This window comes from Micromonospora sp. CNZ297, assembly GCF_007827625.1.
This window is the reverse complement of the sequence record NZ_VISU01000003.1, coordinates 115,344-173,014: the sequence shown is the minus strand read 5'-3', so window position 1 is coordinate 173,014 and position 57,671 is coordinate 115,344. Positions and strand designations below refer to the sequence as shown.

Annotated in this window: 52 protein-coding genes (1 of these 52 only partly in view); 33 read left to right on the top strand and 19 right to left on the bottom strand. The window is 73.5% G+C overall.

The annotated features are described in order from the left end of the window. Positions 1–495, bottom strand: the 5' portion of a protein-coding gene (locus FB454_RS07060) for a HAMP domain-containing sensor histidine kinase (protein ID WP_176739827.1). 897 nt of this gene lie to the left of the window's left edge; the window shows 495 of its 1,392 coding nt (coding positions 1–495); its start codon is at positions 493–495; its stop codon lies beyond the left edge, outside the window. A gap of 29 nt (positions 496–524) precedes the next feature. Then, positions 525–1,214 carry a response regulator transcription factor gene (locus FB454_RS07055; protein WP_013285422.1) on the bottom strand — a complete coding sequence of 230 codons (690 nt, stop codon included), beginning with the start codon at positions 1,212–1,214 and terminating at the stop codon, positions 525–527. A gap of 73 nt (positions 1,215–1,287) precedes the next feature. Here FB454_RS07055 and FB454_RS07050 point away from each other — a divergent pair, with 73 nt between their 5' ends. Then, a complete protein-coding gene (locus tag FB454_RS07050; RefSeq protein WP_013474848.1) occupies positions 1,288–2,217 on the top strand; it encodes an ADP-ribosylglycohydrolase family protein in 930 nt (309 codons plus the stop codon). Between the two features lie 110 nt (positions 2,218–2,327). Here FB454_RS07050 and FB454_RS07045 read toward each other — a convergent pair whose 3' ends face one another. Next, entirely contained in the window at positions 2,328–3,275 is a 948-nt protein-coding gene (locus FB454_RS07045; RefSeq protein WP_145822677.1) for a DUF1775 domain-containing protein, read from the bottom strand. Between the two features lie 203 nt (positions 3,276–3,478). Here FB454_RS07045 and thrS point away from each other — a divergent pair, with 203 nt between their 5' ends. From thrS to FB454_RS07025, 4 genes are all read left to right on the top strand, one after another. Further along, positions 3,479–5,497 (top strand): threonine--tRNA ligase, encoded by a 2,019-nt coding sequence (gene thrS, locus FB454_RS07040; protein WP_030270305.1) that lies wholly within the window; start codon positions 3,479–3,481, stop codon positions 5,495–5,497. Between the two features lie 120 nt (positions 5,498–5,617). Next, positions 5,618–6,178, top strand: a complete 561-nt coding sequence (locus tag FB454_RS07035) for an HIT family protein (RefSeq protein WP_013285426.1) — start codon at positions 5,618–5,620, stop codon at positions 6,176–6,178. Between the two features lie 32 nt (positions 6,179–6,210). After that, complete coding sequence (locus FB454_RS07030; RefSeq protein ID WP_030270303.1) at positions 6,211–6,834, top strand: CG0192-related protein; 624 nt, start codon at positions 6,211–6,213, stop codon at positions 6,832–6,834. Between the two features lie 263 nt (positions 6,835–7,097). Continuing rightward, positions 7,098–8,099 (top strand): aldo/keto reductase, encoded by a 1,002-nt coding sequence (locus FB454_RS07025; RefSeq protein WP_052166144.1) that lies wholly within the window; start codon positions 7,098–7,100, stop codon positions 8,097–8,099. Positions 8,100–8,263: 164 nt separating this feature from the next. Here FB454_RS07025 and FB454_RS07020 read toward each other — a convergent pair whose 3' ends face one another. Beyond that, positions 8,264–10,420 carry an elongation factor G-like protein EF-G2 gene (locus FB454_RS07020; RefSeq protein ID WP_013285429.1) on the bottom strand — a complete coding sequence of 719 codons (2,157 nt, stop codon included), beginning with the start codon at positions 10,418–10,420 and terminating at the stop codon, positions 8,264–8,266. Between the two features lie 252 nt (positions 10,421–10,672). Here FB454_RS07020 and pgsA point away from each other — a divergent pair, with 252 nt between their 5' ends. The 7 genes from pgsA (at position 10,673) to FB454_RS06985 (ending at position 16,676) form a co-directional block, all read left to right on the top strand. Continuing rightward, on the top strand, positions 10,673–11,293 hold the full coding sequence (gene pgsA, locus FB454_RS07015) for a phosphatidylinositol phosphate synthase (RefSeq protein WP_013285430.1): 621 nt from the start codon (positions 10,673–10,675) through the stop codon (positions 11,291–11,293). After that, positions 11,290–12,222, top strand: a complete 933-nt coding sequence (locus tag FB454_RS07010) for a phosphatidylinositol mannoside acyltransferase (protein ID WP_145822676.1) — start codon at positions 11,290–11,292, stop codon at positions 12,220–12,222. Before pgsA ends, FB454_RS07010 begins: the two co-directional genes overlap by 4 nt. Positions 12,223–12,231: 9 nt before the next feature. Continuing rightward, on the top strand, positions 12,232–13,392 hold the full coding sequence (locus FB454_RS07005; protein ID WP_013285432.1) for a glycosyltransferase family 4 protein: 1,161 nt from the start codon (positions 12,232–12,234) through the stop codon (positions 13,390–13,392). An 83-nt stretch (positions 13,393–13,475) separates the two neighbouring features. Then, on the top strand, positions 13,476–13,979 hold the full coding sequence (locus FB454_RS07000) for a hypothetical protein (protein ID WP_013285433.1): 504 nt from the start codon (positions 13,476–13,478) through the stop codon (positions 13,977–13,979). A 126-nt stretch (positions 13,980–14,105) separates the two neighbouring features. After that, entirely contained in the window at positions 14,106–15,017 is a 912-nt protein-coding gene (gene pdxS / locus FB454_RS06995) for a pyridoxal 5'-phosphate synthase lyase subunit PdxS (protein ID WP_013285434.1), read from the top strand. Positions 15,018–15,090: 73 nt separating this feature from the next. Next, on the top strand, positions 15,091–15,696 hold the full coding sequence (pdxT, locus tag FB454_RS06990) for a pyridoxal 5'-phosphate synthase glutaminase subunit PdxT (RefSeq protein ID WP_013285435.1): 606 nt from the start codon (positions 15,091–15,093) through the stop codon (positions 15,694–15,696). Between the two features lie 230 nt (positions 15,697–15,926). Further along, a complete protein-coding gene (locus FB454_RS06985; RefSeq protein WP_013285436.1) occupies positions 15,927–16,676 on the top strand; it encodes a YebC/PmpR family DNA-binding transcriptional regulator in 750 nt (249 codons plus the stop codon). Positions 16,677–16,743: 67 nt separating this feature from the next. On the opposite strand, the gene FB454_RS06980 is transcribed toward FB454_RS06985, so the two are convergent. From FB454_RS06980 to FB454_RS06965, 4 genes are all read right to left on the bottom strand, one after another. Next, positions 16,744–17,805 carry an ABC transporter permease gene (locus FB454_RS06980; protein ID WP_145822675.1) on the bottom strand — a complete coding sequence of 354 codons (1,062 nt, stop codon included), beginning with the start codon at positions 17,803–17,805 and terminating at the stop codon, positions 16,744–16,746. Continuing rightward, positions 17,802–18,695 carry an ATP-binding cassette domain-containing protein gene (locus FB454_RS06975; protein ID WP_145822674.1) on the bottom strand — a complete coding sequence of 298 codons (894 nt, stop codon included), beginning with the start codon at positions 18,693–18,695 and terminating at the stop codon, positions 17,802–17,804. Before FB454_RS06975 ends, FB454_RS06980 begins: the two co-directional genes overlap by 4 nt. 81 nt (positions 18,696–18,776) lie before the next feature. Then, the gene (locus FB454_RS06970) at positions 18,777–19,454 is read right to left on the bottom strand and encodes a response regulator (RefSeq protein ID WP_145822673.1); all 678 of its coding nucleotides are present in this window, start codon (positions 19,452–19,454) and stop codon (positions 18,777–18,779) included. After that, positions 19,451–20,737 (bottom strand): sensor histidine kinase, encoded by a 1,287-nt coding sequence (locus FB454_RS06965; protein ID WP_123109637.1) that lies wholly within the window; start codon positions 20,735–20,737, stop codon positions 19,451–19,453. The genes FB454_RS06970 and FB454_RS06965 overlap by 4 nt, the downstream gene beginning before the upstream one ends. 87 nt (positions 20,738–20,824) lie before the next feature. On the opposite strand from FB454_RS06965, the gene FB454_RS06960 reads away from it, so the two are divergent. Beyond that, positions 20,825–21,385: a GNAT family N-acetyltransferase gene (locus FB454_RS06960; RefSeq protein ID WP_013474856.1), complete on the top strand. Its 561-nt coding sequence runs from the start codon at positions 20,825–20,827 to the stop codon at positions 21,383–21,385. Here the strand turns inward: FB454_RS06960 and FB454_RS35305 are convergent. The 4 genes from FB454_RS35305 to FB454_RS06940 all read right to left on the bottom strand — a co-directional run bounded on the left by FB454_RS35305 (position 21,382) and on the right by FB454_RS06940 (position 24,033). Then, positions 21,382–21,690, bottom strand: coding sequence for a hypothetical protein (locus tag FB454_RS35305; protein WP_486485398.1), 309 nt, complete (start codon positions 21,688–21,690; stop codon positions 21,382–21,384). The two genes, FB454_RS06960 and FB454_RS35305, sit on opposite strands and share 4 nt — an antisense overlap. A 330-nt stretch (positions 21,691–22,020) precedes the next feature. Beyond that, a complete protein-coding gene (locus tag FB454_RS06950; protein ID WP_047893756.1) occupies positions 22,021–22,560 on the bottom strand; it encodes an RNA polymerase sigma factor in 540 nt (179 codons plus the stop codon). A 190-nt stretch (positions 22,561–22,750) separates the two neighbouring features. After that, positions 22,751–23,695 (bottom strand): permease prefix domain 1-containing protein, encoded by a 945-nt coding sequence (locus FB454_RS06945; protein WP_047893757.1) that lies wholly within the window; start codon positions 23,693–23,695, stop codon positions 22,751–22,753. Continuing rightward, on the bottom strand, positions 23,692–24,033 hold the full coding sequence (locus tag FB454_RS06940; protein ID WP_013285447.1) for a PadR family transcriptional regulator: 342 nt from the start codon (positions 24,031–24,033) through the stop codon (positions 23,692–23,694). The genes FB454_RS06945 and FB454_RS06940 overlap by 4 nt, the downstream gene beginning before the upstream one ends. A 184-nt stretch (positions 24,034–24,217) precedes the next feature. On the opposite strand from FB454_RS06940, the gene dnaE reads away from it, so the two are divergent. Further along, positions 24,218–27,751 (top strand): DNA polymerase III subunit alpha, encoded by a 3,534-nt coding sequence (gene dnaE, locus FB454_RS06935; RefSeq protein WP_013285448.1) that lies wholly within the window; start codon positions 24,218–24,220, stop codon positions 27,749–27,751. A gap of 30 nt (positions 27,752–27,781) precedes the next feature. Here dnaE and FB454_RS35300 read toward each other — a convergent pair whose 3' ends face one another. Next, a complete protein-coding gene (locus FB454_RS35300; protein ID WP_369830078.1) occupies positions 27,782–28,723 on the bottom strand; it encodes a golvesin C-terminal-like domain-containing protein in 942 nt (313 codons plus the stop codon). A 913-nt stretch (positions 28,724–29,636) separates the two neighbouring features. Here FB454_RS35300 and FB454_RS06925 point away from each other — a divergent pair. After that, positions 29,637–30,521 carry a hypothetical protein gene (locus FB454_RS06925; protein ID WP_145822671.1) on the top strand — a complete coding sequence of 295 codons (885 nt, stop codon included), beginning with the start codon at positions 29,637–29,639 and terminating at the stop codon, positions 30,519–30,521. Positions 30,522–30,859: 338 nt separating this feature from the next. After that, positions 30,860–31,897, top strand: a complete 1,038-nt coding sequence (locus FB454_RS06920; RefSeq protein ID WP_041784502.1) for an aminotransferase class V-fold PLP-dependent enzyme — start codon at positions 30,860–30,862, stop codon at positions 31,895–31,897. Between the two features lie 4 nt (positions 31,898–31,901). Here FB454_RS06920 and FB454_RS06915 read toward each other — a convergent pair whose 3' ends face one another. After that, entirely contained in the window at positions 31,902–33,074 is a 1,173-nt protein-coding gene (locus tag FB454_RS06915; protein ID WP_013474865.1) for an acyl-CoA dehydrogenase family protein, read from the bottom strand. Positions 33,075–33,161: 87 nt separating this feature from the next. On the opposite strand from FB454_RS06915, the gene FB454_RS06910 reads away from it, so the two are divergent. From FB454_RS06910 to FB454_RS06895, 4 genes are all read left to right on the top strand, one after another. Continuing rightward, positions 33,162–33,815 (top strand): TetR/AcrR family transcriptional regulator, encoded by a 654-nt coding sequence (locus tag FB454_RS06910; RefSeq protein ID WP_013285453.1) that lies wholly within the window; start codon positions 33,162–33,164, stop codon positions 33,813–33,815. Between the two features lie 45 nt (positions 33,816–33,860). Next, a complete protein-coding gene (locus FB454_RS06905; RefSeq protein ID WP_013474866.1) occupies positions 33,861–35,303 on the top strand; it encodes an aldehyde dehydrogenase family protein in 1,443 nt (480 codons plus the stop codon). After that, positions 35,300–36,376, top strand: coding sequence for an alcohol dehydrogenase catalytic domain-containing protein (locus FB454_RS06900; RefSeq protein ID WP_486485397.1), 1,077 nt, complete (start codon positions 35,300–35,302; stop codon positions 36,374–36,376). The genes FB454_RS06905 and FB454_RS06900 overlap by 4 nt, the downstream gene beginning before the upstream one ends. Positions 36,377–36,466: 90 nt before the next feature. Continuing rightward, the gene (locus tag FB454_RS06895) at positions 36,467–37,108 is read left to right on the top strand and encodes a transcriptional regulator (RefSeq protein ID WP_232236670.1); all 642 of its coding nucleotides are present in this window, start codon (positions 36,467–36,469) and stop codon (positions 37,106–37,108) included. Between the two features lie 58 nt (positions 37,109–37,166). On the opposite strand, the gene FB454_RS06890 is transcribed toward FB454_RS06895, so the two are convergent. Beyond that, on the bottom strand, positions 37,167–37,724 hold the full coding sequence (locus FB454_RS06890; RefSeq protein WP_145822670.1) for a TetR/AcrR family transcriptional regulator: 558 nt from the start codon (positions 37,722–37,724) through the stop codon (positions 37,167–37,169). Between the two features lie 54 nt (positions 37,725–37,778). On the opposite strand from FB454_RS06890, the gene FB454_RS06885 reads away from it, so the two are divergent. The 3 genes from FB454_RS06885 (at position 37,779) to FB454_RS06875 (ending at position 41,145) form a co-directional block, all read left to right on the top strand. Continuing rightward, on the top strand, positions 37,779–38,840 hold the full coding sequence (locus tag FB454_RS06885) for an FAD-dependent monooxygenase (protein WP_145822669.1): 1,062 nt from the start codon (positions 37,779–37,781) through the stop codon (positions 38,838–38,840). Positions 38,841–38,959: 119 nt separating this feature from the next. Then, complete coding sequence (locus FB454_RS06880; protein WP_013474869.1) at positions 38,960–40,525, top strand: MFS transporter; 1,566 nt, start codon at positions 38,960–38,962, stop codon at positions 40,523–40,525. Positions 40,526–40,536: 11 nt separating this feature from the next. Beyond that, on the top strand, positions 40,537–41,145 hold the full coding sequence (locus FB454_RS06875) for a TetR/AcrR family transcriptional regulator (protein ID WP_013474870.1): 609 nt from the start codon (positions 40,537–40,539) through the stop codon (positions 41,143–41,145). Between the two features lie 37 nt (positions 41,146–41,182). Here the strand turns inward: FB454_RS06875 and FB454_RS06870 are convergent, their stop codons facing one another. Then, positions 41,183–43,102 carry a helix-turn-helix domain-containing protein gene (locus FB454_RS06870; protein WP_013285461.1) on the bottom strand — a complete coding sequence of 640 codons (1,920 nt, stop codon included), beginning with the start codon at positions 43,100–43,102 and terminating at the stop codon, positions 41,183–41,185. Between the two features lie 14 nt (positions 43,103–43,116). Beyond that, positions 43,117–43,899: a 3-hydroxybutyrate dehydrogenase gene (locus tag FB454_RS06865; RefSeq protein ID WP_013285462.1), complete on the bottom strand. Its 783-nt coding sequence runs from the start codon at positions 43,897–43,899 to the stop codon at positions 43,117–43,119. Between the two features lie 184 nt (positions 43,900–44,083). Here FB454_RS06865 and ruvC point away from each other — a divergent pair, with 184 nt between their 5' ends. The 8 genes from ruvC (at position 44,084) to FB454_RS06825 (ending at position 53,439) form a co-directional block, all read left to right on the top strand. Next, a complete protein-coding gene (ruvC, locus tag FB454_RS06860; RefSeq protein WP_047892837.1) occupies positions 44,084–44,611 on the top strand; it encodes a crossover junction endodeoxyribonuclease RuvC in 528 nt (175 codons plus the stop codon). Then, entirely contained in the window at positions 44,608–45,210 is a 603-nt protein-coding gene (ruvA, locus tag FB454_RS06855) for a Holliday junction branch migration protein RuvA (RefSeq protein ID WP_120570540.1), read from the top strand. The genes ruvC and ruvA overlap by 4 nt, the downstream gene beginning before the upstream one ends. Then, positions 45,207–46,271, top strand: a complete 1,065-nt coding sequence (gene ruvB, locus FB454_RS06850; protein ID WP_013285465.1) for a Holliday junction branch migration DNA helicase RuvB — start codon at positions 45,207–45,209, stop codon at positions 46,269–46,271. The genes ruvA and ruvB overlap by 4 nt, the downstream gene beginning before the upstream one ends. A 140-nt stretch (positions 46,272–46,411) precedes the next feature. Then, complete coding sequence (gene yajC / locus FB454_RS06845; RefSeq protein WP_036345294.1) at positions 46,412–46,756, top strand: preprotein translocase subunit YajC; 345 nt, start codon at positions 46,412–46,414, stop codon at positions 46,754–46,756. Positions 46,757–46,980: 224 nt separating this feature from the next. Beyond that, entirely contained in the window at positions 46,981–48,888 is a 1,908-nt protein-coding gene (gene secD / locus FB454_RS06840; RefSeq protein ID WP_176739688.1) for a protein translocase subunit SecD, read from the top strand. 1 nt (position 48,889) lies between these two features. After that, on the top strand, positions 48,890–50,077 hold the full coding sequence (gene secF, locus FB454_RS06835) for a protein translocase subunit SecF (protein ID WP_013285468.1): 1,188 nt from the start codon (positions 48,890–48,892) through the stop codon (positions 50,075–50,077). Between the two features lie 97 nt (positions 50,078–50,174). Beyond that, entirely contained in the window at positions 50,175–50,741 is a 567-nt protein-coding gene (locus tag FB454_RS06830; protein WP_030271021.1) for an adenine phosphoribosyltransferase, read from the top strand. A 226-nt stretch (positions 50,742–50,967) separates the two neighbouring features. After that, a complete protein-coding gene (locus FB454_RS06825; RefSeq protein ID WP_013285470.1) occupies positions 50,968–53,439 on the top strand; it encodes a RelA/SpoT family protein in 2,472 nt (823 codons plus the stop codon). A 71-nt stretch (positions 53,440–53,510) separates the two neighbouring features. Here FB454_RS06825 and FB454_RS06820 read toward each other — a convergent pair whose 3' ends face one another. Continuing rightward, on the bottom strand, positions 53,511–54,353 hold the full coding sequence (locus FB454_RS06820) for a peptidylprolyl isomerase (protein WP_013474875.1): 843 nt from the start codon (positions 54,351–54,353) through the stop codon (positions 53,511–53,513). A 94-nt stretch (positions 54,354–54,447) separates the two neighbouring features. Next, positions 54,448–55,317, bottom strand: coding sequence for a peptidylprolyl isomerase (locus FB454_RS06815; RefSeq protein WP_013474876.1), 870 nt, complete (start codon positions 55,315–55,317; stop codon positions 54,448–54,450). Positions 55,318–55,553: 236 nt separating this feature from the next. Here FB454_RS06815 and FB454_RS06810 point away from each other — a divergent pair, with 236 nt between their 5' ends. Further along, positions 55,554–56,273, top strand: coding sequence for an MBL fold metallo-hydrolase (locus FB454_RS06810; protein WP_030271023.1), 720 nt, complete (start codon positions 55,554–55,556; stop codon positions 56,271–56,273). A 54-nt stretch (positions 56,274–56,327) separates the two neighbouring features. Next, positions 56,328–57,668 carry a histidine--tRNA ligase gene (hisS, locus tag FB454_RS06805; protein WP_013285474.1) on the top strand — a complete coding sequence of 447 codons (1,341 nt, stop codon included), beginning with the start codon at positions 56,328–56,330 and terminating at the stop codon, positions 57,666–57,668. The last annotated feature ends 3 nt before the right edge of the window (positions 57,669–57,671 follow it).

The window sequence follows — 57,671 nt, the reverse complement described above, 5'->3', positions numbered from 1 at the left end:
GTCGCCGGTGGCGTCCACGGCCCGGGCCGCCACCCGGTCGACCACGGCGACCGCCGCGCCGACCAGCGCCAGGCCGATCGCGAGCAGCAGCAGCCACCGCCCGCCGCCGCCGGAGTCGAGCACCTCGTCGGGGACGAAGACCTCCACCACGGCGACCCGGTCACCCAGCACCACCGGGTCCAGCCGCAGCACCCCGCCGTCCACCTCGGTCACCACCGACCGCCGCTGCGCGGCGGCGTCGGCGAGCACCTGCGGGTTCGCGCGGCCGGCCGACTCGTCAGCGCCGATGCCGTGCACGACCGGCCGCATGGCCGGATCGTCGCCGGCCGCGGCGGCCACCGCCCGTTCGATCGTCGCGGTGTCCGTGCTGACCGCCAGCGCGCCGGTCACCAGCGCGGCCCGGCGGGCGGCGTCGGCCAGCTCCGCCTCGCGGGTGCGGTCGGCGAGGGTGAACCCGAGCGGGACGAGGAAGGCGAGCGCGATCAGGCCGCACAGCCCCGCGGTGAGCCCGGCGAGGCTGAACCTCAGTCCGGCGCCACCAGCCGGAAGCCGACCCCCCGCACGGTGCGCAGGTAGCGCGGCTTCGCCGCGGACTCGCCCATTTTGCGGCGGAGCCAGTACAGGTGAACGTCGATGGTCTGGTCCTCGCCGACCGATGGCTGCCGCCATACCTCCTCCAAGAGTTCCCGCCGGGACACTACCCGGCCGGGACGCGCGGCGAGATACGCCAGCAGGTCGAATTCCTTGCGGGTCAGGGCCAGCGCCTCCCCGTCCAGCACCGCGCTGCGCTCGCCCACGTCCACCCGCAGGCCGCCGACCGTGTGCACGGCCGGCGCGACGGTACGGCTGGCCCGGCCGGCCCGCCGCAGCACAGTGGTGATCCGGGCGTCCAGGTGCGCCCCGGTGAACGGCTTGACCATGTAGTCGTCCGCCCCGGCGCGCAGCAGCCGTACCACCGACTGCTCGTCGTCGCGGGCGGTGGCGATGATGATCGGCACATCGGTGATGCCGCGCAGCATGCGCAGCGCGTCCGAGCCGTCCAGGTCGGGCAGGCCGAGGTCGAGCACCACCAGGTCCGGCGTCTCCGCGGCGACCCGGCGCAGTGCGTCCAGCGCGGTGCCGACGGCGTGCACCGCGTGCCCCCGGTCGGTCAGCGACCGCAGCATGGCGCCGCGCACGACGTGGTCGTCTTCGACCAGCAGGACGGTTGCCACGTCAGCACCGTACTCGGCGTGGCAAGCCGGTCGCGTTGCGGCGGTCCGGCCAACCGGGCAAGCTGGGACGGCGATGACGTTCACGCTCTTCCCCGACACCCGCCTCACGCTCGCCCGCGACGCGCTGGCCGGCCTGTCGGTGGGCGACGCCCTCGGCTCCCAGTTCTTCGTTCCCGGCCGGCACCCGGACGACCTCGCCGCCGGGCGGCTGCCCGCGCCGCCGTGGGAGTGGACCGACGACACCGAGATGGCGTGCTCGGTGGTGGCCGAGCTGGCCGCCGACGGCCGCATCGACCGGGACCGGCTGGCGCTGGCGTTCGCGCAGCGCTGCGAGCCGTACCGGGGGTACGGGCCGGGCGCGGTGACGGTGCTGCGGCTGATCCGCACCGGCACGCCCTGGCCGGTGGCCGCCGCGTCCGCGTTCGACGGGCAGGGCTCCTGCGGCAACGGCGCCGCCATGCGTGTCGCGCCGCTCGGCGCCTGGCACGCCGATTCCACCCGCCGCGCCGCCGAGCAGGCCCGCGCCTCCGCCGAGGTGACACACGCCCACCCGGAGGGCGTCGCCGGTGCGGTGGCGGTCGCGGTCGCCGCCTCGCTCGCCGCCCGCGCCCGCCTCGACGGCGGCCGCCCCGACCCGGCCCGGCTGCTCACCGCCGTCGCCGGGGCGCTCGACCCGGCCGGTGAGGTGCACCGGGGCGTACGCCGGGCCGCCGCGCTGCTCGGTCACTCCGCCGCCGAGGCGGCCGACGCGCTCGGCAACGGCTCCCGGGTCACCGCGCAGGACACCGTGCCGTTCACGCTCTGGGTCGCCGCCACGCTGCTGCACGACTACCCCGCCGCGATCCGCGCCTGCGTCGAGGCGGGCGGCGACGTGGACACCACAGCCGCGATCGTGGGCGGGATCGTTGCCGCGTACACCGGGGTGGGCGCGCCGGGCGGCGTGCCGGAGGGCTGGCTGACCGCCCGCGAGCCGCTCCCCACCTGGCTCCCCACTCCCGCCTGACCGCCCGCCCTCCCTCGCCGGCCGTGGTGGTCGTGGGTGCGCGCGCCGGTTCGGGGAAGTGGCGGGGTCGACGGCGGAGGGATGCAGCCACCTCGGCGAGGTGGAGTCGATCATGCGTTCCGGCGCGCACCACCAGCGGGGACGGGCTCGACGGTCGCGGGGACGTCGGCGGCGGGGGCGGGGGCCGGCTCGGGGGAGCCGGAGCGGGGGTCCGTGTCCGGGCGTCCGGTGGCGGCGGGCTCGTCGGGGGAAGGGCTGTCGTCGGGCGGGAGGGTCATGGTGTCGCGCCGGCGGCGGCTGAGCAGCCAGCCGATCGCCGCGCCACCGGCCAGCCCGGCGAGCAGGCCGCCGCCGAGCAGCAGGTCCGCGCTCGGCCCGTCGTCCGCCGCACCGGCCGCCGGTGCCGTGCCGCCCGGTGCGCCGCCCTGCGCCCCACCGGCATCGCCGGGGGCACCCGCGGCGCCGTGACCGCCGTGCGCGCCGCCGTTCGTACCGGCGCCGCCGTCGTGCGTCACGGTGCCCGGCAGCGGCGGCAGCAGGTCGAGCGTCGGCGCGGGGTGCGCGCCACCCGCCGGGTCCGCCCATCGGACCACAGTGCCGTCGTCGTACGTCTGCGTCACGGTGAACGTGAGCCGGTCGGTGGCGGGCATCGGTCCCATGCCCAGCGGCAGCCGGGCCGCCCCGGTGCCGGTGCCGGGCATCCGCAGCCAGCTCACCGAGTGGGTCACCTGGTTCAGTTCGGCCGCGTGCATGCCGGGGACCGGCTGGTCGAGCGTGCGGGTCGTGATGGTCGGCGCCCAGTCCGGCACCGACAGCGGGTACACCTCGCCGATCGGGGCGTCCGCGGGCATGGTCAGCTCGATCCGGGTGGTCCGGGTGCCGGGCTTGTCCGCCGGGACCAGCACCGACAGTTCGATCGCTTCGCCCTGGCGTACCTGGGCGGGCGAGGTCGTGACGGTCACCCCGGCCGCGTTCGCCGCGCCCGGCCAGCCCACCGTCCCGGCGAGTACGGCCGCCAGCAGCGCAGCCGCCCACCGGCCCTGACGGATCATCCTCATGGTCGTCCCCATCCTTCTCGGCTGGGGTCGGCACCGGCTCCGGCCCCACCTGGTAGTTCGGGCGGCGGGGCGAAAAGGTTCAACACGGCACGGAACTCGCCGAGGACGGGCACCGGCGTCGGCGGCGGTCCGGGTCCGGGCGACCGATAGCATCGCAGGGGCCGGTCACCGGCCCACCAGTACCGTCGACGACAGGAGTCACCGTGTCCGCACCCCGTACCCCCGTCGTGGCCGACCCCGTCGTCGTCGCCGCCGGGACCACGGCGGCCGACGCGGTGGCCGCGGCCGGCCTGCCGATGAGCGGGCCGAAGGCGATCGTGGTGGTCCGCGATCCGCAGGGCCAGCTGCGTGACCTGGACTGGCGCCCGGCCGAGGACGTCGCGGTCGAGCCGGTCACGCTGGACAGCCCGGACGGGCTGAACGTGCTGCGCCACTCCACCGCCCACGTGCTGGCCCAGGCCGTGCAGGACGTCTTCCCGGACGCGAAGCTCGGCATCGGCCCGCCGATCGAGAACGGCTTCTACTACGACTTCGGCGTCGACAAGCCGTTCCAGCCGGACGACCTGACCAAGCTCGAGAAGCGCATGCAGGAGATCGTCAAGTCCGGCCAGCGGTTCCGCCGCCGCCGGTTCGCCGACCTGGACGAGGCGCGGTCCGAGCTGGCCGCCGAGCCGTACAAGCTGGAGCTGATCGAGGTCAAGGGGGAGGGGCTGGACTCCTCCGAGGTGATGGAGGTGGGTGGCGGCGAGCTGACCATCTACGACAACCTCGCCGCGAACGAGGACAAGGTCTGCTGGTCGGACCTGTGCCGGGGCCCGCACCTGCCGAACACCCGGCTGATCGGCGCGTTCAAGCTGATGCGCTCGGCCGCCGCGTACTGGCGCGGGTCGGAGAAGAACCCGCAGCTCCAGCGCGTGTACGGCACCGCGTGGCCGACCCGGGACGAGCTCAAGGCGTACCTGAAGCTTCTGGAGGAGGCCGCCCGCCGCGACCACCGCAAGCTCGGCGCGGACCTCGACCTGTTCAGCTTCCCCGACGAGATCGGGTCCGGCCTGCCGGTCTTCCACCCCAAGGGCGGCGTGCTCAAGCGGGTGATGGAGGACTACGTCCGGGCGCGGCACGTCGAGGAGGGCTTCGACTACGTCGGCACGCCGCACATCTCCAAGGAAGGTCTCTTCCACACCTCGGGACACCTGCCCTACTACAAGGACACGATGTTCCCGCCCATGGAGATGGAGGGCAGCGACTACTACCTCAAGGCCATGAACTGCCCGATGCACAACCTGATCTACCGGTCGCGCGGGCGGTCCTACCGGCAGCTGCCGATCCGCCTGTTCGAGTTCGGGACGGTCTACCGGTACGAGAAGTCGGGCGTGATCCACGGCCTGACCCGGGTACGCGGCTTCACCCAGGACGACTCACACTCCTACTGCACCCGCGAGCAGGCGCCGTCCGAGATCAAGCACCTGCTCGGCTTCGTGCTCAGCCTGCTGCGCGACTTCGGCATCGACGACTTCTACCTGGAGCTGTCGACCCGCGACGAGTCGAAGCCGGACAAGTTCGTCGGCTCCGACGAGGACTGGGCGACCGCGACCGCCGTACTGGAGCAGTGCGCGCTGGAGACCGGCCTGGAACTGGTGCCGGACCCGGGCGGCGCGGCGTTCTACGGCCCGAAGATCTCCGTGCAGGCCAAGGACGCGATCGGCCGGACCTGGCAGATGTCGACCATCCAGTACGACTTCAACCAGCCCAAGGGCTTCGGGCTGGAATACCAGGCCGCCGACGGCACCCGGCAGCAGCCGGTGATGATCCACTGCGCCAAGTTCGGGTCGATCGAGCGGTTCATCGGCGTGCTCACCGAGCACTACGCGGGCGCGTTCCCGGCCTGGCTGGCGCCGGTGCAGGTGGTCGGCATCCCGATCCGCGACGAGCACGGCGACTACCTGGTCGACTTCGCCGCGACGCTGCGCCGGCACGGCATCCGGGCCGAGGTCGACCTGGGCGACGACCGGATGCAGAAGAAGATCCGCAACGCGCAGCAGCAGAAGATCCCGTTCATGGTGATCGCCGGTGACGACGACGTGGCCGCCGGCACCGTCTCGTTCCGCTACCGGGACGGCTCGCAGCGCAACGGCGTGCCGGTCGACGAGGCGGTGGCGCACGTCCGCGAGGTGGTGGAGTCGCGCACCAACGCCGGCCCCACCGCCACCGCCGCCGAGTAGACGCTCCGCCGACCGCGCCGACCGCGCCGACCGCGCCGACCGCGCCGACCGCGCCGACCGCGCCGCCCGGGCGGCGGCGCGGTTCGGCGGCGGCCCGGCCCGGATCGTAGGATCGCCTGTGTGACAGGGGCGGAGCGGCACACCGGGTACGGCGGCGACGACGGTCTGGCGGACGGGCTGGACCGGCTCTGGACGCCGCACCGGATGACCTACATCTCCGGCGAGGACCGTCCCGAGGGCGGCTACGAGAAGCCGGCCGGCTGCCCGTTCTGCCTCGCGCCCGGCCTGCCGGCCGAGGAGAGCCTGGTGGTCGCCCGCGGCGAGCACGTCTTCGCTGTGCTCAACCTCTACCCGTACAACCCGGGGCACCTGCTGGTCTGCCCCTACCGGCACGTGGCCGACTACACCGAGCTGGACGAGCCGGAGACGGTCGAGCTGGCCGCGTTCACCAAGGCCGCCATGCGGGTGGTCCGGCACGTCTCCAGCGCGCACGGCTTCAACCTTGGCATGAACCAGGGTGGCGTGGCGGGCGCGGGCATCGCCGCGCACCTGCACCAGCACGTGGTGCCGCGCTGGGGCGGCGACGCCAACTTCATGCCGGTGATCGGCCGGACGAAGGTGCTGCCGCAACTGCTCGCCGACACCCGGGAGCTGCTCGCCAAGGCGTGGGCGGCGGCCTGACGGGGGCCCGCCCCGACAGTACGATCTCGCGCATGGCTCTCCTGCACCGCGCGGAACTGCGCCCCTCGAAACTGGAGCTGCTCGCCGGCTGGCTGCCCGGCCGGCAGTGGTTCGCCGGCGAGGCCGGCGCGCCGGTCACCCGCGTCGCGGCGTACCGGTTCGACGACCCGGCCGGCGAGGTCGGCATCGAGACGCTGCTCGTGCGCGCCGGTGACGGCCCGGTGCTCCAGGTGCCGCTGACCTACCGGGGCGCGCCGCTGGCCGGGGCGGACGAGCACCTGGTGGGCGTCATCGAGCACTCGGTCCTCGGCCGCCGCTGGGCGTACGACGCCTGCGGCGACCCGGTGTACGCGCCGCTGCTGGCCGCCGCCGTGCTCGCCGACGCCGGTCAGGCCGAGGAGTACTTCGAGGTCGACGGGAAGCGCGAGGTGCGCCCGGTGAGCATGACGCTGACCGGCAGCCGTACCGCCCGTCCGGTGCCGACGGGTCCGGTTTCGGCAGGTCCGGGTGACGGCGGCGTGACGGTGGTCCGGGTGGGGGACGTCGAGCTGGCGGTGGTCCGGCGGCCCGTACCGGCCGACGTGCCGGAGGCGGGCGGCCTCGCCGGCGCCTGGCCGGGTCAGGACGAGCCGGTGCTGCTGGCGTACGCGCGCTGACGGCTCGCCGGGCGGCGGCGTTCCTCATCGGAGCCGGATCGAAGGGACGACAGCGGACCGATATGCCTCAGAGGCATATTCATGACTCTGAGGCATATCGCGTTCACCACGACCGTGCACCGCCGGGCGTCACGCGGCGTGACCGCGACCTTGCTCAGGGGTCAGGAATCGGCCCGTGTACGCCGGGAAGGTGACAGGATGCGGCGGTGGCAGTCGACACGCGACAGTTGGGGCGCAGCGGCATCGAGGTGAGCGCCCTCGGCATGGGGTGCTGGGCGATCGGCGGCCCGTGGGCCGAGGGTGCCCGGCCGCTGGGCTGGGGCCGGGTCGACGACGACGAGTCGGTACGCGCCGTCCGCCGCGCGCTCGACCTCGGCGTCACCCTGTTCGACACCGCCGACACGTACGGCGCCGGGCACGGCGAGCGGGTGCTCGGCCGGGCGCTCGCCGGCCGGCGTGACGAGGCGGTGATCGCCACGAAGTTCGGTTACACGTTCGACGAGCGGACCCGGCAGGCCACCGGCGAGAACGCCTCGCCGCACTACCTGCGCCGGGCGGTCACCGGCTCGCTGCGCCGGCTGGGCACCGACCGCATCGACCTCTACCAACTGCACCTGGGCGACCTGCCGCTGCCCCGGGCCGAGGCGCTCATCGGCACGCTCGACGACCTGGTCGACGCCGGCCTGATCCGGGCGTACGGGTGGAGCACCGACCGGGCCGACCGGGCCGCCGCCTTCGCGCAGGTCGCCCGCGGCGCCGCCGCCGTGCAGCACGCGCTGTCGGTGCTCCGGGACGCCCCGGCCATGCTCGACGCCTGCGACAAGCACGACCTCGCCGGCCTCGCCCGGGGGCCGCTCGGGATGGGTCTGCTCACCGGCAAGTACACGCCGGAGTCCACGCTGCCCCGCGACGACGTACGCGGACTCGGGCCGACCTGGCTGGAGTGGTTCCGCAGCGGCCGGCCCGCCCCGGAGTGGCTGCGCCGGGTCGCCGCCGTGCGCGACGCGCTGACCGCCGACGGACGCACCCTGGCCCAGGGGGCGATCGGGTGGATCTGGGCGCGCAGCGACCGGGCCGTGCCGATCCCCGGTGCCCGTACCGTCGCGCAGGTCGAGGAGAACGCGGCCGCGCTGGCCCGGGGCCCGCTCGCCCCGGACCAGTTCGCCGAGGTGGAGCGGCAACTGGCGGCGGTACGCTCGGCCGCGCTCCGGGACGCCGATCGCCCCCACTGGCCGATGCCCCCGGTCCCCGCCGTCCGCCCCTGACCGAGCCTCCCGCGCCACCCGCTCCGCCACCCCGCCCTCGTCGGCGGCGATCTTGCAGTTGTGGCCCGCATGTTGTCGGGAATGCCCCCTTTGCGGGGGCCGCAAGTGCAAGATCGCGGGGGAGGGCGAGGGAGGGCGGGCGCGGGTGGGGGAGGGCGGCGGGGTCAGCGAGTGGTGGACTCCTTGCGGGCCTGGTCGGCGAGGTGGGCGGGCATGGGGTCGTGGCGGGCGAACTCGCGGCGGAACGTGCCGGTGCCGGCCGTCATCGAGCGCAGCTCGACCGCGTACCGCAGCAGTTCGGTCGCGGGCACCTCGGCGCGGACGAGCGTGCGGCCCTCGGCATCCGGGTCCGGCTCGGTGCCGAGCACCCGGCCACGCCGCCCGGACAGGTCGCCCATCACCGCGCCGACCGACGAGTCGGGCACCCGTACGGTGATCTCGTCGACCGGCTCCAGCAGCGCCGGCTGGCCCTTCTCGGCGGCGTCGCGCAGCGCCAGCGCGCCCGCGGTCTGGAACGCCGCGTCGGAGGAGTCGACGCTGTGCGCCTTGCCATCGACGAGCGTCACCCGCAGGTCCACCACCGGGCAGCCGGCGATCAGGCCGCGTTCCATCTGCGCCCGTACCCCCTTCTCCACCGAGGGGATGTAGTTGTGCGGGACCGCGCCGCCGACCACCCGGTCGACGAACTCGAAGCCTGAGCCCCGGGGCAGCGGCTCCACCTCGATGTCGCAGACCGCGTACTGGCCGTGGCCGCCGGACTGCTTGACGTGCCGGCCGTGCCCGCGCGCGGCGGCGGTGAACGTCTCGCGCAGCGGCACCCGGACCGGTTCGGTGTCCAGCTCGACGCCGCCGCCGCGCAGCCGGTCGAGCACCACGTCGGCGTGCGCCTCGCCCATGCACCAGAGCACAAGCTGGTGGGTCTCCGGGTTGCGTTCGAGCCGCAGCGTCGGGTCGCCGGCGACCAGCCGGGACAGGTTGCGGGCCAGCGCGTCCTCGTCGGCCCGGCTGCGCGCCACGATCGCCACCGGCAGCAGCGGCTCCGGCATCTCCCAGGGCGCGATCAGCAGCGGGTCGTCCTTGGCCGAGATGGTGTCGCCGGTCTCCGCGCTGCCCGACTTGGTGATCGCGCACAGATCACCGGCGACGCAGGCGGGCACCTCGCGCAGCGTCGCCCCCAGCGGGCTGTAGACGTGGCCGACCCGCTCGTCGGCGTCGTGGTCCGGGTGGCCGCGCTCGGCCATGCCGTGGCCCGACACGTGGATCACCTGGTCGGGGCGGAGCGTGCCGGAGAAGACGCGCACCAGCGAGACCCGCCCGACGTGCCGGTCGACAGTCGTCTTGACCACCTCGGCGACGAGCGGGCCGTCCGGGTCGCAGGTCAGCGGCGGGCGGGGCGAGCCGTCCACACCGGTGACGGCGGGCAGGTCGTGCTCCAGCGGCGACGGGAACGCCGCGACCAGGCCGTCGAGCAGCGCGTCCAGGCCGACGCCGGTCTCCGCGCACACCGGCACCACCGGGTAGAAGTGGCCGCGGGCGACAGCCGTCTCCAGGTCGGTGATCAGCACCTCGGGGTCGATCTCCTCACCGCCGAGGTAGCGGTCCATCAGGGTCTCGTCCTCGCTCTCCGCGATGATCCCCTCGATCAGCTCGTCGCGGGACTCCTGGATGGCCGGCAGGTGCTGCGGGTCCGGCTCGCGTACCGCCGCGGGCAGCCCGCCGGAGTAGTCGAACACCCGGCGGGTGATCAGCCCCATCAGCCCGGCCACCGACTCGCCGTCGTCGCCGAGCATGGGCAGGTAGAGCGGGAGCACGTTGTCGCCGAAGACCCGCTGGCACAGCGCCACGGCCTCGTCGAAGTCGGCGCGCGGGTGGTCCAGCCGGGAGACGGCCACCGCCCGGGGCATGTCGACGGCGGCGCACTCCTCCCAGAGGGCGGCGGTGGCGGCGTCCATGCCGTCGACGGCGGAGACCACGAACAGGGCCGCGTCGGCGGCGCGCAGCCCGGCGCGCAGCTCGCCGACGAAGTCGCCGTATCCCGGGGTGTCCAGCAGGTTGACCTTGACGTCGCGGTGCACCAGCGGGGCGCACGCCAGGCTCACCGAACGCTGCTGGCGTACGGCGGCGGGGTCGTGGTCGCAGACGGTGGTGCCCTCGGTGACGGCGCCGGCCCGGCCGATCGTGCCACTGGCGGCCAGCAGCGCCTCGACGAGCGTCGTCTTGCCGGCACCGGAGTGCCCGACGAGCACCACGTTGCGAACCCTGCCGGGCTCGGTCACCACCGGCGCGCCGCCGGTGACACCCTTCTCGTTCTTCTGCGCCATCGCGGCGCACCTCCCTCAACCGGTGGTGGTGGCGACCGCCGCGGGCGACGGGGGAGCGGACCCGGGACGGGCGCCGCGGCGATATCTTCCGGTGATCTCCTGCTGGACGGGAACGCGGACCGGTGATCCGGTGAACTGGCTCACCTCCTGGCTCGATCTCACACCCGCAGGGGTGCCCGCACAAGGGCCGCCGGGCGGGTCGTACGCCCGGCTGTGTCCCTGGCGGTTGCGGGCCGTTATCGTGGGACCGCCATGGCGAAGATCTTCCAAGTGACGGCCCGCGCGGGCATGACCCGCGTCGTGGAGCCGGTCGCCCGCGCGCTGCTGCGTGCGGGCGTGTCCCCCAATGCGGTCACCGTGACCGGCACCGTCGGCGTGCTCGTGGGCGCGCTCGGCTTCGGCGCGCGCGGCCATCTGGTCGCCGGCGCGCTGATCGTCACGGTCTTCGCCCTCACCGATCTGCTCGACGGCACGATGGCGCGGATGAGCGGCGGGTCCACCCGGTTCGGGGCGTTCCTCGACTCGAGCATGGACCGGGTCGCCGACAGCGCGGTGTTCGGCGCGGTCGCGTACTGGCTGGCCACCGAGCACGACTACTCGGGCGTGGCGGCGGCGCTGATCTGCCTGGCCGCGGGCGGTCTGGTCTCCTACGTCAAGGCCCGCGCCGAGGGCCTCGGGATGACCTGCAACGTGGGCATCGCCGAGCGCACCGAGCGGCTGCTCATCGTCGGCGTCGGCGGCCTGCTCACCGGCGTCGGGGTCCGTCCGGCGCTGGAGATCGCGCTCTGGCTGCTCGCCGCCGTCTCGATCTTCACGGTGGGCCAGCGGATGGCCCACGTGTACCGCCAGGCCCAGCGGGTCGGCGCCGAGTGAACCTCACCGAGGCGGGCTTCGTCGCGGGCTGGCGCCTGGTCCGGGCGCTGCCCCGGCCCGTCGCGGCGGCGGCCTTCCGGATGGGCGCCGACCGCGCCCACCGCAAGGACGGCGGGGGTACGCGTCGACTGCGCGCCAGCCTGCGCCGGGTGGTCGGACCGGAGATGCCCGACGCGGAGCTGGACGTGCTGGTGCGTGCCGGGCTGCGCTCGTACGCCCGGTACTGGATGGAGGCGTTCCGGCTGCCCGGCCTGAGCCGCGCCGAGATCCTCGCCGGGTTCCGCCTCGACGGGCAGGAGCTGCTCGCCGCCGACGTGGCGGCCGGGCGCGGTGCCGTGGTGGCGCTGCCGCACGCCGGGAACTGGGACGCGGCGGGTGCCTGGGTGGCTGCCACCGGCTGGCCGATGACCACGGTGGCCGAGCGGCTTCCGGACGGCGTCTACGAGCGATTCGTCGGGTTCCGGGAAGGGCTGGGAATGGAGATCCTGCCCAACCACGGCGGCCCGCGTCCCGCGTTCGACGTGCTGGTGGACCGCCTGCGCGCCGGCTACGTGGTGCCCCTGCTCGCCGACCGGGACCTGTCCGCCCGGGGCGTGGAGGTCGACTTCTTCGGCGGCCGGACCCGGATGCCGGCCGGGCCGGCGCTGCTGGCCATCCGCACCGGCGCCCCGCTCTACGTGGCCTCGATGTGGTACGAACCGGACGCGGCGTGCGCCTCGATCGAGGGCCCGCTGCCGCTGCCGGACCCGGACAGCGCGCCGCTCGACGAGCGGGTCCGCACGGTGACGCAGCGGATTGCCGACGGTCTGGCGGCGGGCATCGCCCGGCATCCGCAAGACTGGCACATGTTGCAGCGGATGTGGCTGGACCAGGGCCGGGACGGTACGCCCACGTCGGCGCAGCCACCGGCCACCACCGGGACGGTCTAGGGGGGCGCAGTGCGTATCGGCATCGTGTGCCCGTACTCGTTCGACGTGCCGGGCGGCGTGCAGAACCACGTCATGGACCTGGCCGAGGCGCTGCTCGGGCTCGGTCACGAGGTGAGCGTCCTGGCACCCGCCGACGAGGATTCGGCGCTGCCGCCGTACGTGGTGTCGGCCGGCCGGGCGGTGCCGCTGCCGTACAACGGGTCGGTGGCCCGGATCGCGTTCGGCCCGGTCTCCACCGCCCGGGTGCGCCGCTGGATCACCCGTGGCGAGTTCGACGTGCTGCACGTGCACGAGCCGCTCACGCCGAGCCTGTCGATGCTGGCGGTGCTCTGCGCCCGCGGCCCGGTGGTGGCCACCTTCCACACCGCGATGACCCGCTCCCGGGTGATGTCGGCCGCGCAGGGCGTGCTCCAGATCGTGCTGGAGCGGATCACCGCCCGGATCGCGGTCAGTGCGCTGGCCCGCAAGGTACAGGTCGAGCACATGGACGGCGGCGCGGTGGAGATCCCCAACGGGGTGGCGGTGGCGAAGTTCGCCGGGGTGCCGCCACTGCCGGGCTGGCCGGGGGAGTGCGCCCCGGGCACCGGCGGCACGCTGGGGTTCCTGGGCCGCTTCACCGAGCCGCGCAAGGGCTTCCCGATCCTGCGGGACGCGTTCGTCGCGCTGGCTCCGCACCGCCCCGGCCTGCGCCTGCTGGTCGCCGGCCCGGGTGACGCCGACGAGCTGTACGGGCGGTTCCCGGCCGGGCTGCGCGACCGGGTCACGTTCCTCGGCCTGGTCTCCGAGGCGGACAAGGCACGCATGCTGCGCAGCGTGCACCTCTACGTCGCACCGAACACCGGAGGGGAGTCCTTCGGGATGATCCTCACCGAGGCGCTCGCCGCCGGCACCACGGTGGTCGCCAGCGACCTGGACGCGTTCCGCCGGGTGCTCGACGGCGGGCGGGCCGGCCGGCTGTTCCCGACCGGCGACGCGGCCGCGCTGGGCGCCGCGCTGTCCGAGCTGCTCGACGACGACGGCCGCCGGGCCGGGCTGACCGCCTGCGGCGACCAGGTGGTGGCGAATTTCGACTGGCCCGTGGTTGCCCGCCGCGTTCTGGAGGTATACGCAGCCGCGATCGAGGCCACCGACGGCCGGGTCATGGACCAGGAGTGGGCGGGTCTGGGCTGACCGCTGTGGCCGCTGCGGCCGCTGTGACGAGCGCGTCGACCGGTGCACCGCGCCGGCCGGCCGGGATGAGGAGCAGCACTACGATGCCGGGCATGTGGTGGGTGGTGGGCGCGGTCGCGGTGCTCGGGCTGCTCTCGGCGTACCTGATCTGGACCTCCGGCCGGGTGCAGCGGCTCCAGGTCCGCGCGGACTCGGCGGCCCGCGCGCTCGACGCGCACCTGCTGCGCCGCGCGGCCGCCGCCGCGGTCCTGGCCGAGCAGCGGTACGGCGTGGAGCTGTACGCCGCCGCCCGGATCGCGCTGGACGCCGCCCCGGAGGAGCGCGAGGCGGCCGAGAACGACCTGACCCGGCAGTTGCGCGCGGTGCGGCTGGACCCGGACGACCCGGCCTGCGCGGCGGTGATCGCGGCCAGCAGGCGGCTGGGGCTGGCCCGGCAGGTGCACACCGACCTGGTCCGGGACGCCCGCTCGGCGCGGGGGCGTCCGGTGGTGCGGCTGTTCCGGATGGGACGCGGGCGGGAGTGGCCGCGCTACTTCGACATCGACGACCCCACGCTGGCCTCGCACGCGGATGTGACCACCGGCTGACGCACCGGCCGTGACGGGGGCCACACGGCAGGCCACCGGGGGTTCGATTGGCGCTCGGATCGGCGCCGTGCCGGTCGTAGCATTCCTGCGCAGTCACCTCCCGAGCACGCCGAGGAGCGATGTCCCGTGTCTGAATCCGCAGCCCCGACCACCGCCACCGCCGTCGGCACCGCCCGCGTCAAGCGCGGCATGGCCGAGATGCTCAAGGGCGGTGTGATCATGGATGTGGTCACCCCCGAGCAGGCGAAGATCGCCGAGGACGCCGGCGCGGTCGCCGTGATGGCCCTGGAACGCGTGCCGGCCGACATCCGCGCGCAGGGCGGCGTGTCCCGGATGAGCGACCCGGACATGATCGACGGCATCATCCAGGCCGTCTCGATCCCGGTGATGGCCAAGGCCCGCATCGGCCACTTCGTCGAGGCGCAGGTCCTCCAGGCCCTCGGCGTCGACTACGTCGACGAGTCCGAGGTGCTGACCCCGGCCGACTACGCCAACCACATCGACAAGTGGGCGTTCACCGTCCCGTTCGTGTGCGGTGCGACGAACCTGGGCGAAGCGCTGCGCCGGATCACCGAGGGCGCCGCGATGATCCGCTCGAAGGGCGAGGCGGGCACCGGTGACGTCTCCAACGCCACCACCCACATGCGCAAGATCCGGCAGGAGATCCGCCGGCTCCAGTCGCTGCCCTCCGACGAGCTGTACGTGGCGGCCAAGGAGCTGCAGGCCCCGTACGAGCTGGTCAAGGAGGTCGCCGAGCAGGGCAAGCTGCCGGTCGTGCTGTTCACCGCGGGCGGCATCGCGACCCCCGCGGACGCGGCCATGATGATGCAGCTCGGCGCCGAGGGCGTCTTCGTCGGCTCGGGCATCTTCAAGTCCGGCAACCCGGCTCAGCGGGCCGCCGCGATCGTCAAGGCGACCACGTTCCACGACGACCCGGACGTGCTCGCGAAGGTCTCCCGGGGGCTGGGCGAGGCGATGGTCGGCATCAACGTCGACGAGATCCCCCAGCCGCACCGCCTGGCCGAGCGCGGCTGGTGAGTGCAAGGAAGGGCCCCCTGTTAACGCCTGCGGTAGAGGCGGGGCCCCCTTTTAACACCCCGGAGGGAGCATCGTGGCCGTACCGGTGATCGGCGTGCTCGCCCTGCAGGGCGACGTACGCGAGCACGTCGCCGCGCTGGCCGGGGTGGGCGCGGACGCCCGGCCGGTGCGGCGGCCGGGCGAGCTGGACGCGGTCGACGGCCTGGTGGTGCCCGGCGGCGAGTCGACCACGATCAGCAAGCTGGTGGACATCTTCGAGATGCGCGAGCCGATCGACAAGCGGATCGCCGCCGGCATGCCGGTCTACGGCTCCTGCGCCGGCATGATCATGCTGGCGGCGGAGGTGCTGGACGGCCGCCCCGACCAGCGCGGATTCGCCGGCGTCGACATGACGGTGCGGCGCAACGCGTTCGGCCGCCAGGTCGACTCGTTCGAGGCGCCGGTGGCGCTCACCGGCGTCGACGGCGGGCCGTTCCACGCGGTGTTCATCAGGGCGCCCTGGGTGGAGCGCGTCGGCCCGGACGTCGAGGTGCTCGGCCGGGTGACCGAGGGGCCGGCGGCGGGCCGGATCGTCGCGGTACGGCAGGGCAACCTGCTGGCCACGTCGTTCCACCCCGAGCTGACCGGCGACCTGCGCCTGCACCGGTCCTTCGTGGAACTCGTCCGGGCCGCCTCCTGAGCATCCGGTCCGTCCCTGGTTGTGCCGGTTCGGGCGGCCTCGGGCGGGCCGGTGCCGTGCGGCGCGTGACAGTCACCCGGCCCTCGCCGGTAGGATTGCCGAGATTCGGCAGGGCCATCAGCCCGCCGCGGCTCCCAGCGAAGATCACGGCACCTCGACGTGCGCCGGCGGGGGAGCGGGGCGTGTGCGGTGCGGTCGATGCAGACGGCGGGTAGCAACGGAGGTAACAGATGTCCGGCCACTCAAAGTGGGCGACGACCAAGCACAAGAAGGCGGTCATCGACGCCAAGCGCGGCAAGATGTTCGCCAAGCTGATCAAGAACGTCGAGGTGGCGGCCCGTACCGGCGGTGGTGACCCGGCCGGCAACCCGACTCTCTACGACGCCATCCAGAAGGCGAAGAAGAACTCGGTCCCGAACGACAACATCGATCGCGCGGTCAAGCGCGGCTCCGGCCTGGAGGCCGGCGGCGCCGACTGGCAGACGATCATGTACGAGGGCTACGGGCCGAACGGCGTGGCGATGCTGATCGAGTGCCTCACCGACAACCGCAACCGCGCCGCGACCGAGGTGCGCACCGCCCTTACCCGCAACGGCGGCTCGCTGGCCGACGCCGGCTCGGTGTCGTACATGTTCTCCCGCAAGGGCGTGGTGATCGTCCCCAAGGCCGGCACCAGCGAGGACGACGTGATGATGGCCGTGCTCGACGCGGGCGCGGAGGAGGTCAACGACCTCGGCGAGGCGTACGAGGTGGTCTCCGAGCCGGGTGACCTGGTCGCGGTCCGCACCGCGCTGCAGGACGCCGGCATCGAGTACGAGTCGGCCGAGTCCTCCCTCATCCCCAGCGTGAACGTGCCGCTGGACGAGGAGGGCGCGCGCAAGATCTTCAAGCTGATCGACGTGCTGGAGGACTGCGACGACGTGCAGAACGTCTACGCCAACTTCGACGTCTCCGACGAGGTCATGGCCGCCGTCGGCTGACCCCGCCCGACGTGCCGAGCGCCGGCCCCCGGATCCCCGGGTGGCCGGCGCTCGGCGTCTCGCACGGTCAGCCGATCGGTTCGCGCTGCCGCCACGCCGCCCGCACCGAGGTCCGCCCGTTGGTGCGCAGCAGCGAACCCTCGTAGATCCGCGCCCCGGCGAGCAGGAACCCGGCGGCCGCGAGCAGCAGCAGCGCCAGCGACACGATCGGCTCCCACGGCGCCGCGTCGCCGGTGAACAGCCGTACCGGCATCGCGGTCGGCGAGGAGATCGGCAGGTACGACAGGATCCGCATCGCGGCGGCGTTGTCGTTCAGGAAGATCACCGCGAAGAACGGCGCCATCACCGCGAGCTGCACCGGCGTGGACGCCCCGGCGATGTCCTCCTGCCGGTTCACCAGCGCACCGGCGGCCGCCCACATCGCCGCGAGCAGCAGGAAGCCGCACAGGAAGAACGGCACGAACCAGCCGATCGCGGGCGCGATCAGGCCCAGCAGGTCGCCGCCGTCGGTCAGGCGCATGCCGATCAGCGCGACTGCCGCGATCAGGGTGATCTGTCCCAGCGCCAGCGCGCCCGCGGCGAGGATCTTGCCGGCCAGCAGCGCCCGGGCCGGCACGGCGGCCACCAGGATCTCCACGATCCGGGTCTGCTTCTCCTCGGTGACGCTCTGCGCGATCTGCAACCCGAACGTCTGGGACATGAAGAAGAAGACGAACGCGAAGGCGAACGGCACCAGGTACGCGACGAGCGGATCCACCGCGTCCGGGTCCAGCAGCTTCACCTGCGGGGCCGCGCTGATCGCGGAGACCACGTCGTCCGGGGCCCGCTCGTCGGCGACCACGAGCGGACCGGCCACCACCGCGGCGTCCGCGTCGCCGTCGCGTACCGCCTGCTCGGCGGCGCCGTCGTCGGCGACCACGAGGACGTCCAGCCCCGCCGCGCGCAGCGGTTCGGCACCGGCGGCGGTCACCGCCACAGTGGACGGACCGCTGCTCATCATCGCCGGCACCACTGTGGCGACGACGGCGAGCAGCAGGAAGATCAGCGTGCTGTAGAGGAACGTCTTGTCGCGGACCTTGACCTTGATCTCGCGGGCCGCGACCAGCCGGGTGGCCTGGAACGTGTTCACTGGTTGACCTCTCGGAAGATCTCGGCGAGGGACGGGGTGACCGGGCCGAACGCGCGCACCGGGCCGCGGGCCAGGGCCGCGCGCAGCACCGCCTGGTCGTCGGCGGGCGGGTCCACCTCGAACACGGCGCGGGCGCCGTCGAGGTCGACCAGTCGCACGCCGGGCTGGTCGCGCAGCCAGCCGGCGTCGCCGTCCACCACGAGCGAGAACCGGGGCAGCGTGTACGCGGCGCGCAGCTCCTCGCGGGCGCCGGCGGCCCGGATCGTCCCGCCCGCGATGAGCACCAGGTCGTCGCAGAGCCGTTCCACCACGTCGAGCTGGTGGCTGGAGAACAGCACCGGCGCTCCGGCGGCGGCGCGTTCCCGCAGCACCGCCACCACCATGTCGACTGCGAGCGGGTCGAGCCCGGAGAACGGCTCGTCCAGGATCAGCACCTCCGGGTCGTGCACCAGCGCGGCGGCGATCTGCGCCCGCTGCTGGTTACCCAGCGACAGCGTCTCCAGCAGGTCGTCGGCCCGCTCGCCGAGACCGACCCGCTCCAGCAGCGCGTCGGTACGCCGGCGCGCCCCGGCGGCGTCCAGCCCGTACAGGCGGCCGAGGTGAACCACCTGCTCGCGGGGGGTCATCTTCGGGTAGAGGCCGCGTTCCTCCGGCATGTAGCCGAACCGGGCCCGGGCCTCGCGCGCGAGCGGCCGCCCCCGCCACGTCACCTGCCCGGCGTCCGGGGCGAGCACGCCGAGGATGATCCGCATGGTGGTGGTCTTGCCGGCGCCGTTGGCGCCGACGAATCCGGTCATGCGCCCTGCGGTCACGTCGAAGGAGACGTCCTTGAGCACCTGACGGCCGCCGAAGGTGCGGTCGACGCCGTCGAGGCGGAGCACGCTTGTCATGATCCCGACGCTACGGCCGGCCCCCGCTCCCGTCGTCCCACCACGGGGCGATCACGGGGTCCGTCGCGCGGCGGACGGGCGTCACCCGCCGGGCCGCACCACCCCGTGCTCGTACGCGAACACCACCGCCTGCACCCGGTCGCGCAGCCCGAGTTTGGCCAGGACGCGGCTGACGTGGGTCTTCACAGTCGCCTCGCCGACGTGCAGCACGTCCGCGATCTCGGCGTTGCTGGCCCCGCGCGCCACCAGTTCCAGCACCTCCCGCTCGCGCGGGGTCAGGTCCGCGGTGGCCGCGTCGTGCCGGGGGTCCGGCGGCGCCGCCCCGGGCCGGGCGAATGTGGAGATCACCCGCCGGGTGAGCGCCGGTGCGATCAGTCCCTCGCCGCGCGCCACCACCCGGACCGCCTCGATCAGGTCCTCCGGGGTGCCGTTCTTGAGCAGGAAACCGCTCGCCCCGGCGCGCAACGCGGCGAAGAGGTAGTCGTCCCTGTCGAACGTGGTGAGGATGAGCACCGCCGGCCCGCCCGGCGTCGCGTCGGCGGTGATCCGGCGGGTGGCCTCCAGCCCGTCGAGCACCGGCATCTCCACATCCATCAGCACCACGTCCGGCCGAAGCGCGGTCGCCATCGACACGGCGCGCTGCCCGTCGGCGGCCTCGCCGACCACCTCGATGTCGTCCTCGACCTCCAGGATCACCCGGAATCCGGTCCGGACCAGGTGCTGGTCGTCGACGAGCAGCACCCGCACCGGGGCGCTCACGCCGCCCGCCCGGCGGCCTCGACGGGCAGCGGCATGCGGGCCCGGACCCGGAACCCGCCGCCGGGACGCGGCCCGGCCTCCACCTCACCGCCGTGCGCGGCGACCCGCTCCCGCATGCCGATCAGGCCCAGCCCGGCCCCGGCCTCGGGTACGCCCCCGTGTCCGTCGTCGCTCACGTCGATCTCCAGTTCCCTCGCCAGATAGCGGATGCGCACGTCCAGCGTGGTGGCGTGAGCGTGCTTGACCACGTTCGTCACCGCCTCCTGCACGATCCGGTACGCCGCCTGCGACACCGAGCGGGGCAGCGGCGCCGGTTCCCCGTACACACCGAGTTCGGCCCGCAGCCCGGTGTCCCGGGCCCGGTCGACGAGCGCGGCGACCTGATCGATGCCGGCGGTGTCCTCCGGCGTGGTCGCGCCGGCCGCGGCGTCCGGGTCGCGCAGCACGCCGAGCATCCGGCGCAGCTCGTCGACCGAGGTGCGGGCCGTCTCCTCGATCGCGGCCAGGGCGGTCCGCGCCTTGTCGCGGTCACGGTCGAACACGCGCCGGCACGCGGCGGCCTGCACGCCCATCACCGACACGTGGTGGGCGACCACGTCGTGCAGCTCGCGGGCGATGCGGACCCGCTCGCCCATCACCGCGCGCTCGCGCGCCTCGACCTGTGAGCGGCGCAGTTGCTCGGCCTGCTCCCGCAGTTCGTGCCGGCGACGCGCGGCCACCCAGGCGGTCTGCCCGGAGTAGTAGGCGAACCCGAAGAACAGCACGTTGTAGAAGACGCCGTTCACCACGGCGGCGAGCACCGGCGGGACCGGACCGGCGGCGTCGGCGAAGGAGGCCGCCGAGATCTGGTCGGCCCGCAGCGCGAGGGACAGCGCGAGCCAGCCGAACATCGCCACGATGACGCCGGCCCGCAGCCGCCCGGCCAGCCGCCGGTCGGCACCCCACGCGCCGAGCGTGAAGAGGGCCGCGAACAGCGCGCCCGACGGGAGCTGGGCGAGCGGGACCGCCCGCGCCTGCCCGGCGATGAACGCGATCGAGACGACCACCGCGACGGCGGCGGGCCACCGCCGCCGTACGGCCAGCGGGGCGGTCACCGCCACGGTCCACCAGACCTGCTCGGCGAGGCTCGGCGGCGGGCCGAGCAGGAAGGCCCCGGTGCTGCGCGCCAGGGTCAGCTCGAACAGGGCCAGCACGGTGACCGCGAGTCCGACCCAGAGGTCGGCGCGCAACTGCGCGGCCGTGGGAGCCGGCCGGCGCCAGGCGGTGGTTGGTGCGGTGCTCACCGTACGACCATGCCACCGCCGCGCCCGGTGCGGTGCCCGGGGCGTAATCGGGTGGGCCGGACGACAGCCGCGACGTAGCCTGCCGGGGTGTTCGTGCCCGATCTGCCGATACGCACCGAGCGCCTGCTGCTGCGCGCCTTCACCACCGACGACCTCGCCGTGGTCCGGGACTACCGGGGCCGCCCGGAGGTGACCCGCTACCTCTACCACCAGCCGTACGACGACGCCGCCGCCCGGGCCGCGATCGACCGGCTGGTCCGGCGGACCGCGCTGCGCGCCCCCGGCGACGTGCTCAACCTGGCGGTGACGCTGGCGGACACCGGCGAGTTCCTCGGCGACGTGCTGCTGAGCTGGACGAGCGGGGAGCACCGGCAGGGCGAGATCGGGTACGTGGCGCACCCCGCGCACACCGGCCGGGGGTACACCACCGAGGCGGCCCGGGAGCTGCTGCGGATCGGCTTCGACGGGCTGGGGCTGCACCGGATCGTGGGTCGGCTGGACGCCCGCAACACCGCCTCGGCCCGGGTGCTGGAGCGGCTGGGCATGCGCCGGGAGGCGCACCTGCGGGAGAACGAGTTCGTCAAGGGGGAGTGGACCGACGAGGTGGTCTACGCGCTGCTGGCCCGCCAGTGGCGGGCGGCGGACTAAGCGCGGGCCCGGCGCGACGGCGGGGCCCGCGTCCGGCGGGCCCCGGCGTCGCTCAGCAGCAGCCCTGCCGGAACGACCGCTCGACGTACGACGCCACACCGGCCGCGGCCGTCCTGCGGGATGGTGACCACCACCGTGCCGGTGCGCACGAACCGGATGTCCACCACACCGGCCTCGTAGCTGCGCGAGACCAGGTCCTCCCGGTCCACGGTGACCTCACCCGGCCCGATCCCCCGGATGCGCAGGATCCCGCCGGCGGCGAAGCAGAGGGACTTCAGCAGTGCCAGCTCGGTCTCGGCGAGCACCAGGTCGTAGCGGACCGGCCCGAAGCACGCGGCCGGCGCCGTGGTGCGTACCGACGGGGTGGGCCGGGTGTCCGGGGCGTGACCGGCGGCCGTGACCGCGTACGCGTGCTCGTCGGCGTGGCCCCCGACGGCTCCGGGGCCGGCGTGCCCGTGCCCAGCGGCGCCGGGGTGGGGCCGGGTGAGGTCGCGGCGGTGGGCGGCGCGGCGGCGACGGCGCTGGTCACCGCCGGCTGTACCGGCAGCGGCGAGACCGGGCGGTCGGCGCAGGCGGGCGTCCCGGCGAGGGCGACGAGTGCGACGACCGCGACGCCGCGCCGCCGGCGGGCCGGGTCACGCATCGGACAGCCGCGCCCGGAGCTGCCGGCGGGCCTCGTGGATGCGGGACTTCACGGTCCCCTCCGGCACGTCGAGCAGGCCGGCGATCTCCCGGTAGCTCAGTCCAAGCACATCGCGCAGGGTCACCGCCTCGGCGAGGTCCGGCGGGACCGCGTCGAGGGCGTCGAGCAGGTCGAGCCGGGTGCCGGCGACCACGCTGGTCCGGCGCGGGTCGGGCCGGTCCGGTAGCGGGACGCCGCCGGCCTCCCGCTGCCACCGTCGCCGCAACGTCCGGTAGGTGGAGCGGGCCCGGTTGGCGGTGATCCGGTACAGCCAGGTGTCGAACGACGAGCGGCCCTCGAACCCGGTGATCCCGTGGGCGAGCGCGAGCAGAGCGTCCTGGCAGGCCTCCTCGGCGTCCTGCCGGTGGGGCAGCAGCCGGGCGCACTGCCGCAGCACCTCCGGCCGTACGGTGGCCAGCAGGGCGTCGAGGGCCTCGCGGTCGCCGCGTGCCGCCGACCGGGCCAGCTCGTCCGTGCCGTCGGGGAGGGGCATCAGGGGCGTCCCAGTGCTCGCCGGTGGTCCGGACCCCAGGCTATGCCCCGGGAGGCCGTGCCGCCCCGGCTGAGTCGGGCAGCCGACGGCGTCCCGCCCCGGCGCCGACGGCACCGGGGCGGGACGGGGAGCGTGGTGGCGGGCTGCGCCGGTCCGGCTGGCCGGGAGGCCGCCGCCCCGGCGCCGGGCGTCAGCGCGCGGCGCGGGCGGCCTTGACCGCGCTGTCGACCACGTCCCAGATCGCGACGAGCACGACCACCGCGCCCGCCACCCGGGCGAACTCGACGGTCCCGCCGTCGCGCAGCCAGGCGAACCGCTCGACCAGTTCCGGGTTGAGCAGCCGGTCGGTGGCGAGCAGCCAGAGCACCGGGGCGGCGAAGGCCGCGTTGAGCACCGCGTTGACCACGACCAGCGGCCAGGTCCACCGCCCGGCCCGGTACTTGGCGATCTCCAGGCCGACGGTGGCCAGCAGCACCACGATCAGGGCCGGCAGCCAGAAGCCCCAGAGCGCCGGGTCGAGCACCGCCATCCGGGAACCGTCGTCGGTGGTCCAGCGCTGGAAGTGCTGACCGATCAGGAAGCCGACGGTGACGAGCAGGAACACCACCGAGGCGATGCTGTCGGAGTGGCTGATCTGCCGTTCCCGGCTCTCCTCGGGGAGCTGGTCGACGGTCCACTCGGGCAGGCCGAGCGGCGTGCGGGTGCGCTCCAGCACGGCGAACACCAGCGTGACCCAGAACGCGATCTGGACCGCGGTCTGCATCGCGGCCACGATCGCCGCGCCGATCGCCGCGCCCGGCTCGCCGTCGATGAGCGCCTTGGCGAGGCCGGCGAGCACGCCCACGATCGCCGGGATGTACGTGAGCAGCAGCCGCAGCAGCCGCCACCACGTCAGGTAGTACCGCGGGCCGATCAGTTGCAGGGTGCGGTCGCTGTAGCGGGCCGCGAGCTTCTCCGGGTGGCCCAGCTCGGTGAGCACCTCGCGCTCGGCCGAGGCGTGGTCCTGCCCGCCCGAGGTCCGGTCGTCGATCATGTCGGCGATGGAGCCGCGCAGTTCCTCGGCCAGTTCCAGGCGGCGCTGCGCGGGCACGGCCCGCATGGTGGCGGCGACGTAACGGTCGGTCAGGGAACTCATCGTTCCGCTCCTTCGATCAGGTCGGTGACGGACGTCCGCACCGCGGTCATGTCGTCGAGCAGGCGGTTCAGGACGGCCTCGCCGTCGTCGCTGGTCCGGTAGAACTTGCGCGGCCGGCTCTCCTCGGTGTTCCACTCGCTGGTCAGCAGGCCCTGGTCCTCGAGCCGGCGCAGCAGCGGGTAGAGCGTGTTGGCGTCGACCGCGAAGCCGTGCGCGGCCAGCCGTTGCAGCAGGGCGTATCCGTAGTCGGGGCGGTGCAGGGCGACCAGGCTGGCCACCACGACAGTGCCGCGCCGTAGCTCCTGGAGGTGGGTCCGGAGGACCTCTTCGCTGACCATGTGCAACACGATACTGTGTGCCACACACCATTGCAACAGAGAAGAACATCGCGTGCCGTACACCGGTCGGCCGGAGAGACCCGGGCCACCCTCGGCGCGGACGGTGGAGCCCGCACGATCACCTCGGTAGGGTGGGTCGGTCGACTCCGACGCAGCTTGATCCACAACCCGGGGGGCGCCACGCATGGGCGATTCGTTCGCGCATCTGCACGTACACACCGAGTACTCGATGCTCGACGGGGCGGCCCGGCTCAAGGACCTCTTCGCCGAGGCGGCGCGGCTCGGCATGCCGGCGGTGGCGATCACCGACCACGGCAACATGCACGGCGCGAACGACTTCTACAAGCAGGCCATGGACGCCGGGGTCAAGCCCATCCTCGGCGTCGAGGCGTACGTCGCGCCGGAGTCGCGCTTCCACAAGGCCCGGGTCAAGTGGGGGCGCCCCGAGCAGAAGAGCGACGACGTCTCCGGTAACGGCGCGATCACCCACATGACCATGTGGGCGGCCAACCGCGACGGCCTGCACAACCTGTTCAAGCTCAACTCCCGCGCCTCCATGGAGGGCCACTACGTGAAGTGGCCCCGGATGGACATGGAGCTGATCGCCGAGCACGCCGAGGGCATCATGGCCACCACCGGCTGCCCGTCCGGCGCGGTGCAGACCCGGCTGCGGCTGGGCCAGTTCGACGAGGCGCTCAAGGTCGCGGCCGCGTACCAGGACATCTTCGGCAAGGACAACTACTTCCTGGAGATCATGGACCACGGCCTCGACATCGAGCGCCGGGTCCGCGACGGGCTCACCGAGATCGCCCGCAAGCTCGACATCCCGCCGGTGGTCACCAACGACTCGCACTACACGCACGAGGCGCAGGCCGAGGCGCACGACGTGCTGCTCTGCGTCCAGACCGGCAGCAACGTGGCCGACCCGAACCGGTTCCGGTTCGAGGGCGGCGGCTACTTCGTCAAGTCCGCCGACCAGATGCGCGCCGTCGACTCCTCCGAGCTGTGGCAGCAGGGCTGCCGCAACACGCTGCTGGTCGCCGAGAAGGTCGACCCGGCCGGCATGTTCACGTTCCACAACCTGATGCCGCGGTTCCCGATCCCCGAGGGCGAGACCGAGGAATCCTGGTTCCGCAAGGAGACCTTCGCCGGCCTGGCGCGCCGCTTCCCCGGCGGCATCCCCGAGGGCCACGTCGTCCAGGCCGAGTACGAGCTGGGCGTCATCATCCAGATGGGCTTCCCGTCGTACTTCCTCGTGGTCGCCGACTTCATCCAGTGGGCCAAGAGCCAGGGCATCGCGGTCGGCCCGGGGCGCGGCTCGGCGGCCGGCTCGCTCGTGGCGTACGCGCTGGGCATCACCGACCTCGACCCGATCCCGCACGGCCTGATCTTCGAGCGGTTCCTCAACCCCGAACGCGTCTCCATGCCCGATGTCGACATCGACTTCGACGAGCGCCGGCGCGGTGAGGTCATCAAGTACGTGACCGACAAGTGGGGCGAGGACAAGGTCGCGCAGATCGCCACGTTCGGCACGATCAAGGCGAAGGCCGCGATCAAGGACTCGGCCCGCGTGCTCGGCTTCCCGTACGCGGTCGGCGACCGGATCACCAAGGCCATGCCCCCGGCGGTGATGGGCAAGGACATCCCGCTGTCCGGCATCTTCGACCCGAAGCACCCGCGCTACGCCGAGGCGGGCGAGATCCGGGGCCTCTACGAGTCCGACCCGGACGTCAAGAAGGTCATCGAGACCGCCAAGGGCATCGAGGGCCTGATCCGGCAGACCGGTGTGCACGCCGCCGGCGTCATCATGTCCGCCGAGCCGATCATCGAGCACATCCCGCTGATGCGGCGCGACTCCGACGGCGTCATCATCACGCAGTTCGACTACCCGACCTGCGAGTCGCTCGGGCTGCTGAAGATGGACTTCCTCGGCCTGCGCAACCTGACGATCATCGACGACGCGGTGAAGAACATCCAGCTCAACCACGGCCGGGAGCTGGACCTGCTCGGCCTGCCGCTTGACGACAGGCAGGCGTACGAGCTGCTGGCCCGCGGTGACACGCTCGGCGTGTTCCAGCTCGACGGCGGGCCGATGCGCTCGCTGCTGCGGCTGATGAAGCCGGACAACTTCGAGGACATCTCCGCCGTCCTGGCGCTCTACCGGCCCGGCCCGATGGGCGTGGACTCGCACACCAACTACGCGCTGCGCAAGAACGGGCTCCAGGAGATCACCCCGATCCACCCGGAGCTGGAGGAGCCGCTGCGCGAGATCCTCGCGCCCACGTACGGCCTGATCGTCTACCAGGAGCAGGTGCAGCGCGCCGCGCAGATCCTCGCCGGCTACACGCTCGGCCAGGCCGACCTGCTGCGCCGGGCGATGGGCAAGAAGAAGAAGGAGATCCTCGACAAGGAGTTCATCCCGTTCCGGGACGGCTGCCGCGAGCGCGGCTACTCCGACGAGGCCATCCAGGCCGTGTGGGACGTGCTGGTCCCGTTCGCCGGTTACGCGTTCAACAAGGCCCACTCCGCCGCGTACGGCCTGGTCTCCTACTGGACCGCGTACCTCAAGGCGCACTACCCGGCCGAGTACATGGCCGCGCTGCTCACCTCCGTCGGTGACGACAAGGACAAGATGGCCCTGTACCTGTCCGAGTGCCGCCGGATGCGCATCCAGGTGCTCCCGCCGGACGTGAACACCTCGGCCGGGCCGTTCACCCCGGTCGGCAAGGAGATCCGCTTCGGTCTCGGCGCGGTACGCAACGTCGGTGCGAACGTGGTCGCCTCGATCATGCGGTGCCGCGAGGAGAAGGGCGACTACACCGACTTCTACGACTTCCTGTCCAAGGTCGACGCCGTCGTCTGCAACAAGAAGACCATCGAATCGCTGATCAAGGCCGGGGCGTTCGACTCGCTCCAGCATCCGCGCAAGGGCCTGCTGGCGGTGCACGCCGACGCCATCGACGCGTACGCCGACGTCAAGCGCAAGGAGGCGGTCGGCCAGTACGACCTGTTCGGCGCCGGATTCGGCGAGGCTGACACCGGTGGCAGCACCACTGTCATGCCGGTCATCGGCGAGGGGGAGTGGGACAAGCGCGACAAGCTCGCGTTCGAGCGCGAGATGCTCGGTCTGTACGTCTCCGACCACCCGCTCTTCGGTCTGGAGCACGTGCTCGGTGCCGCCGCGGACACCACGATCGCCGCGCTGTCGGAGGAGGGCACGGTGCCCGACGGCGCGGTGGTCACGCTGGCCGGCATCCTCTCCGGCGTGCAGCGCCGGGTCACCAAGCAGGGCCGGGCCTGGGCGTCGGCCACCCTCGAAGACCTCGCCGGCGGCGTGGAGACGCTGTTCTTCCCGAACACGTACGAGGTGATCGGGCAGTACATCGCCGAGGACGCGATCGTGGTGGTGAAGGGCCGGGTGGACCGGCGCGACGACACCCCGCGCATCATGGCGATGGACATGTCCATGCCGGACGTCAGCAGCACCCCGGGGAGCAAGCCGATCACGCTCACCATCCCGGTGCACCGCTGCACGCCGCCGCTCGTGGAACGGCTCAAGGAGACGCTCGTGCTGCACCCCGGCGACACCGAGGTGCACGTCAAGCTGCTCAACGGCGGCAAGGTCACCACACTGCGCCTCGGCCCGTTCCGGGTCGCGCCGACCACAGCGCTGATGGGTGACCTGAAGAGCGTGCTCGGCCCGGCCAACGTGAGCTGACCGGGCCGAGCGCCTGCGGGACGTACCGGGCTAGACGCGGGTGACGCGGATGGCGTCGGCGATCACGTACCCGGTGCTGCCGGACCACCGGCTGACACCCACCTTGTTGGCGTCCCCGGCGGCCAGGGTGAAGGTGCCCAGCGAACGCCACGCACCGCCGTTGGCTGTCTGGTTCACCGAGACCGTCTGGTTGCCGCTGGTGGTCGCGACGATGTACGGCGTGGAGGTGTTGTAGCCGGCGACGGCCGGATACCAGACCTCCACCCGGTAGGTGGCGGTCGCCGGGATGTTCACCTTGTACCAGGCGGCGTCGCTGGCCGCGACGGGGTTGGCGTACCGGTAGTCGGCGCCGTAGCGCTGCGCCGAGTACGTCGAGGTGCTCCAGTTGGCGCTCGCGGTGAACCGGCCGGCGGTGGTGTTGTCCACGACCGTCGACCAAGTGGTCGGCGGGGGCGTGGTGCCGCCGGTGACGAGCTGCATGTAGTAGGTCCAGTTCCAGTTCGGACCCGGGTCGGTGTGCGTGGCGCCCGGCACCTGGTTGTGCCCGATGATGTTGTTGCGGGTCTTCGGGATGCCGTACTTGTCGCACAGGAACCGGGTCAGCGCCGCCGACGACCGGTACATCGCGTCGGTGTACCAGGAGGCGTTGTCGACGTACCCCTCGTGCTCGATGCCGATCGACTGGGTGTTGTAGGTCCAGTTGCCGGCGTGCCAGGCGATGTCCTTGTCCCGCACCATCTGGGTCACCGCGCCGTCGGAGGAACGGAGCAGGTAGTGCGCGCTGGTGCCGGCTGCGGCGTTCTGGAACCAGCTGATCGAGCCGGCGTAGCTGCCCTGCATGGTGTGGATGACGATGTAGTTGATCGGGTACGCCGACTCGCGGCTGGAGACCGTGTAGTTCGACGAGTTGGCCGGCACCCAGGCCGCCGGGCCGTAGTCGGTGCTCAGGGTGCCGAAGTCGCCGGTGCCCAGCGGCGCGACGTCGGCGTACCGGCCCCGCTGGGGTGCGACCGGACGGCCGTCCACGCTGACCTCGCCGCCGGCCGTGGTCGCGATGAAGCCCCTGGCGAGCAGGTCGAACACGGAGTCCGCGTACAGCCGGGCGGTGGCCGCGTCCGTCGAGCCCCCGTAGCGGGCGATGGGCCCGTACCACTGGTTGACGTCGTCGCGCTGCGCCGCGGTGAGTCCGGCCTCATCGGCGTAGGAGCGCAGCACCGCCGCCGCGCCGGCCACGTTCGCCGCGTCCCGGGTACGCAGTTCGGCGCGGTCCAGCCGGGTCCGGCGCGCGGCCTCGTCGAGGGTCCGCACCTTCGGGTTGCTGGTCAGGTGCATCACGCCGTATCCGCCGGAGACGCTGGGCTCGCCGCCGTGGCCGTCCAGGCGGGTCTCGGCGTACCCGAGCGCGGCGAGCAGGTCGCGCGGCACGTCGGAGGCGGTGGCGGCCCGGTCGAAGGCGGCGGCGAGCGGCTGCGCGCCGTGCTGTGGCGCGGCCTGGGCCGGCTGGCCGGTCAGGCCGATCATGAGGATCATGGCGCCGCCGAGCAGGTGGCTCACCCGACGCGAGGGTCTCCGAATCGTCACAGGCACTCCTCGTCCACTACAGGGGGCGACTGGCTCACGTCGCCGGTTCGCCGCACCCTATAGCGTGACGTTCGTCTATGTCGATACCTTGCATCAACGGACCCTTTGCTGAAGCCTTCCTTCAGGCGTGCGGCATCTCCGGCAGTCGCGCCGCCGGCTGCGGGCCGCCCGCCGCCGCGCCCCGGCCCGTTCCGGAGGCGGTGTCCACCGCGCTCGGGGATCACCCCTCGGCCCGGTCGGCGTGAGCTGCCCCCGTACCGTCGCGGTGTTGCCCGGCGCGCCACGGCCGGGCAGCATCGGGCGGATGCCGCCCGCCGACCTGCTGCGCGTCCGCGACCTGGTGCCCGACTTCCTCGCCTGCGCCGAGGGGCGCCGGTCCGCGTCGCCGGAGCCGTGGAGCGCGCACTACCTGGCCGCGCATCCGGACGTGGTCCGGGTGCTGCGCCGCGACGGCGACTGGCCCGACGCCGCCGGCGTGGCATCCGTCCTGGACGGGCTCCGCGGCCACGCCGCCGACCTGGCGGCACGAGCCGAGAGGGTACGCGCGCTGCTGCCCGACGGCGTCACGGCGGTGGCCGGTGCGCTGGGCTGGTCCGGCGACGGCGGGCCGGTCGAGTGCGTGGTGCTGGTCGGGCTGAACCAGGCCAACGGCTGGGCCGGAGAGCTGAACGGCAGGTACGCGCTCTTCCTCGCCGTGGAACAGCTCGGGCCGCCGGAGGATCTCGACCTGCTGGTGCGGCACGAGGCCGCGCACGTGGTGCACGACCGCGGCGCCGCGATCCGCGACTGGCCCGAGTGCGGGGTGGCGAACGCGTTGTTCACCGAAGGGCTCGCCACACAGGTCACGGCGGAACTGGACGCCGGCCGGCCGGACGAGGAGTACCTCTGGTTCGGCCGTCCCGGTCACCGGCGGTGGCTCGACGAGTGCCGCCGCCGGTGGCCGGAGATCCTGCGCCGGGTACGCGCCGACCTCGACGCCACCGACGCGGAGCACCACGCCCCGTACTTCCTGATGCGGGACTCGCCGCTGGCCGGCGGCCTGCCGAAGCGTTGCGGCTACCTGGTCGGCCTGACCGCGGTACGACACCTGCGCCGCCACCACTCCCTACGGGACCTGGCCGGGTGGCCCCTGCCCCGCGTCCGCGCAGAGATAGCCGCCGCACTGGCCGACCTCCCTCCACCAACCTGACCCCCACCCTCCGCCCCCTCCACCGCCCCCACCTCGCGCCGCCCCCTCTCACCGCGACGATCATGAGGTTGGCGGCGACAATTCGGACAGCCGGCACCGCCAACTTCATGATCGTCCGGGCGGGTGTGCTGGTGCGTCGCGTCCCCGCCCGCCCTCGCGCCCCTGCTCGTGCCGCGCGATCTTGCGGTTTCGGCCCTGCGGATCGCTGGTCTGCCACGATTTGCCGGGGCCGAAAGTGCAAGATCGCGGGCGGGTTCGGGCGGGCTCGGGCGGGGTGGGGCCACGGGGGTGGGATTGGCGGTGCCGGGGTGGGGGCGGGGGTGGCTAGCGTCGGTGGCATGGAGCTGGAGCAGGCGCAGAAGTTGTGGCAGCCGGAGCCGGGCTGGTTGAACACGGCCACCTACGGACTGCCGCCGGAGCCGGTGTGGGATGCCGTGCAGCGGGTGCTCGCCGACTGGCGGACCGGGCGGGTGTCGTTCGAGGTGTGGGAGGAGTCGGTGGACCGGTCCCGGGCCGCGTTCGCCCGGCTGACCGGTGTGGACGTCGCCGACGTGAGCATCGGCGCCAGCGCGTCACAACTCGTCGCGCCGATCGCGGCCGGGCTGCCGGCGGGCGCGACGGTGGTGGTCCCCGAGACCGAGTTCACCTCGATCCTGTTCCCGTGGCTGGTGCAGCAGGACCGCGGCGTGCGGGTACGCACCGTGCCGCTGGCCGGCCTGGTCGACGCGATCGACGCCGACACCGATCTGGTGGCGTTCAGCGTGGTGCAGTCCGCCGACGGCACAGTGCTCCCGTACGACGAGATCGTCGCGGCGGCCCGGGCGCACGGCGCGTTCGTGGTGGCCGACGCGACGCAGGCGTGCGGGTGGCTGCCGTTCGCGGCGGACCGGGCGGACGCGGTGGTGGTCGGGGCGTACAAGTGGTTGATGTCGCCGCGTGGATCGGCCTTCGCCTACCTGGCCCCGGCGCTGCGCGAGCGGATGCGCCCGGACGCGGCCGGGTGGTACGCGGGCCGCGAGCCGCACGCCTCCTACTACGGGCTGCCGCTGCGCCTGGCCGACGACGCGCGCCGGTTCGACATCGCGCCGCCGTGGCTCAGCTACGCGGGCACCGCCCCGGCGCTGGAACTGCTCGCCGACCTCGACCCGGAGGCGGTGCGCGCGTACGACGTGGGGCTGGCCAACCGGTTCCTGGCCGGGCTGGGCCGGCCGCCGGGCGACAGCGCGATCGTCAGCGTGGACGTGCCGGACGCGCAGGAGCGGCTGGCCCGCGCCGGGGTGCGCGCGGCGGTACGGGCGGGCCGGGTGCGCGCCTCGTTCCACCTCTACACGACCGAGGCGGACGTGGACCGGGCGGTCGAGGCGCTGACCGGCTGACTGCTCAGGCCAGGTGGCCGCCGATCTTCGTGTAGCCGCGCAGCAGGTCGCGGGAGATGATCAGCCGCTGCATCTCGTCGGTGCCCTCGAAGATCCGGTACAGCCGGACCTGCCGGTACCAGCGTTCGATCGGCAGCTCCCGGGTGTAGCCCATGCCGCCGTGGATCTGGAGCACCCGGTCCACCACCCGGTTGACCATGCCGGCGCCGTAGAGCTTGCCCATGGAGGAGGCGTGCCGCGGGTCGAGGCCCTGGTCGACGGTCCAGGCCGAGCGCAGGATCAGCCAGCGGGCCGCCTCCAGCTCGGTCTCCGAGTCGGCGATCATCCACTGGATGGCCTGGTTGGTGGCGATCGGCGCGCCGAACGTCTCCCGCGTGTTGGCGTGGTCGATGGCCATCTGGAGGGCGCGCTCGGCGATGCCGATGGCGTGCGACGGGATGGTGTAGCGGCCCTTGCCGATCCACTCCATGCCGAGCGTGAAGCCCTGCCCGATCTCGCCGAGGATGTTGCGGTGCGGCACCCGTACGCCGTCGAAGATCAGCGAGGCCGGGCCGCCCTCGCCCATGGTCTGGATGAACTCGGAGCGCCAGCCCATCGTGCGGTCCACCAGGAACGCGGTGGCGCCGCCGCGGCGGGCGCCCTTCTCCGGGTCGGTCACCGCGACCACGATGGCGAAGTCGGCGTCGTTGCCGTTGGTGATGAACGTCTTCTCGCCGTCGAGGACCCAGTCGTCGCCGTCGCGGCGGGCGCGCAGCTTGATGTTCGCCGCGTCGGAGCCCGCGCCGGGCTCGGTGATGGCGAAGCAGGAGATCCGTTCGCCCTCGATGGTGGGGATCAGGAACTCGCGTTTCTGCTCCTCGGTGGCGTGGAACAGGATGTTGTCGGCCTCGCCGCCGAAGCGGAACGGCACGAAGCTGCGGCCCAGTTCGGTCCAGATCAGCGACTGCATGACCGCCGGCAGGTCCATCCCGCCGTACTCCTCCGGCGTGGCCAGCCCCCAGAAGCCGAACTTCTTCGCCTTGAGCTGGAGTTCGCGCAGCTCGGAGCGGTCCAGGCCGGGCTGGTGGGCGCGCTCGCGGCGCAGCACCTCCGCCTCCAGCGGCATCACCTCGCGGGTGACGAACGTGCGAACGGTGTCCCGGATCGCGCGTTCCTCGTCGGACAGTGCGAAGTCCACGGTGCCCCCTCAGGTCGACTGGCTCTAAACTAGCGCTGGAAGTTTTACCGCGTCCAGACCCGATGTCGAAGGGAGGATGATGACCAGGTGCCCCGACCCCGACAGGCCCTGCTCACCCGCGACCGGATCGTCGAGACCGCGCTGGCGCTGATCGACGCCGACGGGCTGGACGCGCTCTCGACCCGGCGGCTCGCCGCCGCGCTCGGTGTCCGCGGCCCCTCGCTCTACAACCACTTCGCCACCAAGGAGGAGATCCTCGACGCGGTGGCCGACGGCGTCGCGGCGACAGTCGACATCGGCGTCTTCGACGAGTGCGAGTGGCTCGACGCGCTTCGCCGCTGGGCGCGCTCGTACCGGGCCGCGCTGGCCGCCCACCCGAACATCGTGCCGTACCTGGCGCAGGGGCCGGGCCGCCGTCCGGCCGCGCTCGCCATGGCCGACGCGGTGTACGGCGCGCTGGTCCGGGCCGGCTGGCCGCCCGCGCGGGCCACCCACATCGGCGCCGCGATGCGCTACTTCGTGGCCGGGTCCGCGCTCGGCTCGTTCGCCCGCGGCTTCGTCGAGGACCCCTCGCTCTACGCCGCGCACCCGCACCTCAACCAGGCGCACCGGCTCGCCGGACACCAGCGCAGCGTGGACGAGGGCGCGTTCACGCTCGGCCTGGACGCGCTGCTGCACGGGCTCGCCGCCGAGTACGCCGCCACCGTCGCCCCGCTGGAACGGGTCGGCGGTCCGGAGTAGCGTCGAAACTCCCACCGCTAGTTTCCGCCGCCCCCGAAGGACGCCATGGATCTCGCCGCCGCCCCTCCCGCCCTGCTGACGCGCCGCCACCTGCACGTCGCCGGTGACTGGGTCGACCCGTCGTCGGGCGACACCATCCCGGTGGAGAACCCGGCTACCGGGAGCATCGTCGGTGAGGTGCCCGCCGGCACACCGGCCGACGTGGACCGCGCGGTCGCCGCCGCCCGTGCCGCGTTCCCCGGCTGGGCCGCCACCGCCCCCGAGCAGCGGGCCGCGCACCTGGACCGGCTGCACAGCGCGCTCGCCGCCCGCGCCGACGAGATCGCCCGCACCGTGGCGACCGAGCTGGGCACCCCGCTCAAGCTCGCCACCCGGGTCCAGGCCGGCCTGCCGCTGACGGTGCTGCGGAGCATCGTCGACCTGGCCGCCCGCCCGGCGGCCGAGCACACGGTCGGCAACTCGCTCGTCGTCCGGGAGCCGGTCGGCGTGGTCGGCGCGATCACCCCGTGGAACTACCCGCTGCACCAGGTGGTCGCCAAGGTCGCGCCCGCGCTCGCCGCCGGCTGCACAGTGGTGCTCAAGCCCAGCGAGCTGACGCCGCTGACCGCGTACCTGCTGTTCGACGCGATCACCGACGCCGGGCTGCCGCCCGGCGTGGTGAACCTGGTGCCCGGCACCGGCCCGGTGGTCGGCGAGGCGCTCGCCGCGCACCCCGACGTCGACCTGGTCTCGTTCACCGGCTCCACCGCCACCGGCCGGCGCATCGCCCACCTGGCCGCCGAGCGGATCGCCCGGGTGTCGCTGGAACTCGGTGGCAAGTCGGCGAACGTCATCCTGGCCGACGCCGACCTGCCCACCGCGGTCAAGGTCGGGGTCGGCAACGCGCTGCTCAACTCCGGGCAGACCTGCACCGCCTGGACCCGGATGCTCGTACACCGCGACCGCTACGCCGAGGCCCTGGACCTGGTCGCGGCGGCGGTGGCCGGCTACCGGCTCGGCGACCCGTTCGACCCGGCCACCCGGCTCGGCCCGCTCGCCTCCGCCGCGCAGGCCCGGCGGGTACGCGACCACGTCGACCGGGCGCTCGCCGACGGCGCCCGGCTCGTCGCCGGTGGCCCGGACGCGCCACTGCCGCCGCAGGGGCACTTCGTCGCGCCCACCGTCTTCGCCGACGTGCACCCGGACAGCGCGCTCGCCCAGGAGGAGGTGTTCGGCCCGGTGCTCGCGGTGATCCCGTTCGCCGACACCGACGAGGCGGTCGCCGTCGCCAACAACTCCCGGTACGGGCTGGCCGGCGCGGTCTGGTCCGCCGACTCCGACGCGGCGCTGGCAGTGGCCCGGCGGATGCGTACCGGCCAGGTGGACGTCAACGGCGGCGCGTTCAACCCGCTCGCCCCGTTCGGCGGCTACAAGCAGTCCGGCCTCGGCCGTGAGCTGGGCGCGTACGGCGTGGAGGAGTTCACCGAGCTGAAGGCGATCCAGCGGTGAGGGCGCTCGTGGTACGCGGCCGGGGCGCCACACCGGCGGTCGAGGAGGTACGCCTGCCCGCGCCCGGCCCGGGCGAGCTGCGGGTACGCATCCGCGCCGCCGGCATCTGCCACTCCGATCTGGCCATGGTGGACGGCACGCTGGCGCCCGCGTACCCGCTGGTGCTGGGGCACGAGGCGACGGGTGTGGTGGCCGAGGCCGGGCCCGGCACGACGCTCGCGGTCGGCACACCCGTGGTGCTCAACTGGGCGCCGGCCTGCCGGGAGTGCTGGCACTGCCGGCACGGCGAGCCGTGGCTCTGCGCCGCCAACCCCAACCCGTCGACACCCCGGGGCGAGACGGCTGCCGGTGAGCCGCTTCAGGTCACGCTCGGGCTCGGCGCGCTCGCCGAGGAGGTGGTGGTGCCGCAGCACGCCGCCGTGCCGGTGCCGGCCGGACTGCCGCCGGAGCAGGCCGCGGTGCTGGGCTGCGCGGTGCTCACCGGCGTCGGCGCGGTCCGCAACACCGCGCGGGTCGTACCCGGCGAGTCGGTGGCGGTGATCGGGCTCGGCGGGGTGGGCCTGGCCGTGCTGACCGCCGCGCGGCGGGCCGGCGCGTCGCCGATCCTCGCCGTGGACGTGGTGGAGGCCAAGCGGGACCTGGCGCTCGCCGCCGGGGCCACCGACTTCCTGCGCTCGGACGACCGGCTGGGCAAGGAGATCCGGGTCCGCACCGAGGGACGCGGCGTGGACCACGCGTTCGAGTGCGTCGGCCGGTCCGCCACCATCCGCGCCGCCTGGCGGGCGACGCGGCGCGGGGGAGCGGTCACCGTGGTCGGCATGGGCGGCAAGGACGACATGCTCAGCCTCTCCGCGCTGGACATCTTCCACTCCGCGCGCACGCTGCGCTCCTCGGTGTACGGCTCGACTGACCCGGACCGGGAGGTCCCGGAACTGGCTGCCGCGCTCGCCGCCGGTGACCTGGACCTGGGGCCGCTGGTGAGCGGCACGGTGCCGCTGACCGAGGCGCCCGCGGCGCTGGAGCGGCTGGCCCGCGGCGAGGGCGCCCGCTGGGTCGTCACGTTCCCGGACTGACCGGGCTCCGGCCGGATTCGCCGCCGGCGCATCCGGATCGGGCCGTGCGGACGAACCCCAGGGTAGGAGAGCTACCCGGGGGTACGTCCGTTGCTGACCGAGAACATGCCGGCCGGGGCCGTCGAGACGGCCCGCAAACGGCTGACCGCCGCCGCCGAGGACCTGGACGACAACCGGGTCGCCGGGCTGGTGCTCGACCTGGCCGCCGAGGCCGGGGTGGTGCCCGCCTGGGAACAGGTCTGCCTGCCGCTGCTCGGCACGCTGCGCGGCGACAGCGCCGCCGAGATCGCCGTCGAGCACGCCCTCTCCGAGGGGGTACGCGTCGGCCTGGACGTGTTCGGCCGTGAGCCGTCCCGGCCGCTTCCCGCCCAGGGCGTGCTGCTCGCAGGCGCCGAGCACGAGACGCACTGCCTCGGACTGCACGCGCTCGCCGCGGCGCTGCGCGAACGCGGCCGGGGCGCGCTGCACCTCGGCCCGGCGCTGCCGTGGTCCGCGCTGACCAGTGCCGTGGTCCGGGTCCGTCCGCGGGTGGTGGTGGTCTGGTCGCAGACGCCGCTGACCGGCCGCGCGTACCGCCTGGTCCGTCTGCGGCGGGACCTGCCCGGGGTACGCGTGCTCGCTGCCGGTCCGGGGTGGATCGAGCCGTTCCCGCCCTCCTCGGCCGCTCCGCAGCGCCTCACCACGCTCGGCGAGGCGACGCTGGCCTGCCTGGCCGCAGGAGGCGCCACCTGACACCGGCTCCTGACACGGCGGACTGACGCCAGGCGCGAGCAGACCGGCGCGACCAGGATCAGCCGGTGCGGAATCCGCGCACCAGCGTGGCGACGGCAGACTCCGGGTCGAAGCCGTCATCGGGGGAGGCGAGCTGGTTGCTCAGCAGCCCGTCGACGAGTGCCAGCAGCATCCGGAAGTGAGCCGGCGGATCGGCCGAGCCGAGCGTGGCGAGCAGCGGCTCCCCCCAGCCGGCCAGCCGTGCCCGGGCGGCCTCGATGGCCGGGCGCAGATCGGGCCGCGCCGCCGCCTCGACGAACAGCGCGTACCGGGCGAGCGTGACCACCCGCTGCCGGTCGGTGAACTCCCGGATCAGCCGGCCGACCACCGCGGCGAACGCGGTGACGTCGCCCGGCGGCAGGTCCGTGGCGAGCCGTTGCCAGGCCGCCGTCTCCACCTCGACCAGCCGGTCGAAGACGCCGGTGACCAGCGCCTCCCGGGTGCGGAACCGGTTGGAGGCGGAGCCCTCGGGCAGGCCCGCCTCCGCGTCCACGGCCCGGTGGGTGAGCTGGCGCGGCCCGCCGGTGCCGAGCACCCGGATGGCGGCGTCGAGCAGGAGCTGCCGGCGATCGGTCACCCGGACAGACTACAGGCGTAGTGCAGTCGACTACATCTGTAGTACGGTGACGGCATGGGCGGACGCGCGGTCGTGGTCGGGGGCGGGATCGGCGGGCTCGCGGCGGGCATCGGCCTGCGGGCGGCGGGCTGGGAGGTGACGGTCCGGGAGCGGTCGGTCGCGTTGCCGTACACCGGCACCGGGCTGGGCATCTGGCCCGGCGCGATGCGCGCCCTGGACGCCCTCGGCGTCGGCGACGAGGTGCGCCGCCGGGGCAGCCGTCAGGCCGGCGGGTCGATCCGGCGCCCGGACGGCCGCCGGATCGCCACCGTCGACGTCGAGCGGCTGGAGCGCCGGCACGGCGAGCCGGTGCACCTGGTCACCCGGCCGGTGCTGCTCGCCGTCCTGGCCGGCGCGCTGCCCGGACCGGCGCTGCGCCTCGGCGCCCCGGTGACCGGCCCGGGGTCACTGCGCGACGCGTACGACCTGGTGGTGGGCGCGGACGGGATCAACAGCGTGGTGCGCGCGCAGATGTACGGGCAGCGGTATCCGCTGCGGTACGCGGGCGCGGTGGCCTGGCGCGGCGTGGTCGACCTGGATCTGGCCGAGGGCGGCGAGACCTGGGGGCGGGGGCGCAAGTTCGGGCTGACCCCGGCCGGGCCGGGCCGCACCAACTGGTACGCCGCGGTGCGCCTGCCCGAGGGGCACCCGGCGCCGCCCGACGACCGCGCCGAGCTGCGCCGCCTCTTCGGTGACTGGCACCCGCCGGTGCCGCGGGTGCTCGACGCGCTCGCACCGGACGGGATCCTGCGGCACGAGATCCACGACCTCACGCCGCTGCCGTCGTACGTGGCCGGCCGGACGGCACTGCTCGGCGACGCCGCGCACGCGATGACCCCGGACCTCGGGCAGGGCGCCTGCCAGGCGCTGATCGACGCGGTGGCGCTCGCCGACTGCCTGCGCGACGCCGGCGACGTGCCGGCCGCGCTGCGCGCGTACGACAGGAGGCGCCGGCGTCCGACGCAGCGGATCGCGGCCGGGGCGCGGTGGGCGGGGCGGCTGTCCGGCGTGCGGCGGCTGCTGCCGGTGCGGGACGCGCTGCTGCGACTGGCGCTGGCGGCCGGACCGCCCGCGTGACCTGAGACACATTCGATACGAACCCGTTCCGTATCGAAACCCGCTCACCTACGCTCGGCTCCGTTACGAGTCTGACCCGTATCGTATTCCGACGCGGGGAAACCGGGGGGAGCACGGACGTGGAACCACACGAGAACACCGGACACCCGAGGAGGTGGGCGATCCTCGGGGTGCTGGTGATCAGCCTCCTCGTGGTCGTCCTCGACAACACCATCCTCAACGTCGCGCTGCGCACGCTGGCCGACCCGGTGCACGGCCTCGGCGCCACCCAGGGCGAGCTGGAGTGGGCGATCAACTCCTACACGCTCGTCTTCGCCGGGCTGCTGTTCACCTTCGGCGTGCTCGGTGACCGGCTCGGCCGCCGCCGCTTCCTGATCCTCGGGCTGGCGCTCTTCGGCCTGTCCTCGCTGCTGTCCGCGTACGCGCAGGACCCGGCCCAGCTCATCGCGGCCCGCGCGCTGATGGGCGTCGGCGGCGCGGCCATCATGCCGGTGACGCTCTCGATCATCTCCAACGTCTTCGACCCGCGCGAGCGCGCCAAGGCGATCGGCGTCTGGGCCGGCGCGGTCGGCCTCGCGGTGGCGATCGGCCCGGTGCTCGGCGGCGCGCTGCTGGAGCACTTCTGGTGGGGCTCGGTCTTCCTGATCAACGTGCCGGTGGTGGCGCTCGGCGTGGTGCTCGTCGCGGCCCTGGTCCCCGAGTCCCGCGACCCCAAGCCCGGCCGGGTCGACCTGCTCGGCGTGCTGCTCTCGGTGGTCGGCCTGGTCGCCCTCACCTACGGCATCATCGACGGCGGCGAGCACGGCTTCGGCCGCCCGCAGGTGTGGGTCGCGGTGCTCGGCGGCCTCGCGGTGCTCGGCTGGTTCGTCGCCCACGAGCTGCGCAGCGACCACCCGTCGCTGGACGTCCGGCTGTTCCGGGTGCCCCGCTTCGCCGCGCCGGTGGCCCTGGTCGGGCTGGTCTTCTTCGCCGCCATGGGCGTGATGTTCTTCGGCGCGTTCTACCTCCAGCTCGTGCGCGGCTACAGCCCGCTGGAGAGCGGCCTGCTGTTCCTGCCGTTCGCGGCGGCCCAGCTCATCTTCGCGCCGCGCAGCGCGGCGATGGTCCGCCGCTACGGCGGCCGGGCGGTCGCGGCCGTCGGGCTGCTGCTCACCACTGTGGCGCTCGCCGCGTTCGTCTTCATCGACGCGGACACCCCGATCTGGATCTTCTCGGCGCTGGGCTTCCTCCAGGGCGCCGGGATGGCGAACATCATGCCGCCGGCCACCGAGTCGATCATGTCCTCGCTGCCCCGGGAGAAGGCCGGTGTCGGTTCCGCGGTCAGCAACACCGTGCGCCAGGTGGCTGGCGCGCTCGGCGTGGCGGTGCTCGGCTCGGTGCTCTCCGCCGTCTACCGCGACCAGGTCGGCCCGGCGGTGGCCGCCCTGCCCGCCCCGGTACGCGACGCGGCCCGCGAGTCGGTGTCCGGGGCGTACGCGGTCGCCGGCCGGCTCGGCCCCGACGCGCCGCGACTGATCGACGCGGCCAACGACTCGTTCGTCTCGGCCATGCACTGGGCGGCGGGCGCCTCCGCGGTGGTGGCCGCGCTCGGCATCGTGATCGTGCTGCGCTGGATGCCGGGCCGGCCGGTCGTCGCCCCCGACGCGGCGCCGGTCACCGACAGGGAGTTGGCCGGTACCGCGTAGGTTCGTGGACAATGTCTGACATGACTTCCACGGCGGATGCTCCGCGGTCGCCCGGGCGACCGCGGAGCACCCGTGCGGACGAGGCGATCGTCGACGCCACCCTCGACCTGCTGGCCGAGGGCAGCACCATAGAGTCGCTGTCCATCGAGGCGATCGCGGCCCGCGCCGGAGTCGGCAAGGCCACCATCTACCGCCGCTGGCCGGGCAAGGACGCGTTGCTGCTGGACGCGTTGCGCACGCTCAAGGGGCCCGCGCCCCGCACCGCCGGGCGCTCCGTCCGCGACGACCTGGTGCTGCTCGTCGGCGCCGTCGGCCAGCACGCCGACCCCCGGGTCCGCAAGATCATGCCCTGCCTGGTGCCCGAGGTGAACCGCAGCTCGGCCCACCGGCAGGCGTACGAGGCGATCGTCGAGCCCCGGCGCGCGGCGATGCGCGAGGTGCTGCGCCGCGCGATCGACCGGGGCGAACTGCGCGCCGACCTCGACATCGAGGTGACCATGTCGCTGCTCACCGCGCCGATGCTCACCCAGCGGATGCTGCGCTGGCACCCCGAGCGCGACGAGCGGATGCTTCCCGAGCGGATCGTGGACACGGTCCTGGACGGCCTGCGCGTCCGCTGACCCGGGCCGGCCGGTCCGCCCGGCGCGGTCCGGCCGCTCAGCGGGCGGGCGTGCGCAGCCGGTGCAGGCGCAGCGCGAGCTGCACCTCCAGCGCCCGCTCCGGCCGCTGCCAGTCCGCGCCGAGCAGGTGCCCGACCCGCTCCAGCCGCTGGGTGACCGTGTTCACGTGCACGTGCAGCTGCTCGGCGGCGCGAGCCAGGCTGCCGCCCACCCCGAAGTACGCCTCCAGCGTCTTCACCAGCGCCGTGCCCCGCCGGGCGTCGTAGTCCAGCACCGGCCCCACAGTCGTGGCGAGGAACCGGGCCACGTCCCGGTCCCCGGCGTCACCGACCGCGCCCAGCAGCAGCCCGACGAAACCCAGCTCGGTGGTGCTCGCCCCCTGCCCGGCCCGGCCCAGCGCACCGAGCGCGGACAGGCAGCGCTCCGCCTCGGCGAACGTGACGGCCAGCGACGCCGGACCGGTCGACGGCCCGCTCGCCCCGGCGGTCACCGGGCGACCGGTCACCCGGGACAGGTCCCGGGCCACCGCGCGGGCCGCACCGCCGGCGTCGTGGCCGGGCAGCATCAGCACCACCCGTCCGGCACGCGCCGCGGCAAGGCCACCCCGGGTCGAGGCGTACGTGGTGGCCCAGGACAGCACCCGCTGCCGGGCCGAGCCGGTCTCGGCGAACGCGTCGTCACCGACCGCCACCAGCACGTGCGGGGCGTCCAGGTCCACCCCGATCCGGCGGGCCCGCGCGCGCAGCGCGTCGGCGTCGCGCAGCGGCCGGGCGATCAGGTCGTCCAGCAGCTCACCGCGTACCCGCCCCTCCGCCTCGGCCACGGTCCGGCGGAACAGCAACAGCAACGCGGTCACCAGCGCGGCCCGCTCCAGGATGCGCTGGTCGGCGTCGACCAGCTCGTCGTCCGGGCGCAGCACCAGCGCGCCCAGGTTCTCCGCACCGGCCACCACCGCGGCGTACCAGAGCGGGCCCCGGCGCACGCTGCGCCCCTCGGTACGGGACGCGGCGACCGCCTCCACGATGTCGGCCCGGTCCGGCTCCTCGATCTCACCGACCCGGGCCAGCCGCCGGCCCTCGGCGTCCAGCGCCAGCAGCGCGCCACCGAGCACCTCGGTGACCGCCGCCGCCACGTCCTCCATGCCGCCGCCGCGCACCACGAGCGCGGTCATCCGGTCGTGCGCAGCGGCGGCGCGCTCCACCGAGCTGCTGTGCGCCCGGATGGTGCTGTTCGCCGCGGACAGCTCCGCCAGCGCCGCCCGGGTCTCGGCGAGCAGCCGCGCGGTGTCGATCGCCACCGCCGCGTGCGCCGCCAGCGACACCAGCAGCGACACCTCCTCGCGGGCGAACGGCCGGGCCGAGCGGTTCGCCGCGTACAGCACGCCGATCACGCTGGACCCGAGCCGCAGCGGCACGCCGAGGATGGCCACCAGGCCCTCCTCGCCCACGCCGCCGTCGATCTCCCCGGTGTGCCGGAACCGCTCGTCCTCCTGGTAGTTCGAGGTGACGTACGGGGTGCCGGTCTGCGCGACCAGCCCGCCGAGCCCGTCGCCCAGCTCCAGCCGCAGCCGCTGGAACCGGGCCGAGATCGAGCCGTCGGTGACCCGCATGTACGTGTCGCCGCGCTCGTCGTCGTTGAGCGTCATGTACGCCACGTCGGTGCCGAGCAGGATCCGCGCCCGGTGCACGATCGCGCGCAGCACGTCGTCCAGGTCGCGCAGGCCGGCCAGGTCGCTCGCGGTGTCGTACAGGCCGGACAGCTCGGTCTCCCGGCGGCGCCTGCGGGCCAGCAGGGCCCGTACCCGCAGCGCCACCACCTTCGCCTGCTCCAGCTCGGCCAGCCGTTCGGCGGGCAGGCCGGCGGCGCGCGCGGCCACCAGCGGGCCCTCGAACTCGACCGCGGCGGCCTCGCGCGCCAGCAGCTCCAGGAACTCGACCGGCGACGACATGACCGACATTGTGCGCGGGCCCACTAGTTCGCCGTCCAGCCCCCGTCGAGGGCGATCGAGGTGCCGGTGAGGAACGCGGCGGGCGGGGAGCACAGGTACGCCACCAGTTCGGCCACCTCCGCCGGCTCGATCAGCCGCTTGATCGCCGCCCGGGCCAGCATGATCTTCTCGACCACCTCGTCCTCGCCGATGCCGTGGGTGGCCGCCTGGTCGGCGATCTGGCTCTCCACCAGCGCGGTGCGCACGTACGCCGGGTTGATGCAGTTGGCCGTGACGCCGTGCGCGGCGCCCTCCAGCGCCACCACCTTGGACAGGCCCTCCAGCGCGTGCTTGGCCGAGACGTACGCGGCCTTGAACGGCGAGGCGCGCAGCCCGTGCACCGAGGAGATGTTCACGACCCGGCCCCAGCCGTTCGCGTACATCCGGGGCAGCGCGCGGCGGATCAGCAGGAACGGCGCCTCCACCATCACCCGCTGGATGTACTCGAAGCGCTCGACCGGGAAGTCCTGCACCGGCGCGACGTGCTGCAGCCCGGCGTTGTTGACCACGATGTCGGCGTCGACGTCGAGCCGGTCCACAGCCGCCGGGTCGGCCAGGTCGATCCCCACCGCCCGGCCGCCGGCCTCGGCGGCCACCGCCTCGGCCGCCGCCACGTCGCGGTCCAGCACCACGACCGTCGCGCCGGCCGCCGCCAGGCGCAGGGCACAGGCCCGTCCGATGCCGCCGCCACCACCTGTGACCAGCGCGGTGCGACCGGTCAGGTCGACGTGTACGACGTGGGGGACCGCCACGGGTTCTGCCGTCATGGCGCATGAACGTACGAGCCGGGTGCCCCCTGGCACATGGGGCGGCGACACATACTCCACCGTCTGCGTGTGTGGTGCGCCGCGTCACCGCCCGTGCCCGGCGTGTCCGGCGGTCCCGGTGTCGGCGGGCACCAGTAGGGTGTGTCGAACACACGTACTGCTGGCGGCTCGGGGAGGAGGCGGCGTGCGCGTGCTGGGCGTCGACCCGGGGCTGACCCGGTGCGGGGTCGGCGTTGTCGAGGGCGTGCCGGGCCGTCCCTGCACGCTCGTGGCCTACTACGTGGTCTACACCGACCCGGAGGACGACCTGGCGCTGCGCCTGCTGCACCTGGACCGCTCGCTCACCGACCTGGTCGCCGAGCACCGGCCGGACGCGGTCGCGGTGGAGCGCGTGTTCAGCCAGCACAACGTCCGCACCGTGATGGGCACCGCGCAGGCCAGCGGCGTCGCGGTGCTCGCCGGGGCCCGGGCCGGGCTGCCCGTGACGACGTACACGCCGAGCGAGGTCAAGGCGGCGGTGACCGGCTCGGGGCAGGCGGACAAGAAGCAGATGACCACCATGGTCACCCGGCTGCTGCGGCTGCCCGAGCCGCCGAAACCGGCCGACGCCGCCGACGCGCTGGCGCTGGCCATCTGTCACGTGTGGCGCGGGGGCACCCGGTCCAAGCTGGCCGAGGCCGCGCAACGGGCCCGACGAGGAGGGACGCGATGATCGCGAGCGTACGCGGCACGGTGACCGCCACCGGCCCGGATCACGCGGTGGTGGAGGTGGGCGGCATCGGCCTGGCCGTGCAGTGCGCCCCCGGCACGCTCGCCGACCTGCGCGTGGGCCAGCCCGCCCGGCTCGCCACCAGCCTTGTGGTCCGGGAGGACTCGCTCACCCTCTACGGCTTCGCCGACGACGACGCCAAGCAGCTGTTCGAGCTGCTCCAGACCGCCAGCGGGGTCGGTCCCCGGCTGGCCCAGGCGGTGCTCGCCGTGCACACGCCCGACGCGGTCCGCAAGGCCATCGCCAACGCCGACACCGCCGCGCTGACCCGGGTGCCGGGCATCGGCAAGAAGGGTGCCGAGCGGCTGGTGCTGGAGCTGCGCGACCGGGTCGGCCCGGTGCCGGTGGGCGCCGACGGCGCGGCCGGGGTGACCGCGGGCGCCTGGCCGGAGCAGGTCCGCCAGGCCCTCGTCGGGCTCGGCTGGACGGCCGGGCAGGCGGAGCAGGCGGTGGCCGCGGTGGCGGAGACCGTCGACGGCGAGACCCCGCCGGTGCCGGTGCTGCTCAAGCAGGCGATCCGCCTCCTGGGCCGGACCCGATGAGCGGGGAGAACCTGGTCTCGGCGTACGTGAACGACGCCGAGCTGGACGCGGAGGCCAGCGTCCGCCCGAAGCGGCTGGACGAGTTCATCGCCCAGCACCGGGTCCGCGACCAGCTCGACCTGCTGTTGCAGGGCGCGATGCGGCGCGGCTCCCCGCCCGACCACATCCTCCTCTCGGGGCCGCCTGGCCTCGGTAAGACGACCCTGGCCAACATCGTCGCCGCCGAGCTGGGCACCGGGATCCGGGTGACCAGCGGCCCGGCCATCGAGCGCTCCGGCGATCTGGCCGCGATCCTGACCGGCCTCGCCGAGGGCGACGTGCTGTTCATCGACGAGATCCACCGGATCGCCAAGCCGGCCGAGGAGCTGCTCTACAGCGCCATGGAGGACTTCCGCGTCGACGTGGTGGTCGGCAAGGGCCCGGGTGCCACCGCCATCCCGCTCGACGTGGAGCCGTTCACGCTCGTCGGCGCCACCACCCGCTCCGGCCTGCTGACCGGCCCGATGCGCGACCGGTTCGGCTTCGTCGCGCACCTCGACTTCTACGCGCCGGCCGACCTGGAGACGCTGCTGCACCGGTCGGCGCGGATCCTCGGCGTGCCGATCACCGCCGACGGCGCGGCGGAGGTCGCCGGCCGGTCCCGGGGCACCCCGCGTATCGCCAACCGGCTGCTGCGCCGGGTCCGCGACTACGCCGAGGTCCGCGCCGACGGCGTGGTCACGCTGGAGACGGCTCGTGCCGCGCTGACCGTCTACGACGTGGACGCGCTCGGCCTGGACCGGCTCGACCGGGCGGTGCTGACCGCGCTCGTCGACTCGTTCCGGGGTGGTCCGGTGGGCCTGTCCACTCTCGCCGTGGCGGTGGGCGAGCAGCCGGACACGGTCGAGGAAGTCTGCGAGCCGTTCCTGGTGCGGGCCGGGCTGCTGGCCCGGACCCCGCGCGGGCGGGTGGCGACCGAGGCTGCCTGGCGCCATCTGGGCCGTACGCCCCCGAATGGTACATTTGGTGCGGATGCCCCTCCGGGGCCCGATCTGTTCTCGGTGCAGACCGACCAGCCGTGATCCGTTCGTGATCTGTGCCGCATTCGGTCTTCTCAGGAGCAGGGACTAGACTTCGCCGCGGTTTGTACAGGACGTGAGAATCCGCTTCCGCTGCGGCGCCCTCCGGCGCCGGGGTGGAGGCCAACCGGAAGGTCTACACCGTGCTTTACGCAGCAGCGAGTGGCGGGGGAGCCGGCAGTCTGACGCCGATCCTCATGATCGCTCTGCTTTTCGTCGTCATGTACTTCATGATGATCCGTCCGCAGCAGAAGCGCCGCCGCGAGGCAGAGCAGATGCAGTCCGCTCTCGCCCCGGGCGACGAGGTGGTCACCATCGGCGGCCTGCACGGCACGGTCACCGCGGTCGAGGACGAGACGGTCCTGCTCGAGGTCGCTCCGGGCGTGCAGACCCGGTACGCCCGCCCCGCCGTCGCGCGGGTGATCAAGCGCGCCGAGGCGCCGGCGGCCGAGACGATCACCGAGGAAGCCGAGCCGGTCAAGGAGTGACCACCCGTCCCGGACGGGGCAGCGGATTCATCCGTACAAGTGGATAGTTGGGGTCGGCGCGCGGCGCCGGCATCCGGCCGGCCCGTGCGGCGCCCCCGCGCCGCGCACCAGCCGGCGTGCCGTCCTCCGGTGCCGACCCGCCGGAGCAGTCGGGCGGACACCCCCGGCCCGACAGTTGTCGCCGCCGTGGAAGCGGCGCGACCGTACAGGGAGACAGGACAGCCGTGGCACCACCTCAGGGACAGATGCGGCCCGGACGGCAGCTCGCCGTGCTCGGGTTCATCTTCGTCGTCCTCTATCTATTGGTGTTCTTCTCGGGCGGCGCCAGCGGTGGCTGGAAGGACCGGCTGGAGCCCCGGCTCGGCCTGGACCTCGTCGGCGGCACCCGGCTGACGCTCGAGGCCACCAACACGGTGGACGGCAAGCCCCCGACCGCCGACAACCTCGAGGAGGCCCGCCAGATCATCGAGAGCCGGGTCAACGCCTACGGCGTGGCCGAGGCCGAGGTGGTCACCGAGGGCAACCGCAACATCGTCATCTCCCTGCCCGGCCAGAACCGCGACCTGACCGACGTCGGTGAGGCCGCCGAGCTGCGCTTCCGCAAGGTGCTCAAGGCCACCGACGGCAGCGGCGCCGCCGCCGCGCCCGCGCCGGTCCCGAGCGCGACCCCGTCCGGTGCGGCCAGCCCGACGCCGTCGGGCAGCGCGTCGCCGAAGGCGAGCACGAGCCCCAAGGTGAGCGGGTCGCCGAGCGCCGGCGGGCAGGGCGGTATGGCCCCGACGCCGAGCGCCAGCGCCTCGGCCTCGCCGTCGGCCTCGCCGAGCGCCGCCGCGCCGAGCCCGAGCGCCAGCGCCGAGCCGGTGCCGCAGAGCATCGAGCAGCAGCGCAAGGCCGTCGAGCAGAAGGTCGGCGCGGCCGCCTGGGCCGCCGCCTCGGGCCTGCAGGCCCCGGCGGACCTGACCACCGACCCGTCGCTGGCCGACAAGCTCAAGCCGTTCGGCACGCTCACCCCGCAGGAGATCGCCGTCCTGCCGGTGGAGATGCAGTTCAACGTCCCGACCATCACCTGCGCCCAGCTCGACTCGCGGCCCGCCGCCTCGATCAAGGACGAGAAGCAGAAGGCGGTCGCCTGCGAGTCCGGCGCGAAGTACCTGCTGGACGTGGCGAAGGTGCTCGGCACCGACGTCAAGAACGCCTCCGCCCAGCTCGACCAGACCAGCTCCTGGGTGGTCAGCCTCAACTTCACCGGCAGCGGCCAGGAGAAGTGGACCGCGCTGACCCGCGAGGCGTTCACCAACGAGGGCCAGGCCTGCGACCAGACCGCGCTCGGCCAGGACGGCAAGTGCCGCGTCGCCGTGGTGCTGGACAACGAGATCGTCTCGTCCCCGGAGATCCAGGGCGTGCTGACCGGTGACTCGCAGATCACCGGCAGCTTCGACAACAAGGCCGCGAACGCGCTCGCCAGCCAGCTGCGCTACGGCGCGCTGCCGGTGACCTTCGAGCCGCAGGAGCAGCAGAACGTCACCGCGACGCTCGGCGACAGCCACCTCAAGGCGGGTCTGCTGGCCGCGGGCATCGGCATGCTGCTGGTCATCATCTACTCGTTCTTCTACTACCGGCTGCTCGGCTCGGTCATCTTCCTGAGCCTGGTGCTCTCCGCGCTGCTGGTGTTCGGCGCGCTCGTGGTGCTCGGCCGGTCGATCGGCTTCACGCTCACGCTCGCCGGCATCGCCGGCATGATCGTCTCGCTGGGCGTCGCGGCGGACTCGTTCGTCATCTACTTCGAACGATTGAAGGACGAGATCCGGGAGGGCCGCAGTCCACGGAGCGCGGTGCCGCGCGCCTGGATCCGCGCCCGCCGGACGATCATCTCGGCGAACGCGATCACGCTGATGTCGGCGGTGGTGCTCTACATCGTGTCCGTCGGCGCGGTGAAGGGCTTCGCCTTCGCGCTCGGCCTGGCGACCGTGCTCGACCTGGTCGTCGTGTTCCTCTTCCGCCACCCGATCATGACGATGTTCGCCCGTACCCGGGCGTTCCTGTCGCCGCGGGTCAGCGGTCTGGGCCGGGCGCTGCCGGCCCGGTCGGCCGAGCCGGGCACCGCCCGCAACCCGCGTGTGAAGGAGGCCTGAGATGGCTAAGAGCGGTCTGGCCGCCCGGCTCTACCGGGGCGAGGCGGATCTCAACATCGTCGGGCGGCGCAAGCTGTGGTTCGGCGTGGCCGGCGTGCTCGTGCTGATCGCCGTGCTGAGCTTCGCGATCAGCGGCTTCAAGCTGGGCATCGAGTTCGCGGGCGGCAACTCGTTCCAGGTGCCGGCCAGCGTCGGCACCCTGGACCAGGCCGAGCGGACCGTCGACGACGTGCTGGCCGACGAGGCGCCGGGCGTCGAGGTGGTCAGCGCGCAGAAGGTCGGCGGCACCAGCGGCGAGTTCTACGAGATGCGCACCGGCCAGCTCTCCGCCGAGCAGGCCAACGCGGCCAAGACCGCGATGGCGCAGGAGTTCGGCATCCCGGCCGACCAGATCAGCGGCAGCCAGGTCTCCGAGGCCTGGGGCAGCCAGGTCACCTCGCGCGCCTTCCTCGGTCTGGTGATCTTCATCGCGGTGGTGTCGATCTACCTGGTGCTGCGCTTCGAGTGGCGGATGGCGGCCGCCGCCATCGTCTCGCTGCTGACCAACCTGGCCCTGACCGCCGGCATCTACTCGCTGGTCGGCTTCGAGGTCACCCCGTCGACGATCATCGGCTTCCTCACGATCCTGGGCTTCGCGCTCTACGACGTGGTGGTGGTCTTCGACAAGGTGCAGGAGAACACGCGCGGCATCACCGCGAACAACAACGTCACCTACGGCGAGGCGTCCAACCTGGCGCTCAACCAGAGCCTCATGCGGTCGCTGAACACCTCGGTCGTGGCGCTGCTGCCGGTCGGCGGTCTGCTGTTCATCGGCGCCGGCCTGCTCGGCGCGGGCACGCTGAAGGACCTCGGCCTGGTGCTGTTCGTCGGTATGGCGGTGGCGTTCCTGACCTCGATCCTGCTCGCCACGCCGCTGCTGGTGCTGCTGAAGAACATGGACCCGCGGATCAGCGCCCACAACAAGCGGGTGCTGTCCCGCCGGGCCGCGCTCGCCCGGGGCGAGATCACGCCGAAGGGCCCGCGTGCCACCACGCCGGCCGCCGACGCGCCGATCGACCCGGAGGCGGCGGCGCTGGCCGGTGCCGCACCCAAGGTGGGTGCCCGGCCGGCCGGCAAGCGTCCCAGCGGTGCCCGCGGCGGCCGTCCCGCCGGGGGCGGCGGCAACCGGCCCGGCGGCAAGCGCCGCTGACCGCAGGGCCGGACGGAATCGGTCCGACGGCGTCCGTCATGCTGATGTCACGGCATGACGGACGCCGTCGTCGTTTCGAGAGGACATGGGACGCACAGTGACGGAGACCCACACCACAGGGGTACGGGGAGACAGCGGCCCGGAGGTCGCCCAGCTCGTCGCCAGCCGGTTGCTGGACGTGCCGGACTTCCCCAAGCCGGGTGTCGTGTTCAAGGACCTGATGCCGCTGTTCGCCGACGGTGAGGCGTTCCGGGCGGTGATCGACGGCATCATCGCGTACCACGGGCCGGAGTCGTTCGACACCGTCGCCGGCATCGAGGCACGCGGGTTCGTGCTGGCGGCGGCGGTCGCGTACGCCACCGGCGTCGGCGTGGTGCCGGTGCGCAAGGCCGGCAAGCTGCCCCGGGCCACGCACTCCGCCTCCTACGCGCTGGAGTACGGCGAGGCGACGCTGGAGGTGCACCAGGACGCCTTCACCGCGGGCCACCGGGTGCTGGTGCTCGACGACGTGCTCGCCACCGGCGGGACCGCCGAGGCGACGCTCGACCTGGTGGAGCGCGCCGGCGGCACGGTGGCCGGGTTCACCGTGCTGCTGGAGCTGGGCTTCCTCGAGGGCCGTAAGCGGCTGGCGCAGCGCCCGGTCCATGCCCTGTTGACCGTTTGACCAGGCCGGCCCGTCGGGCCGGTCGGCGCCGACCGTCCGGGGGAGCGGTGGCGTACCCTGCGTACGGGTAGCATTGCCCTTTGCCCGACCCGGCCGAGCTGTCCGGGGCGGCGAAGGCGCCGGGGCCCGGCCCCGGCGACCGCGTGGAACAAGACCGGCCTCCGGGCCGGTTGAACCAGACGTCGGCCGGACGGCCGGCGCATCCCGGCGAGCGGTGAGGAGGCCGGTGTCCCACGATGTCGTCCCTCCGGTGGAGGGCACGGTGCACCCGACAGGCGACGCGGACGGCTCGGTGACCGAGCGCAGCGGCAACCCGCCGGCCCGGGCGACCGGCGCCACCGGCGGTGCGTCCGACGCGACGGCCGACGGCGGGGCGGTCGTGGTGCCGTTCCCGACCGAGGGTTCCACCGAGTCCACGCCCGGCAGCGGTTTCGCCCTCTCCAACGCGCCCACCGGCCGGCGGGTACGCGCCCGGCTGGCCCGGTTCAACGCGCCCTGGCAGACCTCGCAGGTCAGCGAGGTGCTGGAGCCGCTGATCGCGACGCACCGGGAGAACCACCCCAAGGCCGACGCGCGGCTGCTCCAGCGCGCCTTCGACACGGCCGCGCGGTGGCACTCGGGTCAGTACCGCAAGTCCGGCGACCCCTACATCACGCACCCGCTCGCCGTGGCGACCATCCTGGCGAACCTGGGCATGGACACCACCACGCTGGTCGCGGCGCTGCTGCACGACACCATCGAGGACACCGAGTACACGCTCGACCAGATGCGCGCCGACTTCGGCGGTGAGGTCGCGCTGCTCGTCGACGGCGTCACCAAGCTCGACAAGGTCAAGCTCGGCGACGCGGCCAAGGCGGAGACCATCCGCAAGATGGTCGTCGCGATGGCGAAGGACCCGCGGGTCCTGGTGATCAAGCTGGCCGACCGGCTGCACAACATGCGGACGCTCACCTTCCTGCCCCGCCCCAAGCAGGAACAGAAGGCCAAGGAGACGCTGGAGATCCTGGCCCCGCTGGCGCACCGCCTCGGTATGAACACGATCAAGTGGGAGCTGGAGGATCTGGCCTTCGGCACGCTGTTCCCGAAGCGGTTCGAGGAGATCAACCGGCTGATCGGGGAGCACCAGCCGCAGCGCGAGGCGCTGCTGCGCCAGGTGACCCAGAAGGTGTCCACCGACCTGAAGGCCGCCAAGATCAAGGCGGAGACCACCGGGCGACCGAAGCACCTCTACTCGATCTACCAGAAGATGATCGTGCGGGGGCGCGACTTCAACGACATCTACGACCTGGTCGGTGTGCGGATCCTGGTCGACACGGTGCGGGACTGCTACGCGGCGCTGGGGGTCATCCACGCCAACTGGCAGCCGGTGCCGGGCCGGTTCAAGGACTACATCGCCATGCCCAAGTTCAACATGTACCAGTCGTTGCACACGACTGTCATCGGGCCCACCGGCAAGCCGGTGGAGATGCAGATCCGCACGTACGCGATGCACCGCACCGCCGAGTTCGGCATCGCCGCGCACTGGAAGTACAAGGAGCACAAGGGCACCCCGGTGGTGGGCCCGCCGGCGCACATCGACGAGATGACGTGGCTGCGGCAGCTGCTGGACTGGCAGCGTGAGGCGGCGGACCCGAGCGAGTTCCTGGACGCGCTGCGGTTCGACCTGTCCAGCCAGGAGGTGTACGTCTTCACCCCGAAGGGTGACGTCATCCCGCTGCCGACCGGGTCGACGCCTGTGGACTTCGCGTACGCGGTGCACACCGAGGTCGGGCACAAGTGCATCGGCGCGCGGGTCAACGGCAAGCTGGTGCCGCTGGAGTCGACGCTGTCCAACGGCGACGTGATCGAGATCTTCACGTCGAAGTCCGACACGGCCGGACCGACGCAGGACTGGCTGGGCTTCGTCAAGAGCCCGCGGGCGCGTACCAAGATCCGCCAGTACTTCAACAAGGAGCGGCGCGAGGAGGCGATCGAGGCCGGCAAGGACGCGATCGTCAAGGCGATGCGCAAGCAGGGCATGCCGTTGCAGCGGATGCTCACCTCGGACGCGCTGATGGCGATCGCCCGGGACCTGCATCTGGCCGACGTGGCCTCGCTGTACGCGGCGGTCGGCGACAGCCAGGTCTCCGCGCAGTCGGTCGTGCAGAAGCTGATGGCCTCCTACGGCGGCGAGGAGGGCGCGGCGGAGGACATCGCCGAGACCGCCGTCGCCACCCGGCCGCCGCGCAGCCGGCAGAGCAGCGCCGACCCGGGTGTCGTGGTCCGCGGTGTCAGCGACGTCTGGATCAAGCTGGCCCGCTGCTGCACGCCGGTGCCGCCGGACTCGGTGTTCGGGTTCGTCACCCGCTCCGGCGGGGTCAGCGTGCACCGGGACGACTGCGCCAACGCCGAGGACCTGCGCGCCCAGCCCGAGCGGGTGGTCGAGGTGAGCTGGAAGCTCACCTCCGCCTCCACGTTCCTGGTCGCCATCCAGGTCGAGGCGCTGGACCGGCACAAGCTGCTCGCCGACGTGACGAGGGTGCTGTCCGAGGAGCGGGTGAACATCCTCTCCGCGACCGTCACCACCACCCGCGACCGGGTGGCGGTCAGCCGGTTCAGCTTCGAGATGGCCGACCCGAAGCACCTCGGGCACCTGCTGGCCGCCGTCCGCAAGGTCGACGGCGTGTTCGACGCGTACCGGGTCACCTCGGGGGCCTGAGCCACCACGCACGCGAAAGCGCCCGCCGGCTGCGATCAGCCGGCGGGCGCTTCGTCGTCGTACGGGTGCGGTCAGCCGCCCTGGACCGGGCTCATCGTCACCTTGGTCATGGTGATCTCCTTCTTCGGGTGACCACCGCCGGCCTGCTTGGCGAACGCGCCGTCGTCACCGGCCGCGGCGACCTGCTTCACCACGTCCATGCCGCCGGTGATGGTGCCCAGCACCGTGTAGTTCGGGTCGAGCGGCGAGTCGCCGTACACGATGAAGAACTGGCTGCCCGTGCTGCCCGGCTGGCCGGAGTTGGCCATCGCGATGACACCCTCCGGGTACGGCGGGCGCTTGTTGGTCGGCAGGTTCTCCTCGGCCAGGTTGTAGGACGGGCCGCCGGTGCCGTCGGTGTCCCGCCAGCCCTTGCCGGTGGCGCTCGGGTCGCCGCACTGGAGCACCTTGATGCCCTCGGTGACCAGCCGGTGGCACTTGGTGTTGTCGAAGAAGCCCTTCTCCGCCAGGTGCGTGAAGCTACCGGCGGTGCAGGGCACGGCGGCACGGTCGATCTTGGCGGTGATCGGGCCCAGGTTGGTGTCGATGGTCATCGTCTGGGTGCCCTTGCCGGACTGCTGGGTCGGCGGGAGGCCGACGTCCTTGATCTGCGGCGGACGGCCCTCCTTGGGCACCTCCGTGTACGCGCACTGGACGGCCCCGGCGGCGGCGGTCGTGCCGCCCTGCTTGTCGTCGTCGTCGCCGAGCGCGGCGACGAGCCAGACCGTGCCGGCCACGACGAGCACCAGCACCGCCGCGGCCCCGACGATCGCCTGGGTCTGCCGGCGCTTGCGGGCCCGGCCGGCCCGTTCCGCCATCTCCCGCTCGAGCTTGGCCCGCGCCGCCGCGCGCTGGCGGTCTCTGGTGGACGTCACGGTCACTCCTCACCTGCTGCGTATGGGGTCGGCGCGCGCGCCGCCGGTCACGTGTGGGTCACCGGCGGCGGGGCCGCCGGATCGGGTTGTCGGGTCAGCCCGCGCTGGCGCTGGGCGACGGCGCGGGACTGCCGGCCGGCGCCGCGCCGGGCTCGCCGACTGTGACGCTCTGGACCAGCACCTGCGTCTTCGGCTTGACCTTGGCGCCGTTGCCATTGTCCACCGTCGGCATGGCGCCGATCTTCTCCACCACGTCGAGCCCACCGGTGACCTTGCCGACCACCGAGTAGGCCGGCTTGGCCGGGCTGGCGTCCTTGAAGAAGATCAGGAACTGGCTGCCGTTGCTGCCGGGCGGGTTGCCGATCATGGCGACGGTGCCCTTCGGGTACGTCGCCGGCTGCCCGGGCGCCGGCGAGGCCGACGGGCTCGGCTCAGGCGCGGCCGGGACGTTCTCGTCGTAGAACGAGTAGGTCGGGCCGCCGAGCCCGGTGCCGGTCGGGTCACCGCAGCGCAGCGCGCCCTCGGCGGTGATCTCGTGGCAGGTGGTGTTGTCGAAGAACGACCGGCCGGCCAGGTAGCTCAGGCTCGCCGCGCCGCACGGCGCGTCGGTCTGGTCCAGCTCGACGGTGATCGGCCCACCCTGGTTGGTGGTGATCGTCATCGGGCGGGTGCCGGAGGTGGGCAGGCCCGTGGTGGGCGGCTGGCCGACGTCCTTGAGGTTGGTGTTGACGGCGCCGTCCTCCGCGCTCCAGAGGCAGACGTCCTCGGCGGCCTTCTTCTCCGGCTCGGAGTCGAACGCGCCGAGCGCCCAGGCGGAGCCGGCCACGATCAGCACGAGCACCACCGCGGCGCCCACGCCGGCCCGGATCTGCCGGCGGCGCTTCGCGACCGCCGCCCGCCGGGCGAGTTGCCGGTCGAGCTTGGCGCGCGCCAGTTTGCGCTGCCGGTCCCTGCTGGAAGCCACGCGCGCTCCCCTTCCTCTGCCTGATCGCCGCCGGCGCCGGGCGCCGTCCGCCGTTCCGATCGGGGTGCGCCACGCCACACGCCCGCCAGAGTGTACGGGTAGCGACTGTGAATGTGGTGTACGAGGTCCCGCCGTCTCAGCCCGGCCGGGGCGGACCGGGCCGGTGGCGGACGGAACTCGCCGGCCGCTACGACTAGGCTGCAGGCAGACGACGACCGGACGGAAAGGGGAGCGACGTGCTCGTGGCCGGCTTTCCCGCGGACGCCTTCGGCACCAACTGCTACGTGGTGGCGACCGGGCCGGGGGAGCAGTGCGTGGTGGTCGATCCCGGCATCGGGGTGCTCGACCGGCTCGACGCCGTGCTCGCCGAGCACCGCCTGCACCCGGCCGCCGTGCTGCTCACCCACGGCCATCTCGACCACACGTTCTCCGTCGCCCCGGTCTGCGGCGCGCGGGGCATCCCCGCCTACGTCCACCCGGACGACCGGGAGCTGCTGGCCGACCCGAGCAAGGCGCTGTCGATGGACCTGACCCAGCTGTTCGGCGGCCGGCTGCCGTACGCCGAGCCGGACGACGTGGCCGAGCTGACCGACGGCGCGACGCTGTCGCTGGCCGGGTTGGAGATCACCGTCGACCACGCCCCCGGCCATACCGGCGGGTCGGTGCTGTTCCGGTTGCCCGGCGCCGGCTCGCGCTGGGAGGCGGAGCAGATCTGCCTCTCCGGTGACGTGCTGTTCGCCGGCTCGATCGGCCGCACCGACCTGCCGGGCGGCAGCATGCCCCGGATGCTGTCCAGCCTGCGGGACAAGGTGCTCCCGCTGGCCGACGACACAGTCGTCCTGCCCGGCCACGGCCCCGCGACCACGATCGGCCGCGAGCGCGCGACCAACCCGTACCTCGTCGAGGTGGCGGGCACCGGCGGCGCGCGCCCGGCCGCGCCCACCCGAGGCCTCTGACCGCCGCGACCCACGACGTTCGCCCGCGCCCCGCGCGGGATCGAGGAGTACGCCATGAGCAAGCCCACGCCCATCTCCGGCTTCCCCGAGTGGACGCCGGCTCAGCGGATGATCGAGCAGTTCGTGCTCGACCGGATCCGCGCCACGTTCGAGCTGTACGGCTTCGCGCCACTGGAGACCCGCTCGGTGGAGCCGCTGGATCAGTTACTGCGGAAGGGGGATACCGCAAAGGAGGTCTACCTGCTGCGCCGGTTGCAGGCCGACACCGACGGCCCGGCCGGCGACGACGCGCTCGGCCTGCACTTCGACCTGACCGTGCCGTTCGCCCGCTACGTGCTGGAGAACGCCGGCAAGCTGCAGTTCCCGTTCCGCCGCTATCAGATCCAGAAGGTGTGGCGCGGTGAGCGTCCGCAGGAGGGCCGGTACCGGGAGTTCCTCCAGGCCGACATCGACATCGTCGACCGGGACACCCTGCCGGCCCACTACGAGGCGGAGATGCCGCTGGTCATCGGCGACGCGCTGCGGTCGCTGCCGATCCCGCCGGTGCGCATCCAGGTCAACAACCGCAAGATCTGCGAGGGGTTCTACCGGGGCATCGGGCTGACCGACGCGGAGGCGGCGCTGCGCGCCGTCGACAAGCTCGACAAGATCGGCCCGGCCGGGGTGACGGAGCTGCTGGCGAGCACCGCCGGGGCGAGTGAGGCGCAGGCCAAGGCCGTGCTGTCGCTGGCCGAGATCTCCGCGCCGGACGCCTCCTTCGCCGACGCGGTGCGCGGCCTCGGGGTGAGCGACCCGCTGCTGGACGAGGGCGTCGCGGAACTGACCGCCGTGGTGGAGACCGCCGCCGCGCACGCACCCGGCCTCTGCGTGGCCGACCTGCGCATCGCGCGGGGCCTGGACTACTACACGGGTACGGTCTACGAGACGCAGATGATCGGCTACGAGCGGTTCGGCTCGATCTGCTCCGGCGGCCGGTACGACAACCTGGCCAGCTCGGGCAACGTCCGGTTCCCGGGGGTGGGCATCTCGATCGGGGTGACCCGGCTGCTCGGTCTGCTGTTCGGCGCCGAGGCGCTGTCGGTGTCCCGCTCGGTGCCGACCTGCGTGCTGGTGGCGGTCACCGCCGAGGAGGACCGGGCGGCCAGCGACGCGGTCGCGGCGGCGCTGCGGTCGCGCGGTGTGCCCACCGAGGTGTCCCCGTCGGCGGCCAAGTTCGGCAAGCAGATCCGGTACGCCGAGCGGCGTGGCATCCCGTACGTCTGGTTCCCCGGCGCGGAGGGCGACGAGGTCAAGGACATCCGTTCCGGCGAGCAGGTGCCCGCCGCGGCGGGGGAGTGGACGCCGCCTCGGGCGGACCTGAAACCGCTGGTCGGCCCGGCCGGCACTGGCGCCTGACGA

Coding starts and splice junctions, on each gene's coding strand:
- FB454_RS07050 (WP_013474848.1), top strand. CDS start 1,288: ATGACGTTCACGCTCTTCCCCGACACCCGCCTCACGCTCGCCCGCGAC.
- FB454_RS07045 (WP_145822677.1), bottom strand. CDS start 3,275: ATGAGGATGATCCGTCAGGGCCGGTGGGCGGCTGCGCTGCTGGCGGCC.
- FB454_RS07030 (WP_030270303.1), top strand. CDS start 6,211: ATGGCTCTCCTGCACCGCGCGGAACTGCGCCCCTCGAAACTGGAGCTG.
- FB454_RS07025 (WP_052166144.1), top strand. CDS start 7,098: ATGGGGTGCTGGGCGATCGGCGGCCCGTGGGCCGAGGGTGCCCGGCCG.
- FB454_RS07020 (WP_013285429.1), bottom strand. CDS start 10,420: ATGGCGCAGAAGAACGAGAAGGGTGTCACCGGCGGCGCGCCGGTGGTG.
- pgsA (WP_013285430.1), top strand. CDS start 10,673: ATGGCGAAGATCTTCCAAGTGACGGCCCGCGCGGGCATGACCCGCGTC.
- FB454_RS07000 (WP_013285433.1), top strand. CDS start 13,476: ATGCCGGGCATGTGGTGGGTGGTGGGCGCGGTCGCGGTGCTCGGGCTG.
- FB454_RS06985 (WP_013285436.1), top strand. CDS start 15,927: ATGTCCGGCCACTCAAAGTGGGCGACGACCAAGCACAAGAAGGCGGTC.
- FB454_RS06975 (WP_145822674.1), bottom strand. CDS start 18,695: ATGACAAGCGTGCTCCGCCTCGACGGCGTCGACCGCACCTTCGGCGGC.
- FB454_RS06950 (WP_047893756.1), bottom strand. CDS start 22,560: ATGCCCCTCCCCGACGGCACGGACGAGCTGGCCCGGTCGGCGGCACGC.
- FB454_RS06945 (WP_047893757.1), bottom strand. CDS start 23,695: ATGAGTTCCCTGACCGACCGTTACGTCGCCGCCACCATGCGGGCCGTG.
- FB454_RS06940 (WP_013285447.1), bottom strand. CDS start 24,033: ATGGTCAGCGAAGAGGTCCTCCGGACCCACCTCCAGGAGCTACGGCGC.
- dnaE (WP_013285448.1), top strand. CDS start 24,218: ATGGGCGATTCGTTCGCGCATCTGCACGTACACACCGAGTACTCGATG.
- FB454_RS06925 (WP_145822671.1), top strand. CDS start 29,637: ATGCCGCCCGCCGACCTGCTGCGCGTCCGCGACCTGGTGCCCGACTTC.
- FB454_RS06920 (WP_041784502.1), top strand. CDS start 30,860: ATGGAGCTGGAGCAGGCGCAGAAGTTGTGGCAGCCGGAGCCGGGCTGG.
- FB454_RS06905 (WP_013474866.1), top strand. CDS start 33,861: ATGGATCTCGCCGCCGCCCCTCCCGCCCTGCTGACGCGCCGCCACCTG.
- FB454_RS06885 (WP_145822669.1), top strand. CDS start 37,779: ATGGGCGGACGCGCGGTCGTGGTCGGGGGCGGGATCGGCGGGCTCGCG.
- FB454_RS06875 (WP_013474870.1), top strand. CDS start 40,537: ATGTCTGACATGACTTCCACGGCGGATGCTCCGCGGTCGCCCGGGCGA.
- FB454_RS06870 (WP_013285461.1), bottom strand. CDS start 43,102: ATGTCGGTCATGTCGTCGCCGGTCGAGTTCCTGGAGCTGCTGGCGCGC.
- FB454_RS06865 (WP_013285462.1), bottom strand. CDS start 43,899: ATGACGGCAGAACCCGTGGCGGTCCCCCACGTCGTACACGTCGACCTG.
- ruvA (WP_120570540.1), top strand. CDS start 44,608: ATGATCGCGAGCGTACGCGGCACGGTGACCGCCACCGGCCCGGATCAC.
- ruvB (WP_013285465.1), top strand. CDS start 45,207: ATGAGCGGGGAGAACCTGGTCTCGGCGTACGTGAACGACGCCGAGCTG.
- secF (WP_013285468.1), top strand. CDS start 48,890: ATGGCTAAGAGCGGTCTGGCCGCCCGGCTCTACCGGGGCGAGGCGGAT.
- hisS (WP_013285474.1), top strand. CDS start 56,328: ATGAGCAAGCCCACGCCCATCTCCGGCTTCCCCGAGTGGACGCCGGCT.